The organism is Alteromonas sp. McT4-15, from assembly GCF_020515205.1.
Classification (GTDB): Bacteria; Pseudomonadota; Gammaproteobacteria; order Enterobacterales; family Alteromonadaceae; genus Alteromonas.
On the sequence record NZ_JAJALG010000005.1, the window covers coordinates 115343 to 173013 of the forward strand.

A 57671-nucleotide genomic window follows, 5' to 3' on the forward strand; every position below is an offset into this window, starting at 1 on the left:
CTACGGTTGTTAGCTCTTTTGGTACGGGTAACCTTCCTCAAAGTAATGGTATTGCGCAAAGTATTGAGGCGACATTTGGATTTGAGCCTTGGATGGTAGGGAGCGTGCTAGGTATTCTACTGGCGCTCGTTATTCTTGGTGGTATTCAGCGTATTGCCGCGTTTACCGCGCGAGTTGTGCCAGTGATGGCAGTGATTTACCTAATTGGTGCGCTGGCCGTTATCTTAGCGAATTTAGAAAATATCGGTCCTTCATTCGCAAGTGTAATTGGTGATGCGTTTACTGGGTCCGCAGCTGCGGGTGGCTTTTTAGGTGCGTCTCTAGCTTATGCATTTAATCGTGGTGTAAACCGTGGTCTGTTTTCTAACGAAGCGGGTCAGGGTTCAGCGCCAATTGCTCACGCAGCCGCAAAAACCAAAGAGCCAGCCTCTGAAGGTATGGTGTCGTTGCTTGAGCCTTTCATCGATACGATTTTGATTTGTACTGTGACGGGCCTTGTTATTTTGTCTTCTGGCGTGTGGAAAGAAAAACACGAGAATGTCTTTGACCGCTCGGATATGTTCTTTGTAGCGGGTCAGTATGATGACACCAAGCAGGCCGATGTCGATAAGCTATACGGTTACCTTAATGAAGTTGAGGGCAATGCAGTAGAAGCTTATACGGGGTCAATTACCGTAGTTAATGGCACAGCAGTAAGCGATGGCTTTACGTTGCTAAATTCTCGTTCAGTTGCTGAAGATGTAAAATATTCTGTCGGTAGTGAAGATCTTTTCACGGGTACGTTGAAGATTGTCGATGGAAAGCCAGTTAAAGAAAACTTAGAAGTAAGCGGTAAGTCTCTGGTACATTCTGCTGCGTTGACTACTATCGCGTTTACCCGCGGTTTCTTTGGCGATTTTGGGCAGTACATTGTGTCAATCGGCTTAATGTTGTTTGCGTTCTCAACGGCTATTGCTTGGTCTTATTACGGTGATCGTGCTATGACTTACCTACTAGGGCCGCGTTCAGTTATGCCATATCGCGTCATTTATGTTGCCGGTTTCGTTTGGGCAGCGTTCTCTGATACTACCCTTGTGTGGGCGTTGTCTGCTGTTGCCATTGTGGTAATGACCCTACCGAACCTTTTTGGCATTATGCTACTGTGCAAAGAAATGAAAGAAACGGTAAACGATTACTGGAGCAGACATAAGAAGTAGATTGTCTATACAGTAAAGGGCATTAGCCCTTGCTAAATGCGTGTTCAAGCCTTCGATTCTGTTGTGCTTAACACGCATTTTTTGTTTTTAAAACGGTGTAATCGACTTCATTGTTGCCATTAAGTTAAGTATGATACCCGTCCGCGTAAAAACGAAGAGTGCTAGGCACAACGCGTTTATCTCTCGCACCTAACAAACAGGAGCAACATATGGCATTAGTTGACTGTCCTTCATGTAATAAGAAAACGTCTGATAAGGCGAAAACATGTCCTCAGTGTGGTTTTAAGATTGGTGATGCAACGTCTGAAGATATAGAGCGCAAACAAAGCTTACAGCGATTTCAGAAGTTACAAAGCATTCAAAACCAGTCGCTACTTGCAATGTTAATTTTTGTAGCGAGTTTCGGTTTTATGTATTGGGGTGGAACCCGCCCTGGTGATCTGCAACACAACCTAGCAATTTTAGGTGCGGTAGTGGGCTTTGTATGGTACCTCGTTAACCGCGCACGTATTGTTTACATTAAGCGTTTTTCCTAAATGAATATAGATGCATTATTAGCCAGCATGACGCCTGAGATTTTCGAGCGTTTGCGCAGTGCCGTTGAAACTGGAAAGTGGCCTGATGGCACGCCACTAAGTGAAGAGCAAAAGGCAAGCAGCATGCAAGCTGTCATGCTTTACCAGTCAAAAGTTGAGAAGTCTTCTGAGCATATGACCGTAGGTGAGAGTGGTGAAATTGTCCATAAAAGTAAGTCGGACTTTAAGCGCTCTTTAAATGAACCTCAAGATGATAAAAATACTATAGCGCGGTTTAAACAGGATGATATTTAGTCGACTATTTGCGCCTGCACATGCAAGCTCAAAGCCTGAGAAAAGGATTCAGGCCATCGAAAGCCTTTCACCAGAAAAGGCAACAGAGAAAACAATTCTTCATGAGTTGGCATTTAACGATGATAATGCCGACGTAAGTTTAGCAGCGCTTAACAAGCTAAATGTGTTTGCACTTTGGCTGAAAATGTCGCAAATCGCTAGAGCACCAAAGGTAAAGCGAGTTTGTGAGCAAAAAGTGAACGACGCTATTTTGGGGCAAAGTGACATCGCCCTTCGAGCTGATGAAAAGGCCAGTTTCCTTACAGAGTCAGCCAATAGCGAACTTATTATTCAGATTGTACAGCGCGATCCCAGTTTGTTAGATGATGATGAATTGTCTAAACAACTGATGACTAAAATCAGTAAGCCTTCGTTCACGCAGTTCGTGTTTTCAAACACGAGCAGCGAAGCACTTCGCCAACATATCGTTAACGAAGAATCTGATGTAAATGTGCTTCAAAAACTAACCAAGAAAGTTCACGACGAATCCATACGAGCGCACATAGATGCACGTATAGACGCTATCAGATTGGCTGATCAAAAACCTGTAGAGCTAAAAAAGCAGCTCACATTATGCTTGTCCAAATATCAGGCGTTACTGGATAAACCTGATGTGCAATTTGTTATTGAACAACAGGCACATTTGGAGAGTGAGCTCAAAGGCCTCATGTTTCAATGTGATGTGCTTGATACCCAAGACAAAGCGTTATTTGAAGAAAAGCAGGCACGCATTGCAGAGCAAGTCGAGCGCTATCTAGCGCGAATACGTCCAGCATGGGAAGAACAGCAAAAAGCGTTAGAGATAGCCAATACAAAAGCGTTATGTGACCAACAACTTGACTACGCCACGCAGCAAGTGAATTGGCTTTTCCAAGAGCGTTTATGTGATGCGACGTTAGCTGATGTGGCGACCGTAAACGAGAGCGTTCGTGGACTTGAGGCAACCATTGAGCAATTGGGACACCTAATGGAGGGCGGTATTAGCGATAATCGCCTTCGTGCATACAGTGATGTTGTTGCTGTGCTCAATGAAAAGCTCGATAGCTTTTCAATGCAACAGCAATATGGACAAAAATTGCTAGTCCGCTTGCAAAGTTTAGAGGAACTTGCTTCGAAGATAGATGCACAAGACGGTGACGTTGAATCGACAATCTTGAGTGAGTTTAATGAAGCCAAACAAGGCTATAACGAAGTAAAAAGTACGCTTATACAACTGCCAAACACGTTTGCACAGCGTTTTAATACAGCGAATAAACGGGTAAACGCCAAGGCGAAAGCGTTTAAAGCAAAACAGGCATCGTCGATCAATGCCATTAAAAAGCAGCTAACACTTATCGATAACTTGATAGCGCAAGGCAAGTTTCGCGTTGCTATGGCAAAGTTCAACAAGTTAAAAGTGAGTTTTGAAGCGTTGTCAGAAAGTGCAAAGGTGTCATTGGAGAAGCGTTATCAAAAAACCTGTGAAGATGTCTCTCGTTTAGCTGGTTGGCAAGATTACCTAGCAGCACCTAGAAAGCCCGCTTTGGTTGAAGAAGCGAAAGCACTGGCTGAGTCACCTGCCGAGAACATCAAAGCCCGCAGTGATGCAATTAAGTATCTTCGCCAGCAATGGTTGTCGCTTACCAGCATTCAGAGCGAAAACAGTGAAGATGATACGCTTCAGCAAGCGTTTGATATTGCGCTAGAGCAAGCATTTGAACCGTGTCGTGCATACTATGCAGAGCTTGATGCGAAGCGCAGTGAAGCACTAGAAACACGCCAACGTATAATTGAAGCGGCACAAGCGCTTGACGTTGAAATGCCAGCAGCGGAGCTTGCCAAAGCGTATGACAAATTATCAAAGCAGTGGCATTCGGCAGGACAAGTTGAGCGTACTGTGTATGAAAACCTAAAACACGAATGGAAAGCAGTTTCCTCAGTGTTGGTTGACAAGATCAACGCGTGGCAGCGCGATAATCAACAGCAAAAGCGCACGCTAATTTCAAGTGTAAAGATGTTGTTGGACAATGAAGACATGGCTAATGCAGCGACTGAAGCGCAACAACTTCAGGCTCAGTGGAAGCAAGTAGGTCATGCGGGTAAACGCGAAGAGAGTAGGCTCTGGGCTGAGTTTAAAGCGGTTAATGATGCGGTTTTTGAAAAGTTGAAAGCACAGCGACAATCACAAAGCAGTGCGTTTGATAAACAAGTCAGCGAATTGGATGCAGCCATTGCTGTAATTGACATCCACGCCCATGACTTTGACGAGAGAATTCATGCGTTGTCAGAAAGTGCGCAGTCGCTGCCTAAAGCGCTGCGTAGTAAGCTAGAAAAGAAGATCGCGCGCCTTGAGACTAATCGCGACGAAGCAGAGCTAAATAAGCAAGAGCAAATGCTCAAGCAAAAAGTGAATGCACTTGTCTCACTGGTACAATCGAAAGTGACTGATTTAAGTGAAGATGAAGCGTCACTTAAAGCCACGTTAGGTAAGCGATGGACTTCCCTATTAGAACACTCTACCCAAGTGGATGACACAGCGAACACTTTGCATGACAGGCAGTGGCTTACTGTTGCGTTAGAAGTGAGTACAGATATGCCTAGCCCTGAACAAGATGCCTCTATACGTTCGAGTGTACAGCTTCAGATGATGACAGCAAAACTTGAACAAGGTGTGTCTTCAACGGCGTCCGACATTTTAGCCGATTGGTTAACGGTGGCGACGATAACCGAATCAGATAAACCGTTTATACAACGATTAAGTGCTGTGCTGAATGCGCATCCAGAGGTGCTGGCATAAATGGAAAATACGGTAGAGTTTGAATTCGAAAGCGAAATGTCAGCGTACCGATTTCTCAATACTGTAAAGCATATCGATGCTGAAGGGTTAAAAGTGAAATTTGGTCGCAGCGATCACCACGTGAGTGTTAAGTATCGCTATATACTCGGGCAGTTTGATATTACGTTAAGCACCTTAGATGATCTCGCACGAGAATTAGGCGGTCAGGAAGTGTAGTGAAAGCTTGCTTTACAGACAGAAACAAAAAAGCCAGACAATGTCTGGCTTTTTCATCGGTGATTGTCTAGCAATCTTTATCTTCAGCGTCTACGCCTTCTTTCACATCTTCACAAGCGTCTTCTACTGCGTTACCAGCATCAGTAACGATTTCGTCTAGCTCTTCCCCTGCGTCTTCTGCTTCACCATCACCACATGCGGCGAGTGAAAGAGCAAAAGCTGAAGCAACTAGTACCTTTGACAAATTTTTAAATGAAAACATATCCTTTCTCCTTTTCCTTGAAATAAATCTTATCTAGACCTTAGGCGATCGACCACGTAGCGCATTTGCGATAAGTGAAATTACTAGCAGCGCGATAAACACAAAGAATAGAAACTGTGCGATACCTGTTGCTGCACCTGCGATGCCTCCAAAGCCAAAAACTGCTGCAATAATGGCGATAATAAAAAATGTAATTGCCCAACCTAACATAGCTAAATCCTCTTATTGCTTCCGTTACATTCACAATAGGTAATGCTAACTTTGTGCCTCTTTGCTATCTATATGTTTTATATGTAAAAACTTGAATTTTTATTTTTTTAAGTACGTGTTGTTGTCTCCAAAGCTATTCGGCTTTACAGTATTTTTTGCACTTTTTACACAGCTCACTTAACGTAGTAGTTTTACAGGTGAACGTGGTAATAATAATCACGACAAGGAGCGCGCTATGGCAAATACACATTCAGCTTTTATTGGTTTGATGCAACGAGCGAAAAATGTAAAGCGTTGGCCGTTAATGGCGCAATTCCAAGACGAGATGCTTTCTACCCACATTTACGAGGCATCTGTCGTTGCGCATATGTTGGGCGCGATTGCGTGTGATGTGTTTGGTGAAGACATAAATCCTGATCGCGTGGCGGCGATGGCGATTTTTCATGAGGGAAGCGAAATTGCAGGAATGAGTGATATACCAAGCCCCGTCAAGTATCATGATCCAGAAACTACAGCGGCAATAAAAAAGCTCGAGCGCCGTTTTGAAGCAATGTTAATAAAAACGTTACCCGAAGCATTACAGGCTAGATACACACCGCTAATTGAGCAAGACAAGGACGATGAGCATGTTGTACTTGCAAAAGCCGCTGATGTGCTTTGTGCTTATCTTAAATGTGATTATGAACTTGCAAAATCGAACTGTGAATTTTCCAATGCCATGCAAGAAATGGAAGTACAGTTAAAGGGCTATAGAGATCGGTTAAAAGCAGTAGATTACTTTTGCCAAATCTTCTTAGAAGATGCTAAGGGCACGCTCGACGAACAGACCAAAGATCTTGAGTGGATTGAACGGGCGAATACACTACATTTAGACAGTAATTAGCGCTGTTTTTTGTTACTGCTGGAACACCGCTATTTCACGATGTTCCAGCGGTTGCAGTGCATCATGCTCAGATTAATTTGAAGCGGGGTTGTAGGGTAGAGACGATTGGTGAGCAACGATACGCAAATCACCATCGCTGTCTTTCACATAAGCAAAGGTATACTCTACCTTAGTCTCACCGCCAGAGGTGTCAGTAAAAAAATAATTGCCCATGGCTACTGCCATACGACAGCTATTATTGATGATGCCCACATTATCAAACTTAACATTGGTATAGGGCTTAATTGCAAAACCTTTGTCTTCAGCATATGCATCGTTACCCCCAACAAAGTAAGAGAGTGCTGCGTCGAAACTAGAGCGGAACTGATCATTAGCTGCCAAAGTAGGTTTAAATAGCACGCTGCTTAGATCGTATCCGTACATGTCTTGAATAAAATCAGCGGCCTCTAGGGCATAATCCCCGTTGTTTGAATATACGCTACCGATCCTAACAATACCGTTGCCCCACATTTTTTGTGCATTAACGACTTCTCTTTCCGTAATACACTCATCCGAATAGAGAAGCGCATTATCTATTGCCTTTGCTTGTAAGGTCGCATTTTTGTTTACGTTGGAATCAGCTAGCTGCGTCTTAGCCACCGCACTGCATCCCATTGTCACGCATACTGTTGTCATTACCAAAGCTATTTTCGTAAATTGTGTTGATAGTGTTTTCATCGCTGGACTCCTTAAGTCTGCAAATACGTAAAACCTAATTCACTACCAACTCTTTAAGAAAGGAAGAACCGTAGTGACATGCTTTAAGGATATACAGCGTTGATGACATGCGCTTTCATGCAAGATTAAAAGCAGATTAACAGCGCATGAACCCACTTTTAGCTAGAACCTGTTAATAAGTGATAAAAAAGCGCGATTTCACAAGTGAAACGCGCTTTACAACATAAGAAATTGGCTTAATTTAACGGTGCTAGTTTTTCGGTTTGAGAGGCTTTGCAAGTAGCTCAGATACACTTAATGCGTTTTTGTGAAGCTCATTGGGACTATTTGCCATTTCTATAGTAATTGTATAGTAGATGTTATTTATCTGTGTCTTCACTACGTCGTTGGACGTTGCGCCAGCCATGGGCTGGGCGACGTTGTCACAGCCAGACATAGTGCATTGTTTGTCATTTGGTAAGACTACAGGTTTATCATTAGTAGCCACAATTTCTCTTGCGAGAACTGGTTTTTTGTCAACGTTAGTTTTTTGTACTGCAAGGAATGTAAACCCTTCTTGCTGTGCTATTTCTGCCGCGCGATGTAAGGCGTATTGCTGAACCAAGTCTGCCGGGGTTTTGTCTGTTGCTTTAAATCGCACTTGATAGGTATTGCCTGAAATCTTCTCACTTGAATAGCCATAGCCGCCCTTAGTTGTCGAAGCTTTATAAGGGGTAGGAGCTGCAACTGGCGTTGATGAGCATGCTGCGAGTCCTCCCAATACAAAAACGCTCGCGCAAAGTGCGCAGGCTCGCTTGGTGAAATTACGTTTTCTAGTAATATTACTCATCAGACAAATTCCTTGTACTTCGTGCTGATTTTATTGAAATAGCGATAGTAGCGCCGTGCGGCTGATCGCCATAAGTGCTTGATTTCGTCTTGCTTTAGGTTTTGCATCGCTGGCGCCTTTGTATGCGCCAACACCCGCGATACCTATGATCGTTTCGGGTTTACCCATTAACAGTTTACATTGCCTCTTCGCTTGGGTAAGTGCAACCTCGGCATTGTGTTTTTGTACAAAGTAAGTATGTTCCTTTTCGGCAATTTCGCGAATATTTGACTTGATAAAAACATTCATTTTTCACTCCTTTCTATAGTTAAGCAGTTTATTCGGCCTTTTGTGCTCGCAGCACCAAAACATTACTTAGTGCCTACTACTCGCTCTAAAAGCTTTATAACACGAGAAAAGCTCAGGTAACCGTAGGCGTTCTTTGCTAAGCGAAATAGGCCCCAGGCGGTGACCGCATTAAGCAGCAGCAAAATAAGAGAACTGGCAATAAAGTGAATGCCGAGTTCGTGAAAAATAGCAGCCAGTGCAATGTTGAATATGAGCCAACAAACGGTTCCTACAGCAAATGCAGAAAGTGCGGCAAAAACAGTGACAAAAAACGACTTTTTAACGAGTACGAGTTCGCTGTTGACAAGTTCACAAAAAGCAAAGTATTGAGACTTTTTCTGATTCAGGGCGTTTTGCAATGATTCGAAAACATCGTTAAACGTAGGGTCAGGGTAGGGCTGTTTAATTCTTTCATCAGTTTCCGTCTCCTCATCTTCAGCGAAAAAGAGCGTGCTCGCTCTCGGAGCAGTTAACTGGTATGGATTTGCCGGACTCAATATAAATTGAGCCCGGCGGAAGTCAGGTGCAGTGCCCATGACTATTTTTTGCGTAGTAGAGACGTTACTAGCATGCCTGCGGCAAATGCAATACCCGCAGTTGCTACTGGGTTTTCAATCGCATATGCACGGACCTTAGACGCATGCCATTTTTTCTCTGCAAGGCGTTTTCGCGCAGACATATTTTCAGCAGAAGACGCTGCGGTCTTGCGAATATTCTCTTCAGCGATACCTGCGCTGTCAGCTAATTTATCTACCGACGCATGTAGTGTCGCTTGTAGACTATCTGTCACCGGATGTGCAGGCTCTTTAATGCCATTTGTCTGCGCTGCACCGTTTGATTTACCTGCATGAGAGCGAGTAGATGTTTGCGTAGCCATAATATTCTCCTTAAATTTTATGGGTTCACAGTAGGTGCTGCAACGCTTGTACCAAGCTTTGCAAGTCTTTAAGCTTTTGAATTGTATGGGTTATATTTTTTTATTCGGGGCGGGGAGAGCGTCGCTTTGAAACAGTCACACAGTTTCGTTTCATATCTCTGTAATATTTTCTCACTCTATAACGGCCCGCCAAGCATGAATAAAAACGGGCTCTAATGTTCTACTTTTATCTCCATTAGCATCTTTTTACTTCAATACTGAAGCGAGGTCATCTTTTGTCACTGGTTTTAACAGTGCACTGTCAATGCCTATTGATTTCATACGGTCCTCATTAGCTTCATGACCGCTGACAATGGTGATTGTCGCCTCTGGTACTGCTTTTTTAATTAACCCAGCTAATTCATAGCCGTCATAATCTGGAAGTGTCAGGTCCATCAATACATGGTCAAACTGCTTATCGTCGATTAATTGCAGCGCATCAGCCCCGCAGTATTCTACGTGAACTTGATTTCCCAAGTGAGTTAGGAAGAGTTGGAGTAACTCAGCTGCATCTTCGTCGTCTTCAATAACAAGAACACTTTTCCCTTTATCGCTTACTTCTTCTTGCTTTGATGGCGATGATTTAATTGGCGCTTTAGAGCGCTCAGTGAAGCGAACATCTTCAGGCGCATAAGGTTTTTTCATTGGCATGTTACTGACATGCTTCTCTACATTAGAAAAGGTATCTGGATGGCTACCTGACAGGTACTTACCTAAAAGCTTAGCTAACGCGAGCTTATCGATAGGTTTACCGATAACATCATTAAAGCCTTCTTCTATTAGTGAGTCTCTAAGTCCTTTACGACTAGCCGCTGTTACTGCAACCACTGGTAGCTTTTGACCGTGGCGTCGTAGCGCATGCAATGCTTCAATGCCATTCATTACCGGCATGTGTATATCCATCAGAACCAAGTCAAATGGCGTGTCACTTTCATCGGCTTGAAGTACAGCTTCTAGCGCTTTAACACCATTTTCAGCGAAACTAATATCTGCTTGAGACTGACTAACCAGGTGCCCTGTAAGTCGGCGTATTTCTCGCAAATCATCAACAATGAGTACACGTCCGCTAAGTTGTAAATTGATATGTCCTGATTCAACAGGTGCTATTTGCCCTAATATCAGTTCGACTTTCGGTTGTAATGAGATATCGCCTGGGTTTATATCAAACGTAAAGGTGCTGCCTTCTCCTAGCTTAGAGCTAACGGCAATGTCACCACCTAGTTTAGTGACCAGCTCCTTACAGATAGCTAACCCAAGCCCCGCGCCACCGTGATTCGCTCTCATCACATCTTCAATTTGCTCAAATGGCTGGAAGATATTTCTAAGCTTATCTGGTGGCATGCCTATTCCCGTATCTGCAACCGAGAAACGCAGCTTAGCGTTTGATTGTGCATCGCTTTCGTCTAACGAAACAGTCAGCGTAATACTCCCTTTATCAGTAAACTTAACTGCATTAGAGATTAGGTTTAGCAATACTTGACGCAGACGGGTAGGGTCAGTTCTTATAAATTCTGGGACACGGGTATTTGCAATGAGGTTAAGGCTAACGCCTTTGTCTTTGGCGCTAAGACCCATCAGGGAATGAATGTCAGTAAGAAATGCCGTTAAGTTGACATCTTTTACGTTCAGCTCCAACTTATCCGCCATGATGCGCGACATGTCCAACAGATCGTTTAACAAACTGAGTAGGTGTTTGCCGTTGGAATGAATAATCGAGAGTTCTTGTTGTATCCCTTGATTTTTTGCGTCGTCTATCAGCAATTCTGTGTAACCAAGGATAGACGTGAGCGGAGTGCGCAACTCGTGGCCTAGATGAGCCAAAAACTTGTCTTTCGCTTTGTTCTTTTGCTCAATTTTATTGCGTTCAAGACGCTCGTTTTCAATATCTCTACGCACCATAGCATAGCGAATAGTGCGCATAAATCGCGGAGTTTCAATTTCAGACTTCTGTAAATAGTCAGCAGCCCCTGCACGCATGACCATTTCGTCAACGGCGGCATCTGACTGGCCAGTTAATATAACAACGGGCAAATTAATTTGATTAGATTTTAACGCGCCAAGTACATCAATGGCATTTTCCACACCTAGTAGGTAGTCTAACAAGCACAAATCGAAACTGTGAGTCTTGAGCACGTCAAGCGCATCAGCGCTGTTCGTCACCCAAGTTAACTCAAACTTAGGCGACTCACAATTTGCTAGATAATCAGAGGTTAAGAAGTAATCATCTTCGTCATCCTCAACTAACAGTATTTTTATAACCTCTGCCATCTAGAACCTCTTTACTCGTGTGGCAACTCTACAAACTCTATCCAGTAACGTCCTAGCGCTCGCATCAATTCTACAAGGCCTTCGAAGTTAACTGGCTTAGTGATATATGATGCACAGCCCAAGTCATACCCTCTTAACATGTCTTCTTCTTCTTTCGACGTGGTAAGAATAACAACTGGAATACTGCGCAATTTAGGGTCGTTCTTTAACTCTTGCAGCGCTTCGCGACCATCTTTTCTTGGCATATTTAAATCAAGTAAGATTAAAGAGGGGCGAGGTGCTGCCGCAGGGTCAGTATATTTTCCTTCGTGTCTTAGAAACTCTAAAAGCTCAACACCGTCTTCAACACAAAAAAGGTTATTTAAAACGCGGCTTTCTTTTAGTGCATCAACTGTTAGTAGGCGATCGTCCTCGTCGTCATCAGCCATAAGAATATTTATTGGTTGGGTCTGTTTACGCGTCATTGTGCTTTTCTCCGTTATTATTAGAGCCAAAAGGCTCGCTGTCTTTTGGTACTAGAATGGTGAATGTAGCTCCTTCTCCTTGTACGCTCTGTGCGGTAATTTGGCCGTTATGTCTTTCTACTATGCGTCGACATACCGCTAAACCAATACCCGTCCCTTTATATTCAGTTCTTCCGTGTAAGCGCTGAAATGGCGCGAATATTTTTTCAGCAAACGACTGGTCAAAACCAATGCCATTGTCAGCGACCTTAATCTTCACCCAGTCAAACTCATCAGACATGACAATGTCGGCCAGCTCTGCTTCATCAGGCACTGAGCACGTCACGTTTACCTCAGGCGCTACGCCTTCGGGCTGAAATTTGAGTGCGTTGGAAATTAAATTCAAAAATAATTGTTCTATCTGAGTTCGGTCGCCGCGAATGATTGGCAAATGGTCCATATTGACCTTTGCTGACTTCTCATCAATGGCAATTTCCAAATCACTTAGCACGCTGCTAAGTGCCTTATTTAAATCAACGTCGCCAAAGTCTTTGCCTCTTGTCGACACACGCGAAAATGCCAGTAAGTCTGAAATGAGCATAGACATTCGCTCTGCTGCGTTTAGCATCCGAGCGAGAAAATCTTTACCTCTTTCGTCAATAACATCGGCGTATCCCGACTCTAACCGATTGCCGAATGCGCGAATTTTACGCAAAGGTTCTTGTAAATCGTGAGAGGCCACAAACGCGAAGTCTTCAAGCTCTCTATTACTGCGCGCCAATTCATCTGAATACATGCTGAGCTCTTGTGTGCGCGCCTCAATGCGAGACTCCAACTGCTCGTTGATATTTTCTAAGTCCTCTTGATACTTTTCGTGCTCACGAGTATTGATTTTAAGTAGGAGAAACACTGTAATGATTAACAAGAGCGTGGTTGCTGATGAAATTATCAGTGTATTGACTGAGTCTCTGCGTAAACTCATCAAATTTGCTAAATGCGTACCCTGCATGTCTCGTTCAGAGTCATCGATTTGCCTAAACAAGGCTTCAAAGCGTTTGTAGAGCTTAAAGCCTTTATCACTATTAACGAGCGCCAGTGCTTGGGTGTTGGCACCGGACTTAGTCAATTCAACCGCTTCAATCATTTCATTGATTTTTAGTCGTGTAAGCTCAAGAAGTTCTGATATACGTGCAGGTTGTTCTTCAATATCGGATGAGAAGGCACTAACCTCAACCTCATCAATAAGTTCGGTTAACACACTCAATGTTTCGGTGTAATCGGTTAGATAGTCTTCATTGTCCGTTAGCATATAGCCACGTTGGCCGGATTCCACTCGCAGAACGGCAACGTGTAATCTGTTAACGGCATTTATCACTCTGTTGGTAGTAAATAAGCGAGCTTCAAGTGCTGACAAGTCATTTAGCGTACTAACCACGTAAAACGAGTTTGCGGTCATCACAACAATCACAAGTACAACGATAATAATCCAACTGTACAAGGATGAGAGTAATTTGGTGATCATCCATTTATTCCGAAATGTTCACACTCATCGCTGAAGTAAGTTCAGCAAGAGTGTGACTGCAGTCTTTCGCACTGCTTATAATTTTATCTAACGCGGCTAGCGCTTTTTCTGGCGGCACTTCGCCATTAAGTGCCATTTTTACAAGCTCTGCTTGCATAGAAATACGATTTAAGGGTTTACGCGCATCGTGTACGAAAACACTAAGTTGAGAAAACTCGTCATTAGTCATACTGATTACCCCTTGGCAACGGTTAATGCTCTAATCATCTTTGCTTAAGTCGCCGTAGGCGTGTAAACGGTTGTACAACGTTTTAGTACTGATCCCTAGCATTTCTGCTGCCATGGTTTTGTTGCCGTTTACTTTATCGAGCGTCGCATAAATCAACTCTTTTTCAACGTCTTCAATTGTCCGTCCTGCTTGCAGTGCTGGTGTAGTGCTTTGCTTTTGTGCAAAAGGTGACTCTATGGTTTTTGGCAGTTCTATGTTTTGCTTTTCCGGGTCACTCATGATGGCGGCACGGTGAACAAAATGGCGTAATTCTCGAACATTGCCTGGCCAATCGTAGGCTTGAAGCGTATCTAATTGAGACTCTTCCCATTTAAAATTGGCACCATTGTCTTTGTTAAACTCTTCGATAAAGGTTTTAGCTAGCAACGGGATATCTTCTTTGCGCTCTCGTAATGGTGGAATAGTGATAGGAAATACGGCAAGTCTGAAGTAAATATCTTCGCGCAGCACCTTACTTTGGGCAATTTCTTCCATTGTTCGATTTGTCGCTGAAACAACCCTACAATTTACTGGGATAGTTTTTGTTCCACCCACGCGAATGACAACCTTATTTTCTAACACTCGCAACAAGTTAGGCTGCATATCAATTGGCATTTCAGTGATTTCATCGAGAAATAATGTTCCGCCTTCTGCTTGTTCAAACACGCCTTCCTTTCGACCGACTGCGCCAGTAAAGGCGCCTTTCTCGTGCCCGAACAACTCGCTTCCAATCAGTTCCTTTGAAAATGCACCGCAGTTGGTAGCAATATAAGGCCCCTCACTTTCTGAAGCGCGATGTATGGCGGCTGCAACCACTTCTTTACCTACACCACTTTCACCTAATAGCATTACGTTTGCACTGGTTTTACTCACTCGAGAGATCAGTTTGTACAGTTCCTTCATAACTGGCGACTCACCAATTAGAAGGTCAAAATGCTTCTCTATTTTATCTTCTGGTTTTACTTGAGCTTTGGGTTTTTGGCTTAGAACTGCTTCTATTTCTTCGCGCTGAATGGGTTTGACGAGATAATCGATATTTGGGCCGCACAACCCTTTGATCACACCTTTAACAGAAGGGTGGCCGGTGATTAGCGTTACGCGTGGACGCTTCGGCAACGCGTCAAGTTCATTAAACAAGTGTGCGCCGCTGCCGTCGGGCAGCATAAAGTCGAGCAGAATGTGGTCGAAGGTTTCTTTTTCTAACCAACTGCGCGCCTCTTCGAGCGTAGCAGCAGTCAGTACTTCGTGACCAAGAAATTCAATTATCGTACATGCCACTTCAGTAAATTCAGCGTCATCATCAACGAGTAAGATAGTTAGCACTTGGATGTCCTTCTCTTTTTATTCCATACATAAAAATTATGGAATAATATCAACAAATTATTCTTATCATACGCTAACACAATCCGGTGGGTTAACGTATTTTATATTTAGCTTTTGACACTCTTGCCTAGCGAAAGAAAGGTAATATAAACCACTTTTTTGCCATGATTTTACGATTGCTTGGTGCCAAAACGCGCTAGGCTCTAGTTTTATTGTAGGCACTATTAGCCAGTATTACCTTTAGCAATTAGCAATTACCATTCCTACTGTTGTACGAAAGAGTAAATTAAGCAAATGGCATATTTTTCGCACAATTAATTCAAATGTTAATGAGTACCTGTTCAAAGGATGCAATGAGATAAATACTCGAAAAGGGGAGACGGTAGTGTCTTAAATGTCTCATCTAGTGCCATTTTACAGGTGTGACTATACTCAAAGGAATTGAATATGTGGGCGAAAACAGCAGTAAGATCAATGACGTTGTACGAGATGCTTGGAAAAATGCAGCCTCGTCGCAAACAAGACGTTTTTGAGTTTGGCGAATTTTGGGACGTGATGGAAAAGCGTGGATTCGGTCCAATGCTTGCGCTGCCATCTTTTATCGCGTGTACACCTATTGGCGCCATCCCCGGTGTCCCGTCAATCGCAGGTGTGACAATCTTACTCATCTCTTTGCAAATTTTACTTGGTCGGCGTCACCCATGGTTACCACAAAAAGTAATGGAGCTAGAGTGTGAGGCAGATCAATTGCGCGTTATTGTTGAAAAAGTAAAACCGTATGCCGTCAGAGTAGATAGATTCCTAGTTCCTCGGTGCTTTTTTATGCGTCAGACCGTTTTCCGCTCGCTAATTGCTTTATGCTGCGTAGGTTGTGGTTTAGTAATGATTCCTCTGGAACTCATTCCATTTATGGGGCTAATACCTGCATTTGCGGTATTTATAATGGCAATTGGTATGGCCGCAGATGACGGCGCGGTGGCCCTTATTGGTGTATCAATATCGCTATTTGGTTTCGTTTTGGGCGGCGAGCAGCTCTCTGCTATCATCGCATAGTGACTCAAGCGTGCCATACATACGTACGTTCATCTATTCAGTAATAAACCTAGAAGTCGCTAAATCGTGGTTATTGGTCGCCAGCTGGTATATTCATGTGTCGTGAATGAAATCACTAGATGGAAGATTCATGGTCTGATAACGAAGTTCACCCATAAATGCCCTTGCTGCGGGGCCTAGCGAGTCACCGTCTTCAAATGACAGGTACAGCAACGCTTTGCGCAGTGCCGCGTTATTGTCTAGGGGGAGGGGTAGCAAGGTTCCGTTGTCCAACTCTTCTTGAATAATAGCGATAGGGAGCCAAGCAAATCCTAAGCCTTGTGCAATGATATCAAGAGACGTTCGAACATGGCCTACAGTCCAGCGTTGCTCGGCACCCAACCAGCCCACATCAGCTTTGCGTTCAGCAGACGAATCTCGAACTACAATTTGTCTGTGTGCTTTTAAATCTTCCAAAGTCAGTGTTCTATTGAGCTGGTGCAGTGGGTGGTCGACATGCGCGACAGCAACAAATTCTATTTCACACAAGTCTTCGCTAAATCCTGTGGGAAAAACAAATGGTGAGATCCCTAAGTCAACTTTGCCATCATTAAGCAGTGCATTTGCGCCACTTAACACAGTTTCTTCAATCTCAATTCTGAGCAAAGGAAATTCAGCTGATACCTTCGCTAGCACGTTATACAAGAGCTCAGAAGGGAAGATAATGTCAACCGCAATACGCAATGTTGTTTCAGTACCCGATTGCAGACTACTGGCAACTGCTTCAAGTTTTTGCGCTTCATTCAGTAAAAACGAGGCGCGGCGATACATGAGTTCGCCCTGAGGGGACAGTTTGACCTTTCTTCCTTCATTTTCAAACAGCACAACACCTATGGCGTTTTCTAGTTTTTGTACGGCATGGTGCACACTAGACTGGCTCTTGTGTACTTCTGCTGCAGCTTGGTTAAACCCTCCGGCATCAACCACTGCTTTGAACATGCGCCATTGCTCTAACGTTGACTTAAGCATGAGTGACCTTTTTTCAATTTGCTATTATCGCACTACATTAATGGGTCTTATAGCACAGCCTTAAATCAAATGTCAGCTTGGTTGATGTCTGTGATAGGGCATGTCACAACACTCACATTCTCATAACCAATATTAATTAGTTGCTCTGCTGCCAGCTTAGCGCGCATACCCGATGCACAATGAAGATATATTGGTGTTGACGCTTCTTTTACTTGTTCTAGCATTTTCATTTCAAGCACGCCTCGAGGAATATTGATGGCAGCTGAAACTGGCTGGCTGCTGACTTCGCCGGGTTCCCTCACATCTATCAATAGTCCTTTGTTTTGTTGTATTTCTTGCGAAGCTTGTTGTGCAGTGACCATTCTTAAGTCGTATTCAATGTTCTCAATACGTGATTTCAAATCTATTAGCATGTTGATTCCTTAATGGTTAGCATAAATATACATTAGTTCATCCTAATGTATATTTGAGACATTTCCAAAACAATATAAACTATGGTTTTTCGTCGTATATATTGGCAACTTAGCAGATTGTCTTATACTTTAGTATAATAAGTGGCTAAGTTGAGCCGAGTTCACACAAATTGAGAGTGATTATGTCCGAGGATAGGGTTATTGGTTCAGACAGTATGATGGAGCATGCATCAGAAGCTGAGATTTTTCTTAAGCAATTCGCAAACAAAACACGTTTAATGGTGTTGTGCTCTTTGCTTAAAGAAGAAAAGTCGGTCACGGAGTTACTGGACGTGGTTAGCGTGTCTCAACCTGTCATCTCCCAGCACCTAGCATTGCTTCGCGAATCAAAAATGGTGGCGACCAGAAGAGACGGTCAAACCATCTACTACCGTTTAGCCGATGAGCGGGTTAAGCGTCTTATCGCACTTATGTATGAATTTTTCTGCGAATAAAAAGGAGAGTATTAACAACTCTCCTTTATTCTTGTCTCTTTTTACTGAGAGACATTGCTTATCTCTTTGCACAGTGCATCAATATAACCCGTCTCTGCCAACCTATCTTGATCGATCTCCGGCCTTTCGAGTAGTTCGTCATGGGTAAGTGAAACAGAAACATGATGTGCAGCCCAGTCAATTTCGTTGATATCTTTCGGTAGTAGTGCAAGGTGTTTACCACCGGGCAGCCAATTGTTGGTATCAACTACAATAGCGACAATTTTCCAACTAGCGTTGTCAATAATGAAATTGCTTATGTGACCTACATTGTCGCTTTTGGTAGCCACCTCATAACCAACAACTTCGCCACATGCTCTTAAGTGATTCTCTTGTTTTTCGCTCTGTTGCTGTTGTTCTTCAGCGTGTTGCAATTCAACCAGTTCATTTGGATGAGCAAACTCTCCCCATGCGCCTGGGCCAATCCAATAATAGCCGTAACCAAAATACTTAAAGAGGTTTTCTTCATACTCTCTTGAAACGGGCTTATGCTCGTCGATAGAGGGACTGTTCTTTAGCGTTTCTACTGTCATATCGATATACACACTATTGTTTTCTGTATCGAGATTGACAACTGATATTGGTGAGATAACAACTTTTCGGCTAAGGGGAAGCCAAGTGTTTGTATCTGCGACTAGATATCTTACGGTGTATGTTTCATCATCGAAAAGTATGTCGCGTACTCCGCCAATTTTGTCATCAGTGGCATGGATAGCGTAATGGGTGAGTTGTTTTGAGCTGGTGATCATGCTGGCAGTCTCCTTTACGTGACTTTTCATACAAGAGAGTGATGCTCTATGACAAGACAGCCACTTATACTTCACTCAGGCAAACACAGTCGCGCTGAATATAAGTGATAAGCAAACACACTCTAAGTGTAGACTTTCCTTAAGTTTTCACCATTTTGTTCGTGTTAGTTTGTGATATAGATCATAATCCCACAAACAAAAACGCCCACAAAACTGTGGGCGTTTTTTTGAATTGTTGTCGTTGCAACGCATGGTTTTCCGTTGTTTAAAACGGGCCGTCCAACGCTTGCTTTTTATTAATCAAGCCACATCAAACTCTTCATCTGTGTAATCTTCGTCAAAGTCAGACTGATTACTTGCGCTACTGTGAAGCGTGTAAAAATGTTTTTTGCCTCTTGCAAGGCGCACATACTTCGCCCATGCTTTTTCTATACTATTCTCAGCGGGAACTTTACCGTTTACAAAATCGACGAAATGACTTTCGTCGTCGCTTTCAGGACTGAGTTCTCCACTTTCAAGGCCCAATAAAGTTTTTCCATATTTCGTTAGCAAGTCTGCTTCTGTAATACTAAAGTCACCAGACTTTCGAAAGCCATAAGGGAACTTAAGTCGATCGATAAATGGTTTTACTGAGAGTCGAATAGCTAAACTTTTCATGATGTACCCAACGTGATTGAATGTTCAGCGCACTTTTAAGTGAAATCCTAACGAAGATAAAACAAAAGTTTTTTCTCTTATCAATAAAAAATTTTTAACTGTTTAATTTCTATCAATATTGTGTAGTTAATCGCGTTGAGTTGCCCGATGTGTAGGCATTTCGCTTGCTTGATAAGCGGTCTGAATTTTTGCTTGAACACCACAATTAAAATTTCTTATCGCTACGATGATTAAAATTCGTTTTCTATTTTCTTCGTTAGGTCAATAATTGAGAGGTGTTTACAACCCTTACCAATTAGAGAAATCAATGAGCAAAGACTATCGTTACCAGCGTGATGAATGGGACTCGGTAGAAGAGGACGACCTCCACGCTAGAAAGCCTAATGCAAAGCGTCAAAGCAGTGTGAAGGCAAAGCAGAAAAGAGATTTGCAACGCCGTGATAAGCAGCGTCGTCTGCACCAAGAAGAGTACTAATTAGCCGACTTGGTGAAATTTTGATTAAGCGTACCGTTTATGACGGTGCGCTTCTGTGCTTTTGTGTTTACTTGCCGTATCATCTGTGTCACTTTAAAAGTACCTTGATTCGGTTGTTATACAAGCATGGATATACGCTTTCTCACCACCTTTATAGAGGTGGCTAAAACTCGTCATTTTGGCAAAGCCGCTGAAAATTTATATCTTACTCAATCTGCGGTAAGTGCAAGAATTAAACTTCTTGAAGAGTACTTTCATACTACGCTATTTATTCGGCAGCGAAACAGTATTCAACTGACGCAGTCGGGTGAGAAGTTACTCCCTTATGCAAAACAACTTTGTTCGACATTAAATGAGGCAAAACAAGAGCTTCAAATTCAGTCGTCTGAATATGTGGTGTGTGGTGCTACACAATTAGCTAGTGAGTTGCTTCTTCCTAAAATGCTAAGCCACCTTCACAGTAGCTTTCCAGATTGGTCAGTCAAAGCTGAAGTACTCACGTTAGACTCCTTGTCTAGACAATTGCACGAGCGTGTAACTGATATTGCGTTTTCTACTGAGCCGTTAAAATCCGAAGAAGTTAACAGCGAGGTCATGCTAGAAAAAACACTAGCGCTTTATCGAGTAGGCGAAGTATCGAGTGAAGTGGAAGCGCAAGATTTTGTCGCTATAGATTGGGGGACCAAAGCGCGTGATTGGCTCTTAACGGCCTATCCCCAGTTAAGAGATGCTAAGTTGCGCACTAACTCTTTAAACTTGGCTATCAATAACTTGACGAGTGAGGGCGGTGTAGCTGTGCTGCCGGTGGGGGTAGAGTCTCAATTTCCAAAAAATGCGAAAGTTACTTTACTGCAAACACTAGACAGCATTTCATTTAGTGTCTATGTACATACCATGAAACAAGTAAGGCGAGTTGGATTGCCTGAAATCATTGAAAGCGTTACCCAACATCATTAATAGGAATTCTATGTCTGATTTACACCCGTTGCTTGAAAAGAATGCGTTTCAGCGTTTGGAAGCGAGCTTGGCGACTATCAAAAAAGAACAAAAGTTATTTATCCTTAAAGACGAGCATGGCTGCGTCATGCTTACAACAGACGAAGAAGATGGTGTGCCGGTATGGCCAGATGCTGAACTGGCTCTACTGTGGGCGACGGATGATTGGGAACATTGCGAGGCCTTGGAGCTTTCAAGTGAGGAATTTCTTACTAAGTGGGTTCCCGGTATGACTCAAGACGAGCTTATGGTTATCGTCTGCCCAGTTCCTGCTGAAGAAGGTGAGGTGATAACCCCCGAAGAATTCGCAGAATATTTGTAAGGTGATCCGGATGACGTGGACGGCGTTTAAAACAAGGTCTACGTTATCGTTTAAACTAAACTGTAGACATTGAGAACCCGTTCAAAACGGAGCTGACTAGTGTTTACTGAGCCACCATCGATGAATAGTCTTTTTGGACTCAAACCCAAGCCGCATTCCTTAAGCAAGCCATTGACGAAGATGCTGATTGGGCCGAGATTATTGATCAACTTAATGCTCAACTGCATGCCGAATAAGTCACTACGATGTCGCACGTTTAATGATCTTGTGAAAATGGAGTAATTAAGGCTTGTTGTCCCCCAGCGCTGATGATTTGTGGTTTGTTCCACTTGGTGGAACAGGTGAGATTGGTATGAATCTCAATTTATACGGACATAACGACAGTTGGTTGATGGTGGATTGTGGCGTGTCATTTGACGAACCGCTAACACCTAAACGCACAAATGATAATGTGACCTCAAGCCATCAAAGTACAACGTCCAGTCAGGTCACGCATAGAGTAGTAGCACCCGATCCGAGTTTCATTGCCAATCAGAAAGACTCACTTGTTGGCATTGTTATTACCCATGCCCATGAAGACCACGTGGGGGCAATCCCCTATTTGTGGCAGCGATTTCAAAAACCTATTTACACCACAGCTTTTACCGCTGAAGTGCTACGACGAAAGCTTGCGCGCAGTAAACTCGCCAACAAGATACCAATCGTTGAGGTGAGCGCCAACGAAATGGTTAATATAGGACCGTTTTCCGTTACATGGCTAGCCATTACCCACTCGTTACCAGAGCCATTTGCACTTAAGATCAACACGACGGCGGGTACGGTATTGCACACTGCTGATTGGAAAATTGATGCCAATCCCATTACCGGGGAACCTTTTGATGCAACGCTCTATAAGCAACTTGGTAAAGAACGCATCTTAGCACTAGTCGGCGATTCTACTAACGCACCTAAGCCTGGCTTCTCTGTTTCTGAACGTAGTTGCTATGATGGTCTGTTAAGTACTATATCAGCGAAAAAAGGAAGGGTAATCGTAGGCTGCTTTGCAAGTAATGTCGCAAGGCTTATTTCTCTAGCCCGCGTTGCACAAAAAACAAACCGGTACCTCGGTCTATATGGCCGCTCATTATTGAACATGTACGCAATAGCAAAGCTTCAGGGTATTTGGCCGGACGATCTTTCTATTGCCGACCCTCAACATCTGGGCTATTTACCCGCCAATGAAGTGCTTGGCGTGGCGACGGGTAGCCAGGGCGAAAAAAATGCCGCATTGGCAAGATTAGCCAAGGACAATCACCCTCATTTACAGTTGGAAAAGGGCGATACGGTGATATTCTCATCTATTGTCATCCCGGGGAATGAGGAAACAGTGGGCCGTCTTACTGCGCTTCTTGAAACCAAGGGCGTTGAGGTGATTCACAGTGAAAACAGTACCTTGCCAATTCATGCAAGTGGTCACCCTTGTGCTGAAGAAATAAAGTTAATGTATCATTGGGTGAAGCCTGAAATAGCGATACCCGTTCACGGAGAGCACGAGCACTTACAAGCGCACGCTAATATTGCTCGGGAATGCGGTATACAAAAACATTACGTAGGGCGAAATGGCGACCTTTACAGACTTGCTCCGCAACCCAGCATTCGAAGGCAAGTAATTAAAACAGGAAGGATCCCTCTTGCCCAAGACTAAGCTGGGAACTTGGTAGTTTACGCGACAAGAGGGTAGGCATTATTTACAATAAATCGCTAGCAATCATAGAGTTAAACTTACTATATGCAGCGTAATTTTGATTGCTTTCTTTTCTGCCCAAGTCAAAAACATTCTGTTACACTTGTACGCATAATAACAATTCAATTACGTCGACTTTTGGTATGAGCCGTTTTATCTACCTAATTCTTTTACTTTTTTTAGTTGTTCTTAATGCTGAGGCATCGCCGCGGCTGTCAAACCCTGTCTTTCAATCTTTATCGACTAAAAACGGTTTGCCACAAGATGTAGTGAACGACATCGTGGTAGATGATGACGGTTTCGTTTGGATAGCGACGGAAGGGGGCGCGGTAAGATGGGATGGCGTTAGAACAAAAAGAATAAAAGGGCCTAATAATACACTTATCGACTCATCCATTTATAAACTAACGTTGCAAGGTGACGATGCGCTATGGTTTAGCGTTTACGGACAAGGTGTTTTTTACTTAGATCTTAAAACACAAGACATCGTTCAAATTGAACCTAAATCATACCAAGAACTAGAAGAGTTTGTTCAACACGCTGAGTTTTTTCATTGGCAAGATGAAAATAATCTCATCATTTCTTTGGGGGAAGAGGTTCAGCGTTTTAATACGAAAACTAAAACTGTTGAAACTCTTGCAAAACTCAGCAGTACTACCATTGAAAATTACCATAGCATCAGAGCAGCCATCACTCTCGACAATACATTGTTAGTTGCTACTACAACGGGACTATTTAGTAACGACCTAACCAATCCAGATTTAACCTTATTACCAGTAGAATATCTCAATGGTATTTCCCCAACATTGGATAATGAAAACGCTAAATTCCTGATGTTAGATAGCAGTGAGCGCGTGTGGCTTACTACCGTTGAAAACGTGTTTGTGGCTGATAAAAAAGCATTGCTTGAGCAAATTAATGAAGGTCAAAAGAACGCATTTGAACTCGTTATCGATCAGCTGAACGTGTGGACGATGGAGCAAGCTAAAGACGACAGCTTTTGGCTTGGGACTAACAGGGGGCTATATTCACTTACCAAGACAGCGAGTGGATGGGAACAAGATCATATTTTAGAGCCACACAATGGTTCAACATCTATTTCAGATAAAAAGATTACGTCGATCGCAAAAGACGAGACGGGTAATATTTGGTTGAGTTCTATTTATGCTGGCGCGCTCTACTTTGGTGTAAAAAGCGCAGATATTTTTACTATTCAAAATGAGCGTCACGCAAAAGAGCAATCTTTAACCAGTCACGTTACTTGGGCGTTTGCAGAAACTGAGCCAAATAAATTGTGGATTGGTACCTCCAACGGTTTAAATCACTACGACTTCGCTACTGGCAAGTCAAAGCAATACTTAACGAGTGATTCTCCTTTAAGTTATATAGGGGAAGGCTCAGTTGAGCGAATTATCCCGACAACTGACGATAAGCTATTTTTACAAACTTATGACGGAATACGCCTGTTTGACCCTTCAACGGGCGAGTCGCAGCGCCCACAAGTGGTAAGTGGTGGCGAAGAAGAGGTTTTTGATGCTTACAGTGCGGGAACGACACTAGCAAGCGATGGAACTCTTTATTTTGTTGGTAATGAAGACTTTTTGGCCTACGACACAGCGTTAAAGTCGTTGCGCGACATAGAGTTAGACCCTCGTGTTTTTGATATAAACTTTACACAGGGCTTTTTGGGCGAGTCAGTTTATCACGGCGGCAGATTGTTCTTATCAACCGAAGGGGGGTTGTGGCTTATTGATCCCAATACCTCTTCCCATGAACTCGTTTATCGTTTTCCTGAATCACAACGTGGGCGTGACCGCTCTATATCATCATGGGTAATTGATGACACTGGTGTGTTATGGCTTGCCTATAATAGCGTTGGATTAGTAGGACTTGATGTCGATACGTTTGAGCCGCTTTATAACCTAAACGATAGCAACCTGTTGTTATCCAACATTGTATATGGGTTGCAAAAAGACGACGGTGGAAATATTTGGTTCAGTTCGCACAAAGGACTTCACAAATATGACCCTGCCACAGGTCAAATTAAGAACTTTATCTATGGTCGCGAACTCAGTGTGTCTGAGTTCAACCAAGGTGCGTCGCTTAAGCTGAACGATGGGCGTTTGGCGTATGGCTCAACCAGCGGTGTTGTGGTGTTTTCGCCTGCACAACTAGAAAGCATTGAAGCCAGCCGAGGCCTTATTAACAAGCAAACCGCCATTACGCAAGTTTCGGTAGATAATCGAGAACTTAGGCAACCGCTATTGAATTTGAATGGACATCACTTCGACCTTGAACACGAAGATTTTGGGCTTACTATTCATTTCTCATCCCTTGCAATGTCGGGAATTGGAAAGGTAAAGTACTATTATAAATTGCTTAAAGATCAGCGGATTGTAACTGAAGGTATTACAGAAGACGCTAAAATTACATTTGCGAATATTGAACCAGGCGACTATGTCTTCTCAGTGTCACCGACACCGGGAAGTTTCGATTTTACCGTGCTTCCCGCCGAAATTTCAGTGTCTATGCCTTACGCACCGCTTCGTTCTCCTTTGGCTTACGGAATTTATACCGCGCTATTAGTTGGGCTGTTCGTAGCGTATTTATTATCCCGTCAGCGTCAACTTTTCAGACTTCACAAAGCCCAACATCAAGCCACATTATTTAGCGATGCGTTTAGGCAGACCCGAGATTGGGTGTTAATTTTCGATGCCGAGAAGCGTTTGGTTGCAGCTAACCCAGCATTCGAGCAAGTATTTGGTTTCAACAAAAAGGAGCCATTACCTAAACAACTTGCAAAACTCTATTTGCGATATCCTACGCTTAATCGCCAACTATCAGCCAAGCTACCGGATTTACAAGGTGGCGACTTCTGGAAAGATGAAGGCGTCATCGATGGTGCAGATGGCAAGCGCTATGATGTATTAATTGATATCACCGCAGTAAGTGGTGAAAGTAATGTGCCAGAGCACTATTTAATTGTTATCTCGGATATTACTGAACAAAAGAACGCAGAGCGTAAGCTACTTAAAATAGCGACTTATGACAGTTTAACTGGATTGGTCAATCGTACTTTACTGTTAGACCGGCTTGAACATGCTATCGCGCTGGCTCGCCATCACGAGCATCGCGTTGCGGTCATGTTTGTAGACTTGGATAGATTCAAGGGCATAAACGATTCTCTTGGTCACGATTATGGCGATAAATTACTGCGAATTGTGGCAAACCGAATGCGTAATTTAGTCGCTGACTCCGGTACCGTTGCGCGTTTAGGTGGCGACGAATTTGTTATCGTTATCGAAGAAGTAACCAACGAAGATGACTTGAGTTCTTTCGTTGGGCAAATTATAGAGTCAGTAGAGACACCTATTTCACTTGCTGAAGAGGTGCTGCGCGTATCTTGTAGTATTGGTGTTGCGTTTTACCCTGACGATGCATCTGAACCAGCAGAGTTGATTAAGCAGGCTGATGTCGCGATGTACACAGCCAAAAAAGATGCATTGAGTGGGTTTACTTACTTTACGCGAGATATGAATGAGCGTGCAAAAACACGTCTGCAGTTGGAAAATAAAGTAAAGCGCGCGTATTCAGACGATACTTTTTACAATCATTATCAGCCTATTGTCGATGCACGCACGAACAAAACGGTAGGGGTAGAACTTCTCTTACGGGGAAGGTTGGACGATGAGCCGTTGTTCCCTGACCAGTTTATTCCCGTGCTTGAAGAGCTAAAGTATATAATTGAAGTGACTCGCAAAGCCATGCGTCGTGCAGCCAGTGATTTATCACAGTGGTATTCAAGTGGTTTTGATGGGTATGTTTCAATCAATCTTTCGGCCATGCACTTCAAGACCGAGTTTGATCTAAACAGTGTCTTTGGGTTGTTGCAGGAATTTGACTTGCCTAAAGAAGCGTTTCGTTTTGAAATCACCGAAGGTGTATTGATGGATGACACTGACAATGCGCTCAGGCAAATCCAGCGTTTCGTTGATGAAGGATTTATATTGGCACTTGATGATTTTGGGACGGGATATTCCTCGTTAAGTTATCTCAAGCGCTATCCGCTTTCGGTACTAAAAATAGATAAAAGCTTCGTAAATGAAATGGCACCGGGTAATGCCAATGAAGCGCTTGTAGCAACAACTATTTCGTTAGCGAACAGTTTAAATATGAGTTGCGTAGCCGAAGGCGTTGAGTCGAAAGACCAGGTTGAGGCGCTTTTGCGTAAAGACTGTTATTTCCATCAGGGCTATTTTTATGCGAAGCCCTGCTCTGCAGAAGAGGTCACGCCTCTACTGTTTAAGCAGTGGACTTGAGTAAGCCATAAGGGTGAATCAAGTGATAAGACCATCATGAAACAAAAGCCGAAACTATAAAAAATTTAAATTCTAGCCGTTAAGCCACGTTATTCGTCGCATAGAATGTAAACGCTTGTTTAAAAAGCTTGTCATTCAAAGAAAAATAAGGCTTATTAGAAGTCTGTGAAATCATTGTAAAAATGAGCTACATTATAACAACAAATGAGTGACCTATGCCGCTAGATATGACAGCAAATGCCAACAGCACGGAAGTAATTAAATCGCCATTGACTATGTTGTACCACTGGGAGCAAACCCGTGGTGACGACGTCTTCTTAACACAGCCCATAAAGGGCGAGTATCATGACTTTACATGGAAGCAGGTAGCAGAGCAGGCACGCACAGTCGCGGCACGTTTGCGTGAAATGGCATTTCCTGCTGGAAGCCGTATAGGGATTTTCTCGAAGAACTGCGCAGAGTGGTTCATTACTGACCTTGGTATCATGATGGCAGGTCACGTTTCTGTACCTATTTTCTCTACAGCCGGTCCTGACACAGTGCAATATGTGTTGAAACACGCTGACGTGAAATTATTGTTTGTGGGTAAATTAGATAACACTGCAGAACAAGTCGCTTCAATTCCATCTGAATATTTAACTGTTGCTTTCCCTTATCCGAATATTGCTACAAAGCAGCAGTGGGACGAGTTTATGGCTATCGCGCCTATCACTGACTCGCCGGTGCAAGATATGGATGACATCATGACCATTATCTACACCTCGGGCAGCACTGGTCAGCCTAAAGGTGTAGTCCATAGCTATAATACGGCATGTTGGGCAGCACGACGTTCGTTAGACCAACTGGGTATCAATGAAAACGACCGCACTATGAGTTATTTGCCGCTAGCGCATATTACCGAGCGTGTGTTGGTTGAGCTGTCGAGTTACTACAGCGGCGGTAAAATCCATTTTGTGGAAGACTTGTCGACGTTCCAGCGTGATGTTGGTCATTGCCAGCCAACGCTATTTATTTCTGTACCGCGTTTATGGACGAAGTTCCAAATGGGTGTATTGGCGAAGATGCCACAGAAAAAATTAGATACGCTGCTTAAAATTCCATTTCTTAACAAGATTGTAGCGAAGAAAATTCGCAATGGGCTTGGGATTAACAATGCTCGCTTATGGGCAAGTGGTTCTGCGCCACTAGCGCCAGCGGTTATCGAGTGGTTTGCAAAAATCGGTATTAATATCTCAGAAGGGTGGGGTATGACTGAAAACAGCGCCTATGGTACCGGCAGCGTTCCGTTTAGACACGACAAAATAGGCTGCATTGGCAGACCTTATGACGGCGTTGATATTCGCACGTCTGAAGAGGGCGAAATTCAAGTTAAGTCTCCGTGTAACATGCTTGAGTATTACTTAGAGCCAGAAAAGACAGCAGAAGTCTTTACCGAAGATGGCTACCTTCGCACAGGGGATAAAGGTGTTATTGATGCAGATGGTTATGTGAAAATAACGGGGCGCCTTAAAGATATTTTTAAAACGGCAAAGGGCAAATATGTAACGCCAGCGCCTATCGAAGCTAAGTTTATGGAAAACCCAATTGTTGAGCAGGTGTGTGTAACCGGTACTAACTTGCCTCAGCCTGTCGCATTACTTGTGCTAAGTGAGGAAGCGCAGAAGAAGGACAAGGCTGAAATTGAAGCGAGCCTGAAGAAAACATTTGAGGCAATAAACGCTAAACTTGAAAGTCACCAAGTTATGGACCGCGTTGTGGTAATGAAAAATGAATGGAGCATTGAAAATGACCTGCTCACTCCAACGCTTAAAGTTAAGCGGCATGTGCTTGAAGAGCGCTTTGAAGACATTATTCAAGGAACCTACAGCGACAAGTTAGTTTGGGTTGACGCCTAACAAAGTATCTTGCTTAAAAAAGGCTCTACAAATGTAGAGCCTTTTTTTATGACTAAGCAGTTAGGGTTTAAGCAGAAGGGTAGCGAGACTTCAGCCCTTCGTAAACCAGGTCGCTAAATTCAGCCTTAGACAAGTCTAATTCATCCATCACTTCAACAAGGTGTTCATTGTCCTCTCTGCCTTGCCATACTTTAATATAACTTCCCTCTTTATAGCCGTTGTCTTGGCGGAAGAAGTTCAACACGTTTTTACCCACGTATTGACGATAGAGTTCGTCAGCAGACATGTCGCATTGACCAACGATAAACATAAAAAGAGGAACACTAAAACGTTTAGCAGCACACAAGCCAGTCATTAGCTCTAGGTTATCAAGTAACGATTGGTTCGATGCATTATAGTCTTTACCATCAAACGTGACATTGGTATTGCCGCTTGCTAACTGGGCAGCAATGCTCTGTGCAGAAGCCGAAATGTCGCCTTTGTATTCTATGATGCAAGCGCTTAATGCGAAATGCCAGATATCAACAAGTTCCATCTGAAGTTGTGGCAAATCTTTTTGCTGCGCCTTCCACCATTTCCAACCGTGATGCTCAATTGCTTCTACAGACTCCACCATTGCGGCACGCAGATACCCATATCCTGCGTTCAGCCAATCAGGATTGACTTTAGAATTCATTTTATCTTGTAGGTTTAACATTGTCGCAAGCTGTTGTGCGGTTAACATCTAAACTCCTGAGTTGATGGTTAGAGCAAATTTATAAGAGCAATTGTACTGTAATGGGCGCGTTGGCAAAAGCGCTTTGCCCAACCCATGTCGATTCCATGTTCAAAGAGTGCTTCTAAATGGTGCACTTGCACCAAAGCAATTGAGAAAAGGCTTTCTTTACATAAAAGGTTTGGTGTAACTTATTGATAATTATAGCTTATAATGTTGGCATTGTTACTGCAAAATCTTTTTTGTTAACTGTGCTGAGCAGTAGCGCTAACGTGAATGAGTGCCAGGCAACGCTTATTCACGTTGTTACTGGGCAGCCCGTAAACCTTACCCATACAGATTTTTCGTGTCCTGAGGTCTGTGTGGGTTTTTTTTGTCTGTATCCTAGAGCGTGATGATGTAACTGTGCCCGTCATTGCGATACACTCAGAGTCCTATAACTGTGTCGATATAAAAGCTCGATTTATAAAGGATTTTGAGATTGCTTGCCCTTTACCCATCAAACAAACTAGAGCATTTGAGTTTTCTTCTTACCACATTGCTTCAGCAGCAACCCAATGGCGTGTTTACGCCTGAAACTATTTTGGTTGAAAGTCCTGGCATGCAGCACTGGGTTAGTATGCAACTTGCCCATGCGCAGGGCGTGGCAATGAACATCGACTTTCCCTTACCAGTACGTTTTATGTGGAATACAGCTCGCACCGTACTCGGGAGTGATAAAGTCCCCAAGCAATCACCTTATCGTCGTGAAGTACTTACTTGGCGAATTGACAATTTGTTGCAAGACACTTCGCTTATGGAAACAGGTGCATTTGAACAGGTTAACAAATACTGGCGTAGTGCTGGTAATGAGCTAGAGCAGGGCGCACAACGCTTGCAACTTGCTACCGCGCTTGCGGATGTATACGAACAGTACTTGCTTTATCGCCCTGACTGGCTGTTTGCTTGGGAGCAAAATCAGCGCGTCGTTTTTGATGATATGGAAATATGGCAAAGTGAAATTTGGCGTCTTTTGGTAAAAGAAGAGGCCCTTCACCCTGCAAGGTTGCATCAGCTTACGTTGCAAGCGCTGTCAGAAGGACAAAGTACAAGCGCTCTTCCTTCTCGAATTATCGTATTTGCCATTAACACTATGGCGCCGCAGTTGATATCGTTTTTCGATGCTCTCGCTGAGCATATCGATATTCACATATTTCATTTGAACCCCAGTGTGAATTACTGGGGCGACGCAAGAAGTGGTAGTGAGCAAGCTAAACAGTTACGTATGGAGGGCCTTGAAAAATGGATGAGTCAGGAGCAACCAAACCCATTACTTGGAAATTTAGGTAAACAGGGAAGAGAGCTTTTTAACCTGCTAACAGAGCTTGATACCTTTGAAATAAGTGCATTTGATTCCCCAAAAATTCCAGACATAGCCTCATTAGATAGTGCTGAAAAGGCTGCTATGGACTGTGAGCAAATTGCGGAAGAAACCTACTCTCTGCTTGATTACATTCATAACGATATTCTCAAAGCACAAGCGCCGTCTACCCTTTGCAAACAAGGTGAGCACCACACAATTAAACGCGAAGATGACAGCGTTACTATTATGTGCACGCACTCGGCGCTGCGTGAAGTTCAGGTGTTGCACGACCATTTATTGCATTGGCTCTCGCAGGATAAAACCCGTACGCCTTCCGATATTCTGGTGATGTGTCCTGCTATCGAAAATTACGCGCCCTTTGTAGACGCTGTCTTCCATCGTGTGGGCACGAAAGCGATGATAGATAATGGACCTGTCAGGTTACCTTGCTCTATCGCTGATAGAAGTCCCATGGACGCTGAGCCACTCATAGCGGCGTATATGGCATTACTGCAACTACCAGATAGCCGCTTTGGTGTATCTGATATTATGGATTACCTGCAGCTGGATGCGGTGCAAAAGCGCTTTTCAGTGAGCCAGGATGATATTGACCAAATGGTTGTGTGGTTGAAACAGGCACACATACATTGGGGACTTAATAGTACGCATAAAAATGTGGTGTCAGAAGGTGTTACAGACCAAGATACTTATAGTTGGTGGTGGGGCATTCGACGGCTATTAATGGGTATGTTAGCACCTGATCACGAGATGGTTGTTGACAACCTTCTCACTATTCCCGATGTGGAAGGGCAACGGGTACTTACCTTAGGCAAACTCATTGAGGTCATTGAATTACTGGGTAACTACGCTCGCGAGCTTAGGCTACCAAGAGCGCCTCAAGAATGGGCAAAGGACCTGATAGCACTTAGAGATGCGTGTTTTACGCCAACGCGAGATCAAGAGCACAGCTGGGACCTTATCGCTAAAGTCGCTGCGGATTTATCTGCGCGTTGTGATGAAGCCAACTATTCCCATGAACTGAGTTTGCGCCAGATAAGGGAGTTATTGCTCAACCGTTTTTCTTCCCCAGATGCTGGCAACCACTTTATGACAGGGCAAGTAACGGTGTGCTCTATGCTGCCAATGCGCAGTATCCCTTTTAAGAAGGTGTGTATTTTAGGCCTTAATGACAGTGAATTTCCACGTAAGTCGACACCGCTTGGACTCGATCTAATGGCTGGGCCTGAGCGGCGAATAGGTGATCGCTCTCGTCGTCTAGAAGACCGCTATTTATTTTTAGAAGCGATTATATCCACTCGTGAAAGCTTATATCTTAGCTATCAAGGGAATGACGTTACCAATAATAGTGAGCGGCAGCCAAGTCTAGTCCTCGCTGAGTTTATGGATATGCTGTCAATGGGCTATGGTGTGCCACTTTCTGATTATCTTATACAGGCACCGCTTCACCCATTTAGCGAAAGCGGCTTTACTGGTATGTTGCCAAGTTATGAAACGGGATGGTTGAGACTTGCTGATGCATTAAGGCGCACGCGCATTGAAAACGCCAACGATAGTGATGACGTTTCTAAAGACACGCAGACACAGTCACCGCACAATGAAGCCTTAACAATCGACATGCCCCGCTCACAAAATGGCACATCAGATGTGGCAGAAATGCGACTATCTGCCATGCAAGTTGCAAGGGCATTTAGCGATCCATTAGCCTTTTTCTCAATACAGCGCTTAGGTGTGAACTTAACCCAATCATTCACGCTGTTAGAAAATAGCGAACCGTTTGAAACTAACGCGCTTGTTCGCTATCAAGTGCTCGATGCTATTTTCTCGTCACCAGATAGGGCGCAAGCAACAAGCGATGAATTGAGCTCTCAAGCTTATAGCCAACAAGTCATTGAATTTGCAGCGCTTAGAGGAGATATTCCCGATAACCCAGTCGCAAGAGAAGAGCTTGAAATGTGGAAGGCCGGTGCACTAGCCTTAAATCAAGCCATGGGACCTCATGACGCCGAACCCAAAACAGCCAGTTTTAAGGGGCGCCATCTTACGTTTACCGCCTCAGCTTTTGAAGCAAGTGGGGCGCTTGTTGAACTGTGTGCGGGGAAAATTAACGATATTCGTGCCCTTGGCTTTTTTATCTCGCAACTCGTTTTTTCTAGCAGTGATGAAGCGACAACGTATTCACAGTACCCATTGGATATTTTCTATTGCGATTGGGAAAAGGGCGAAACAACGCTGATGAAAAGGCGTTTTGCAGCGCTAGAAAAAGAAACCGCACAGCAGCTTCTGTTGTTCATTGAATCGCTGTTTGTCACTATTTACACAGCACCTACACCACTTTATGCAAGCTTGATTGCTGAACTAGTGCCAGGTAAACGCAAGTCAGATTCTACCGCTATTGTTAGTCAGGCTAAGCCAGAATATTTCAACGAGATCGCCAGTGCGCTGTTAGCATGCGCTGAAGAATCAAGTTCAACGAGTGAGCATGTAACCAAACTCATTGTTGAGGTAACAAAGCTCTTTGATGGCCCTGAAGGCCAACGTGCGATAAGAAACTGGCAACAGTCTTCGGGCCCTTTTAGTGCCGATATGGCAAACAATCCTTACCTTAAATGGTTGTTTCCACAAGGTGTTTCTTGGCGTGATATGCCTAAAGTGCAAGGCTTTTTGTTGTTTTCGATGGTAGCCAATGCCAGTGTGGAGGAAAAACTATGACCACTCAATTACTAGATGTCGTAGCCATGCCGCTTTATGGCAGGCATCTCATTGAAGCGAGTGCAGGTACAGGAAAGACGTTCAATATAACGCGTCTTTACCTACGGTTCTTACTTGAGAAAAAGCTTACTGTTAAAGATATTCTGGTAATGACCTTTACCAAGGCGGCAACCGAAGAAATTAAGGGCAGGGTAGCAAAAACGCTGCGGGAGGCTACGCAAATATGGCAACACGCTAAAGACAATGGCGGTGTAATTGCAGATGATTGCGATCCTGTCTACATCCACTTATTTAACAACAACGACGTTGATGAAAGTCTTGCACGTCTGAAAGCTGCGCAATTAGAGCTTGATGAAGCGTCGGTATTCACCATACATGGTTTTTGTCAGCACGTTATTGCTCAGCTGGCCTTTAATAGCGGATTTGCAATGTCATTGAATTTAGGCAATGACACCAGTGAACTTTACCTGCAAGCGGCCGAGGATTACATTCGAAAAGTCTCTGTGAACGAAGACGATTTTCTGCTACTCGCGCAGTCTGGATGGCATGTTCCTGAACGGTTGTTGTCAGAATTTAATACTAGCGTGAGAAGTACGCTAACGCCGTTGTTGTTAGATGAAAACGCCATCGAAGACGCATTCATCAATTCATTACAAGACAGTGATGAAACCGCGTTATCCCAATTTGCTTTTCATTCTCGTCAGATAGAAGACAATGAAGAACTACTGGTTGAGCAGTTAATAAAAACACCCGCCCATAAAAAAGAGCGACCACAAGAACTGGCCGCACTGAAAGCGTGGCTGCGTAGTGTTATTGACGAAAAAATTTATGTGGCAGCACCGCCCCAAGCGCAAGCGTTTTTGGATGGCAGGCGTTATGCGCGAAACAAGTCAGGGGTTAAAGAAATACTTACTCCCATTAAGGATTTAGCCAAAGCGATTGACGAGGCGGTGGCTGACAAAGAAGCTGCCATTGCACAAATACCGGTTTTTCGCTTAATTGAAGACGCTATTGGTTTTATTAAAACACGTGTGGCACAACAGAAAAAGCAATTAGGTATTATCGACTTCGATGATTTAATCCGTATGTTGGCCGAAGAAGTGATCAAACCCAACAATACGCTGGTGCCTGAATTGCGAAGGCGCTTTCCTGTTGCCTTAATCGACGAGTTTCAAGACACTGACGCTAAACAATACGCAATCCTTGATGCGGTTTATCCAAACGCCAATGTAACGCAAGTTAACCTGGGTAAAGGGGCAGAAAACATTGAGGTGTCCGCGCCTTTAAAAGTCGATAGCGCGCTATTGATGATAGGCGACCCTAAACAGGCTATTTATCGCTTTCGAGGCGGTGACATATTCACCTACCTTAAAGCGGGAAGGCAAGCGGATTTTCGCTGGGTAATGAATACCAATTGGCGTTCGGTAGAGGGTATGGTTAAAGCGTATAATCGTCTGTTTTATGGTGCACCTGTGGCTACCGGTGAACCTAGCGATGTGTTTGGTTTTGGCATTAATTACAACCCAGTGAAATTCACACCTAAAGCAAGTGCAGCCAATACTCCGTTATTTGACCCTTTGAGTGACGGTAACTCACCACAAAGCGCGACGCGAAGTGCGATGAATTACGTCAGTATGCACATGGACGACAAGCAGGACGCCACCTCTATGCGTCGTAATATGGCCAGTTGGATAGCGCAAGAAATTTACCGCTTGCTAAACGAAGCGTATTTCGAAGAGGGGCCTTGTCAGCGCACAGTAAGACCAGCAGATATCGCCATTTTGGTGAAAGATAGAACAGAAGCAAATATTGTTAAATATGTGCTCGGTCAACAAGGGATCGCCAGTGTTTACCTGAGCGACAGAAGTAACTTATTTGCAACGCCTGAAGCCAAAGATGTCTTGCGGTTATTAAGTGGCATCTGGCACGCGACAGACAATAACAAAGTGGCTTCGAGTTTAGCGTCGCCATTATGGGGTTATAGTCCACAGACACTTATTGAACTGCTTTATCATGAGAACGATGCTTTGTGGGATCGCGCGTTCGACAAGGTAATGACGCTGCGCGAGATGTGGCTGCAAAAAGGTTGTATGAGTGTGCTGCTGTATCTAATGCAATCTAGCTACCAGCCCTTTGGAAGTGATGTAGAGCGCGCACTTACCAATTATCAACATCTTGCCGAAGTGCTTGAAAAAGCCAGTACCACCCACCAACGTCCTGAGCAGCTTTTAGATTGGTTGAATCATCAAATACACCAGCCTGATAGCGACGAAGAACTAACGCTGCGCTTAGAGAGTGATAGTCAGCTTATACGACTTATCACCCAGCACGGGTCTAAAGGGTTAGAGTATCCTATTGTATTTATTCCTTTCGCTACAGCGTATAAAGATGCCGCACGAAATGGTAAATCCATGTCGAACATCTTTACTTATTATGATGAGCAAAAAGAAGATTTGCAGTTGCAATTAGGGCAGACCAAACAGGCTATTTCACGGGTGCGCGCAGAAGGCGCGGCCGAAGATATGCGGCTAGCCTATGTGGCGGTAACCCGTGCTGCACATCGCTGTTACATGGGAATATTGCCATTAGATGGCAATGAAAAAAGTGCTTTGGCCCGAGCGATGAATATTGATAATGGGCAGCTGAACTGGCGAGATGCGCTTGAAGGTATTGCCAAAGAAAATGAAGCGTTTGCTTGTCATATTAACGGTGATGATACCGTGGAAACCTACACAGCGGTCAGTAATAATGACGTGGCATCTGAGCTGTATGCATTACAGTTTACTGGCACCAGTAGCGAAGAGTGGCGGTTATATTCATTTTCAGCACTAAGTCGCTTAACAACCTATATCGATTCCCAAGGACAACATGCTAGCAACATTGATAACGGCATAAGCATGCCGAGTATTCCCGTGATGCAAACGGTACGCGACGAAGAAATTGTTACAGAAAACACGCTATCCAGTTTTGATATTGACGTACATGAACCCGATACACTTTTAGATACAAATGCTTTGCGATTTACGTTAGCTAAAGGAGCAAGTGCTGGTAACTTACTGCACGATTTACTAGAGCAAAATGATTTTAGTGAACCTCAGTGGGAAGAAACAGGCAAAGAAATGATTGCGCGTTTTGGTCTAGATGAAGCGCAGACGCCGGCGCTTTATGAATGGCTTGATGAAGTTTTACAGACGCCTTTATTTCCTAACGTGCAGCTTTCGCTGTGCGATTTGACCTTACAACAAACCCTGCGAGAGGCTGAATTTTATTTTCCATTGGCAAAGAGCCAATGGAGCGCGTTGCAAGATATCCTTACCCAGCATCGTCATTCAGTTTTTGAAAAAATAGGCGGGCAAGCGCACGCAGCCCCTTCACTAATCACCGAGCAACTCGAAGGCATGATGCATGGTTTTATCGATCTTATTTTCGAGCATGAAGGTAAATTTTACGTCGCTGATTATAAGTCAACATGGCTAGGCGACAGCGTCTCTCATTATAAACCTGAGGCGCTGTTCGAGAACAACCAACACCACTTGTACGACTTACAGTATCTTATCTATTGTCTTGCGCTGCATCGATACCTAGGTAATACCCTTAACAACTATGAACCAAGCGAACACTTTGGCGGTGTGTATTACCTCTATTTGCGTGGGATGCACCCCGGAAATAGCGCGGGGGAGGGCGTCTTTTACTGCGAAATTAGTACTGAGCTATTACTGAGATTAGACGCCGTATTCGGTGCAGTTACCGATAGTGTCATAGACAAAAACGACACCAGTGCAGCGTTATTAGACGAACCAGATCATTCTGCTCGTGACGAAAGTGCAAGCGAAACGGTGTCAGCTCAACAGCAATTTAGCTTCGACGATGATTGGGAGTAGTACATGAGTCATCTTCAAACGGTACAGGACGTGCTAGAACAACTTGCAGGTATCGAGGCAATCGATAAATTTATTGCGAGAGAGTTCGGTGTTATTGAAGGACTGGATGAAAGCGACGTAGAGGTTTGGACGGGGTTGTTGGTGTGCCTTTCGTTTATGCAGCGCAATGGGCATAGCTGTGTATCTCTTGCTGATATTGCCAATCAACGACTATTTGAGCACGTATCTGCGACAGACGAAGAAAAGAGAGAGGGGCAAGATAAACCTGGCATTCATTTTCCTTCGCTAACACCGCTGCTGCGCACAGTGAAAAAAGCATTTGAGAATGAGCGAGTTTCTCAGCTATTTGTTTATGATAATGGCCGTTTCTACAGTAAAAGGTATTTTGAGTTTGAACAAGAAATTGCCAAAAGTGTGGTTCAAAGAACCGCTTTTGACGCGCTTGATGAGCACGCAATAGCAAGAGTAAAGGCCATTTGGCCCGCTTTGTTTGATGTGCAATCTGTGCAAGAGCAAGATTGGCAGCAAGTGGCAGTGGCAAAAAGCCTGGTACAGCGGTTTGGTGTCATTAACGGCGGGCCGGGTACGGGTAAGACCTATACGGTGCTGCGTTTGTTACTTGCACTACAAGCGGTAGATAGCTCGCTAAATATTGTGTTAGCCGCGCCAACGGGTAAAGCTCAACAGCGAATGACAGAGTCAATTGCTAACAGCATTGAAGCACTTCGAAATAAGATTGACGATGAGATATTGTCACGGGTGCCAACGAATGCAGTAACGATTCACCGACTGTTGGGACTTAGAGAGTATACTGTAAGCACGCAATACCACAGACATCACCCATTAAATGCCGACGTACTTATTGTTGATGAAGCGAGCATGGTCGACTTAGCACTTATGGCTCGTATTATTCGAGCGCTCCCGCCTACAGCAAGGCTTTACTTTATTGGTGATGCTGACCAGTTACCTGCCGTGGAGTTAGGTAACGTGCTGGAACAACTTGTACAACGTGAACACACATTAAATGATGATACAACGACACTAGGGGCTGTGCCCACAATCATGCGACAGCATGTCGCTACCTTGTGTCCTCATCTACCGCTTTTACCACTTGATGAGAAAGCAAAATCTTGGGTTGCTACGCTACAAGCACCGCAGCGTTTTAAAGGACAAGTGGCAGAGGTAGCAACAGCTATTAAATGTGGCGACGCTGATAAAGCAATACAGGCCATGGACATGTTTGCACTAGATGTTAGCGCGGATGGTAAGAATGAGAAAACCGGCTTCTTACATGAAGGTGTTCATTTGCTTGATGCTCCTGTACTTCGCAAACAGGATGTGATCGCACTTGCTAAGGAGTGTTTTATACCGCTTTTAGAGGCATCTGATGTTGCCTCTGCTATGACACAGTTAAATCATGTTCGGTGGCTAACGCCTATTCGAAAAGGTGACTTGGGCGTGGAAGGGCTCAATGAGCGAGTTTTTGAGGCGATAAAGCATAAAATAAGGCGTAGAGAAGGGCGTTTTTATCAAGGTCAGCCCATTATGATCTTAAAAAACCATCACCCACAGCGTCTTTCTAATGGCGAAGTAGGCATTATTTGGCCCGATAGAACTGGTAAGCTTTACGCGTGGTTTGAATCGCAAGAAGGCGAGTATAGAAGCCTCGCATTATCGCGTATTCCTCAGTTTGAAACCGTGTTTGCGATGACTATTCACAAATCTCAGGGCTCAGAGTTTTCTCAAGTTGTGCTGATCCTACCTAAACCTGAAAGCGAAAAGGCGGCAAACTTGTTTCACCGCGGATTGGTTTACACCGGCCTTACCAGGGCGAAATCAGGGTGTTTGATTATTTCTGATGTTCCCACGTTTAATGACATGGTTGGGAAGGTCGATAAACGTTTTTCTGGTTTATCGTCGGCAATAGATTGCTCATCAAATTAGTAAGCGCTAAACCCTTTTTTAGAAGCATTTGTTCAATAGCAAATATTACAGCGGAGAGAAAAAACACAATCCATGCTTATGTATGTCAATTGGATTTCTCGCTATGAGGTAAATTCGCGTATCACTACACACACGTAAAATGCCACCATCGTTGTTTAAGAATTGAGATGGCAGAAGTGTTGATGTGGCAATATCTGAGGAGTCAGTTTGGCCATTGCTCACGCAGAAATATGATAGGCCTCCATGATCTAGCCAACCAATAATGTTATCAGGTTTCGCAATAAAGCTAGCGTGGGTCAATACGCTCTCATGAAAGGTAATGTTGGCGCCAAATACAGGCTTAGTTTCTACCGCTATCTGTGTATCAGGCTTGATGTACAACCTATAAAGACCGTGTTCTTCTGGATGAATGTCATCGTTGGTATTGGTGTTGTTTACGAGGGTGAGCATACGCAAATTCATACACAAGTTTAGATGACTTTATTGTGGGCAAAGCCATGCCGGTATGCGTTGATGTGGATCAAGAGGCTTTTAGATAGTTATACCAATCCACATAGGAGTTTACCCTCCAAGAGTGGATAAAATTTTGCGCAGTCTGGTTGTATTTCATGTCGTATTTGTAACGTTTTTTGTTATAGTAACACCATGAAATTATAATAAGTATAAGATAATTAATGATTTATGCTGCTCTGGTTGTTGTGCTGAGTCTGCTTGGCGCCTTCACGTTTTTTCCGCGATTTAAACCTACAATTGAACGCTATCAAACAGGGATAAATTTTTTTCTGACGTTGCTTGCTACCTTGATAGGCGTCATTCTGGCGATTTCTATTTCAGAATATGAGGCTAAGCAAACAGAGAAGGAAAAAGTGATAAAGCTGCTAAGTGCAGCAGTGTCGTCGGTACAACAAAGTCGTCAGTATACGTCTGAAATTATACGTTACTTTGATTCATTATCTGACGAAAAACCAGACGAAGAGACGTTTTATGAAAGAAATAGGCCGCCTTTTCCTGAGTACCTCGATGTGTTTGTGTCTTATGAAATAGTCAGTACAAACTTGTCAGGCACAACGTTGAGTGATTTAAACGAATACCTAATTAACTTGAAACGCAGTCAGTCAATAGATGCCCACGTCTATTTAGATGTGCTTGATAAAACCCAGCGTTTACTTTTATTGGAAATAGATTTTCAAAAAGGTGCAATTAGCGCGCTTAAATTAGAACGCGAGGCCGACAAGTTAACTGAGAGTATAAAAGCGGGTAAATAACGCTTACGCTGGAACCTAAAAAAGCACAAACGCACTTGCACGCCTAGCGCGTTTGATTAATGTAATTCCTTTAAGTTTTCAGCGACTTTATTAATATTCCTAGCTGCTTAATGGCGTAGCTTCGTTGCGCTGATGTACCGTCGATAAAATTAAATCTAAGGCAATGGCGATACTTTCCGGTTGCTGAGAATAGCTGCCCCGGCGCAATGAAAATACCGCATGACTTTGCATTCTCTGCCAGCTTTACACAATCGTATTTTGCATTGAGCTCTACCCACAATACATAGCCTCCTTCGGGATAGCTAACACAGGTGTCTGCTGGAAAATACTGTTTGATATCTTTGAGGAGTGCATCCCGAGCTAGGCGATAGTCTTGCCGCATTGCGCGTAAATGACGGTCGTATCCACCTTGTTCAATAAAATCTGCAATGGCAAGTTGGGGAAGTGTGGGGCACATTGAGCTTGTCACATATTTTACGTGTAGCACTTTGTTTCGAAAACTCCCTGGAGCAATCCATCCTACGCGAAAACCAGGCGCGAGAGTTTTTGAAAATGAAGAGCAAAGTAGTACGCGGCCATCTTCATCAAAAGACTTAATAGTGCGAGGCCGAGGGTAAGAATAAGCAATGTCACCATAGATATCGTCTTCTATAATCGCGATATCATATTCTCGGGCCAATGCATACAGCGCTTTTTTCTTTTCATCCGGCATTACAAAGCCCTGAGGATTGTTTACCGTAGGTGTGACAAGTATGGCTTTTACTGGCCACTGATCGACGGCAAGCTTCAACGCCTCTAAACTCAGTCCCGTATGTGAGTCAGTAGGTATTTCCAATGCTTTTAAGTTAGCGCCTTTAATCGCCTGCATAGCCCCATAAAAACCCGGTGACTCAACGGCAATGATATCGCCAGCCTCGGCAACTGCACGAAGGCACACTGACAATGCTTCCTGGCATCCTGATGTCACAACAAATTCATCAAAATGCAGATGGCAACCTGACGCTGCTACAACGCGGCTAAGTTGCTTTCTAAGTGCCACATCGCCTTTGACATCGCCGTATATCATGCCGTCCAGAGCTCTATTCTTATTTAGCTCATAAAGGCGCTTAGTTAGCGGTTTCAGTGTTTTGGCATGCATGTTTGGCATAGCGTGTTGAAACTGACAACGAACGTCAATATCACTGTCTTTGGAAAACGTATTAAGTAGTATGTCTAACACATCTTCCCATTGAGAGACATCCATAGGGCGCTGAGGTGGTTTGGTCATTTTAGGAAGGTTTTCACCCGGCATGGTGGCTGGCACAAAATAGCCCGATTTGGGCTTTGCTTGCGCATAAAGCTCGGCTTCTAATACGCGATAGGCCTCTTGTACCGTAGCAATGCTTACATTGTGCTCCTTAGACAACTGCCGGACTGAGGGCAACTTGTCACCTGCGGTAAAACGTCCAAGATTGATCTGAGCTTTAAGGTGTTCTGCTAAGTCTATATATAACGCCATCAGTATTACGCCTGTCCTATTTAAACGGCCTTTTTTGAGCGATTATATTCGCTGTTTAATTTGCCTTACACATGAGTATATCCTGCAATTTTTGGTTATGTAACCATACAGATGGGATAGGTTTTGACCATACAGTTGCACTTTCATGATAACTGTATGGATTTATATTGTTCTTTGTGAGTATGTTTGATACAGATTGAGTGCGTTACCTTTATCTGCAATGTCATCATATTTATTTAAAGGGGGCTCAATCCTATGGAATTCTCGATTCTTTTGGCACTTTGTACGTTTGCGTTTATTAGCACAGTAACGCCTGGTCCAAACAACATGATGTTGTTGGCATCAGGTGCCCAGTATGGCTATGTGAGATCGTTGCCACACATGTTCGGAATAGTTATTGGGGTGGCGGGTCTAATGATCAGTACACTGCTTGGCATTGGTGCGCTATTTACCGTATTTCCAGCACTGTATACCATACTAAAAGTATTAGGTATTGCTTATCTTCTATGGCTGGCGTTTAAAATAGCTACGGCGCCGGTTACTGAACTGGAAGTGCAACAAGCAAGTACAAAAGGCCCACTAGCGTGGTGGCAAGGCGCTTTGTTTCAACTCGTCAATCCGAAAGCATGGATGATGGCGCTTGCCAGTGTAGGTACGTTTTCATCACCCACAGAGCATTATTTTGAATCTGGCGTTGCCATTGTTGTCGCGTTTGCTGTGATAGGATTTCCATGCATTTCAATATGGGCAGCTGCAGGCGCAAAAATGCGTGTGTGGTTGAGCTCTCCATCGCGGCGCAAGACATTTAATTTAACCATGGGCGCGGCGACTGCTGCTACCTTATTTCTTATCGTGTAAAGCCAACCTACCTTTATTGTTGATCTTTGCGGGAATTTTGCAAAAACGTACAGCAAAGCTTAATGTGCTCTAAAAACAATTAATGTAAAAATAAGGCTTATTTGTTGTGAAAACGCCACGTGTAAAAGTCAGCTTTCGTTTGCTTAATTTAGATATGATGCAAGCTTACACACTGAAAAAAGAGATAGCTGGGGCAAGCTTCTATCCTAGTAATAATCAAGGTGTCTTTATCGGAGAAGTACCGCTTGAAGAGTCTTTATTCGACGAACTGAATGATTATTTCATTCGCCAGCAAATAAAATACGATGAGTGTGATATTTTTGTATGCGCGCATACTGATGGTGGCATTCAAGAGGTCTCAGTACCCAGAGTGGTCAATAAAATACTAAAGTACATCGATTGTAAACTTACCTATGCCTTTGATGTTAATTGAGACGAGGAATTTAAATTGGTTACCCTTCGTGCCTTTTCAATGGACGACATACCCCAACTGGTAAGTATACTGAACGACAGTGATGTGACTCGTTACTTGTCTACCAAAATACCCATGCCATACACCGAGTTAGATGCAAAATGGTGGGTTGAAGAGGGCAGTCAGCAAGGGCTGGTGCGTGCCCTAGTAGTAAACAATAAGTGCGTTGGTTGTATAGGCGTGATGCCAGGAGAGTTCGAATATTCCCGTTCTGGCGAGATTGGCTATTGGTTGGCTAAATCAGCATGGCGCCAGGGTTTTATGGCAAAGGCTATCGAACAGTTATGTTGTGAAGTATTTGATACAACAGACATTGTACGTATTCACGCCGCCGTGTTTTCGGGTAACGTTGCCTCTATGCGCCTATTAGAAAAGTGTGGCTTTTCACAAGAAGCTGTACTTAAGCGTGCTATCGTTAAAGCGGATGTGTTTTACGATAAATTTGTCTATGCGCTTTTAAAAAACGATGGATGAATATGCTTATTCAAACAATATTACCCTAAGATTCGGCGTGGCCGAGAGAGAAAAAGCGAGGAGTAATGTTCCCGTGATACTCTTGCAAAGCCTTGATTTTGTGTTTTGGTAACAATAGGCGAAATAAATGGAAATTAGATACGCAAAAGAAGTCGTAATTACTGGTTATTCAACTGTCACAAATAATATGGCAGAGATGTCATCCGACAGAGGAAAAATTCCATCGTTGTGGCAAAAGTTTGATGTTGATGTGCCTGTGGATTACCGCGCTGGTGAGCGAGTTTATGGTGTCTACTATAACTATGAAACAGATCATACAGGCGATTTTACAGTACTTGCTGGATTCGACGGCACATCGACGCCTCCTGATATAGAATTAGAGACAAAAACAATACCTGCCGGTAAGTATCTTGTGTTTAGTTGCCAAGGCGACATGCCTCAAATTGCGATTGATGCTTGGACTCAGGTTTGGCAGTACTTTTCCCAGAATTCGCCGAAATATCAAAGACTTTTTACCATCGATTTTGAGCATTACCCAGATGGTAATACCATAGATATATATATCGCTATCGCTTGAAGTATTTAACATAGAAGGGCATTTCTCAAAGGAATGCCCCGTTATTGCGTGTTGCTACGAACTCGTCTATTACTAATAGGTGTTAAAAAACAAAAACGATTAAGGATAATTGCGATGCGTAAATTCGTTCAGGTTACTTTGGCCTCATCACTGTTTATGTTTTTTGGTGCCGCACTTGCCCATGAACACGGAGCTAAATCACCTCAGTACACACCCAAGTTTTCGCAGCTAGGAGAGGGAAGGTCAGTAGATTACAACGGCAGGCCCATTTACCACCACGTGTCTAATGATGATCTTCCTTCGAATGTGGCTCTTTTCGAAGAAGTGTTGCCTGCAAAGAGCTTAGGGGCACCACCGCATACACATGAAAATGAAGACGAAATATTTGTTGTTTTAGATGGTACGGTGCATTTCCTTAACGGAAAACAAGAGGTTGTGGCAAAAAGCGGTACAGTAGCGTCGCTACCACGTATGAACCAACATGGCTTTTGGAACCCTTATGATGAGCCTGCTCATCTACTTGTGTTCGTCGCACCGGGACATTTTAGTACGTTTTTTGAAGCAGTGCAAAATGCAGTAATGGATGCGAATGGAGCTACACCAGATGAGGTGGGGGGGATTATCGCTCAAGAGGCTGAAAAACTTGGAGTGAAAATCGATATGAGTCAGCTACCAGCATCAGCACTTTCCTTACTCCAGCCGAACCCTTAGAAAATTAAAAGGGACAAGAAAAGCTTGTCCCTTTTGGTCTAGTTGGAAATTAGTTTTCAACTTCAAAGGTTAAACCTGCGTTGGCTTCTAAGCGACTTATTAATTTGTCGCCTAACGCCGAAGCTGGGGTGTAGAAACCGCCTTTTAAATCAACGTCTTTACATAAACACAGTGCTGACTCAGCAATCATTTTGCTGGTAGAGCCGTAGCCTGGATCTTTGTCGCCTTTTACCGATACTGATAGCATCTCGCCGTTGACCGCAGTGCCCACGAACACAACATCATAAAAGCCCGCTTCTCGCTCTTCTTTGCTGGGGCCTTCACCAGGTTTTGGGCCATCATCGCTAGCAAGCGACTTGTCTTGTGCGACATGCTTGGCCATGGCTTCACCTTTTTCGCCCGGACCTGTCATCATCATCTCATCATATTGGAACGACTTACCATAGGCGTATTGGCTCAAGTAGTTAGCGCGGTGTACATTTTTGGTATTAATAGCGGCCATGATGAAAGGCGCAACCCACGTACCAAGTTGCTCATCGAAATAGGGTTTGTTGCCATCGGGTTGAGGTTGAATTGCCTCGTTGCCCGCCAATGAAAATGGGTTGATAAGTGCAGCCATAATAGACTTGTCTTTGTGAGCGGCCGCCATTGTCGCTTTAAGGCTTGCCGCTGTACCGCCAGAAAAGGTACCTTTCATTGCACGCACACGGCCTTTGACATAGTTAATCACGTCACCGGTTTTTGCCTTAGCATGCGATTGTAAAAAGTGAACACCTAAATCAAAAGGCACTGAATCAAAACCACACGAAAAGACAATGTTGGCGCCACTTGCTTTTGCCTTGTCTTCGTACTTGTTAATCATCTGGTGCATCCAAGCAGGCTCACCACATAAATCAGTATAACCAGTGCCGTTGTCAACACAGGCGCTGAGTAATTTCTCGCCGTAAATTTGATAAGGGCCGACAGTAGTTAGTACGACTTGAGTACGCTTAGTCATGGCAGCTAACCCTTGGGCATCGTCGCCATCAACTACAATACTCGCTACACTATCACCTATGCCCAGTTCTTTTTTGACATCATTAAGCTTGCTTTCATTTCGCCCAGCGACTGCCCACTTTACGTTGTTATTATTGCCATACTGCGATTGAAAGTATTCCGCTACTAACTTGCCGGTGAAGCCAGTCGCACCGAAAATAACGACATCAAATTCACGCTCATTACTCATTGTTTTGTCCTGTTTTTCTCAACGTTCTTTCAATATACGCACAAGCGCGTAGGTGTGTTATTTTTTTAGGTAATGTTTGTGTATTCATGAAACCGTTTCAAGGCGACTAACAAACGCTGAGATTCTGCGCAATCCTTCGGTCAATTGGCATTCCTTGGTGGCAAAAGACAAACGTACATAGCTATCGGCGCGGTGGTTGCCGAAATCATTGCCAGGGGTTAATGCTACGTGAAAATCTGCCAGTAATTGGTCACAAAATGCGGTGGCATTAAGGCCTGTTTTTTCGATATTAATATAGGCATAAAATGCACCTTCTGGTATGGCATCAATTGCTAAACCCATGTTTTCAATAGCTGAAAAGACCAGACGAGCACGCGCACTAAGCGTCGCGCGATTTGCTTCACACTGAGCAAGAGCTTGCGGAGTAAAGCACGCGAGCGCCGCTTTTTGCGACAATGTAGATGGGCAAATGAATAAATTCTGCGCTAATCGCTCCATTATTGGCAGCATAGCAGGCGGGACAACACACCAACCTAAACGCCACCCCGTCATGCCAAAGTATTTCGAGAAGCTGTTTACCACAATCACAGTGTCTCGAAAATCTGTGTGCTTAAGAATGGTTTGGAGACCTTCCTTAGTGGACGCATTAGTAGCACTTCCCGACTGTTCAAGTGCTAAATCAAGGTAGATTTCATCGACAATCAAAAAACCATTATGCTGTTGGCAGTAGCGCGCTATGGCCGCGAGTTCATCACTTTTAATTGCTGTGCCGGTTGGGTTTGCCGGGGTGGCAATGAGCACGCCTTTTGTGTTGGAGTTCCAATATGATTGAACGTCTTTAAGAGTTAGTTGGAAATTATCCTCAGCGCGGGTGGGGATAAGGGTGACATCGCCACCAAATGCATTTAAAAAACGACGATTACACGGATATGAGGGGTCGCCCAATAGAATGTTGTCACCTTCTTCTACAAGGGCTGCACTGGCAAGGAGAAGCGCGCCCGACGCCCCCGCTGTTACGACAATTGTATCTGGGCAAACAGTGCATTGATGTTTCTCAAGATAAAAGTTACTGATCGCTTGACGGAGTTGCGGCAAGCCAAGCGCCGACGTATACGGATAGTCTGGTTTGTCCAACGATGTGCTTAAAGCGTCAAGTACTGCGTCTGGCGCACCAAAGTCAGGCTCGCCAAGATTAAGACGTATAACGTTATGACCTTGTTGTTCAAGCTCTGTTGCTTTCTCACCGTAGGCCATGGCGAGAAAGGGAGATATAGCAGTAGCGCGTGTTGCAAATTTCACGTTTATTCCTTTGTGAGGAAACTGAAAAATAGGTTACACAGGTTAGCATGAAGACGATTGCAAAATTCATTTTTTGATAACACAAGGACGGCGTGCGATGAATGGTCATAGGCAAATGGCATATCTTGGGTTAGGCTAAAGCAGGTGTTAATACAAACTGACTCAACTTGTTGTTTAACAATGTCAAATTGACGTTTTGAAAGAAGAGTGGAGTAGATATAAGTGAACGCTTTAGCGTTGATAAAAAAACTATAAGGAACCTACTAATGCTGCATATAAAGCATGCTTTTAGTCCTACAACCCGCATGTTGTTACCCATAGGGCGTCTGTTACAACTATTTACGGTAATGCTGGTTTGTATGTTTTCTCTTCTACCTAAGGCGTATGCACAAACGCCAACTATCGCTGAATTTACTGAAGGCATGACTGAAAAAAGTGGGCTGATCCCCCTTTATTACAGTAGCAATGAAGACAAAATCTACCTAGCCGTGCCCAATAATAACGCGCAATTTCTTTTCCAAAGTAGTATGCCTTATGGTGTTGGGTCTAATGATATTGGATTAGATCGCGGACAGTTAGGGCAAACGCGGTTAATTAGCTTTGAGCGCTTTGGTAATAAAGTATTGCTCAAACAACACAACACAGAGTATCGCGCAACGCGTGGAAGCGAGGCGGAAAAGCAAAGTATCGATGAAGCGTTTGCTGATTCTGTTATTGCCGGTTTTACGATAGTGGCTAAAAACGACTCTGCTAACTTGATTGATTACACGCCATTTTTATTAAGCGATGTTCATGGTATCTCAAACCGTTTGGCAGGTACTAATCAAGGCAACTTTAGCGTGGATAAAACCCGCAGTGGCGTTTATTTGCCAAAGACGAAAGGTTTTGTAAATAACACAGAGCTTGAAGCATTAGTCACCTTTGCTGGGAAGTCACCGGGTGATTATTTGCAGCAGGTAACGCCGGATGCAGAGAGTGTATCGGTGCACCTGCACCATTCTTTTGTGGCCTTGCCAGATGATAATTACACGCCGCGTGTATATCATCCTTACTCTGGTTATTGGAAGTTTAGGTACTTTGATTACTCAACGCCTATTAGCGAATCTACTGAGCAGCGCTTTATTACTCGACATCGTTTACACAAAAAGTCACCGCATGCGTCAATGAGCGAGGCCGTTGAGCCAATCGTGTACTACCTCGACCCAGGTATTCCCGAGCCGGTTATGTCGTCACTAAAAGAAGGCGCGAGTTGGTGGAATCAGGCTTTTGAAGCAGCAGGCTATAAAGATGCGTTCCAGGTAAAAGTTCTTCCTGAAGGTGCTGACCCAATGGATGTACGCTATAACGTGATTAATTGGGTGCACCGGGCGACGCGTGGCTGGTCATATGGCTCATCAGTAGTCGACCCTAGAACGGGGGAAATCATTAAAGGTCATGTCACATTGGGGTCGCTGCGAGTGCGGCAGGATTATTTAATTGCACTTGGTCTCACGGGTCCATTTAGCGACGGCAATACTGACACCTCAGCACAACAGGCCATGGCGCTTGATAGAATAAAGCAACTTTCTGCTCACGAAGTAGGGCATACATTAGGTATTGCACATAACTTTGCCGCCAGTGAAAACGACCGTGCGTCTGTAATGGATTATCCCCATCCCAAAATTAGTTTAGTTGACGGAAAAGTGTCACTTGTCGATGCCTATGATAAAGGCATAGGTGTATGGGATAAACATGCTGTTGCATATGGTTACCAAGACTTTGGAAGCAGCAACGCTCAGGATGCCGTTGAAGTTGAGGGTCTTGCAAAACTGATTGTACAAGCGCGAAATAAAGGGCTTAAGTTTAAATCAGACTCTGATACTCGTAGTTCACGCCACGGTTCATCTAATGGACACATGTGGGAAAATGGCAGCGATCCATTAACGGCATTTGACGAAATTTCAGCTATTCGCCGCGTTGCATTGTCTAACTTGGGGCTTAATACCTTACCTGAAGGCAGCAGTCTTTCATCGCTAGAAAATGCTTTGGTCCCTATCTATTTGCTCCATCGCTATCAATTAGAAGCAGTGGCAAAACAAGTGGGTGGACTGCACTATGAATACGAAAGAAAAGGTGATTACACCACACCACAAGGGCAGCAGTTTGTCGCACCTTCTGTGCAACAGCGTGCCATGGAGCAACTTATTAACGCTTCAACATCGCAGTACTTGGAGTTGCCGCAATCGGTGTTAAACCTTATTCCACCTAGCGCCTACGGTGACGATATTACGCGTGAGCATTTTAAAGGCAAGATGGGGTTGATGCTAGATCCTGTGTCTGCAGCTGGTTCTGCGGCCAACTTTGCGCTTGAGTTACTGCTTCACCCAGAGCGATTAAATAGGCTGCAATGGCAAGCGCATAACAGTAAAGACCGTCGTCGAAAGGTGGATGTCACATTGTTGGTAAAACAAATTTTGGCCGTTCACTGGTATAAGTCATCATCGGCGAGTCCGTTGGACGAACGCCTCAAATTAGTCGCGCTAAATGCAATAATGCGCGCGGTTGAAGATAAAGCGCTTGCCCCTGAAGTGAAGTTGGCTGCACAAGATGCACTAGTCGAGTTTACTCAGTGGCTAGAAAATGAAGCTGATGACGGGCGTTATGAAGTGATCTATGACCAATTTAAAACCTACTGGAAGTACGGAGAATACAATGGTGGGTTTGACGTAGAGCCATTACCACCGGGTTCGCCTATTTGATGAGCGTCATTCGGTTAGTGTACCAATCGTTATAAGAACATGCCGCTAGAGTTACTAGCGGCATGTTGCTATTGTCTATTCGTTAAAGCTCGACATAATTGGTGAACACTTTATATAGCTGTGTTCCACTTAACACAGACGCCGAAGGGAAATGCAAAATAGGGATAAGATCGCAGGGTGCATACAATGTCCTACTGCCATCATCGGTATCCAAGTCGTCTATGTTAAGCACTTGCGCTAACGGCTCGCCTTTTTTGACTATTTGACCTGGCTTGGCAATGTATTCAACCATGCCCCCCCAGTCAGTAAACATGGTTTTGTAGTCTTTCAAGTAAACGCCTAACCGCGGCATGGGTTTAGGCGATATGTCACATTCGTGCAGCACCCCTTTAGCGTTCAAGTAGCTAAGGATGCTTGTGGCATCAATATCACCCTCTTTAAAATCTATGACTTCTTGGCTTCCCATTTCAAGGGTAAAGGCTTCAACGCTGAAATTAACGTCACGACCAAGGTTTTCACTAATGCAGTCTTGCAATGTCCACCATGGACAGAAGGTGGCTTCATCTAACGCACCAGCAAAAACGTTTGGAATAAAAATGCAATGGGGAATATTAAACAGACTGGCGCTTTCTTTCGCATATTCAGGAATATAAACGTGTCTTGTCGAAACCGGACCATTGTGTAAGTCGAGCACATAATCGGCATTGACCGCCATTTGTTGCAACTTCAAGTTGAGCTGCTGTGCAAGACCTAGTCCCCACGGTTGCGCAAGCTTGTTGTCAATGGCGCGGCTTAAATGAGCACGGAAGCGTTGCTTAATACCATCAATTGATTCTTCTCGTGTCACCGTTTTAGCAAAATGTGCAACGGCCTCCTTGTCAAAAAAATAGCCGCGATTCCAATTTGTACCGTTTACTGGGTCGAAACGACCGAGAGTGTATTCACCCGCTTTGATGTTGGTCCCGATGGGATTACAGTTTGGGACTAATATTATTTCACCACAGATATCCATCTGCTTTAGGCGTTGTATCAAATGATAGATTACAACGTTGCCCTGAACTTCCGCTCCGTGAATAGAACTTTGAATATAAACCGTAGGGCCGGGCCTTGTACCTTTCATTCTGTAGATAGGTACGTTCATATTACGACCCGAGGCGTTTTGCGCCACGACCATGTGTTTCTTAACTACTTGCGTTGTCATGAATTAAACCTGAATTCTGTCGTTTTATTAATATTCTGTTTACGCATTATTAGCGGGGCTTACATTGCTCGCATGATAAATTATCCGGCAACGTCCATTGTTGCCACTGGTGCTGCAAACCATCAAAGGTAATAAGTTGATTGATGGGAATATCCTCAAATTGCATGACAATTTGCATGGCGAGCATGGCTTGGTATGTACCTATGATATTCACAACTGGCGAGAAAATTCCGGCTTCTACACAGCTTAAATCTGGCGAAGCAAAAAGCGTGCGTAAGCAGCCGTAGCAACGGCTTTTACCCGGGATTGCAACAAACAGTTGCCCCTCAAAACGAATGGCTGAGCCTGAAACTAATGGGGTATTGTGTTTAAAACACGTCGTATTGATAAGATCTCGACTATCGGTGTTATCAGTGCAATCTAATACAATGTCTGCATTTTTAATGCAGTCTTGGTGTGCATCAAAAAATGGTGATTCTATAGTGGTAATTTTGCACTCACTGTTAAGTGACAATAAGCGGGCTTTAGCAGCCACCGCTTTATTCTCTCCCACATTCGCTTCACTAAATAGCGTCTGGCGGTGCAAATTGGTGTTTTCCACTTTATCAAAATCGATAAGTGTAATGCTGCCTATTCCACTTGCACATAAACTGGTTGCTGCGGCAGTGCCTAATCCGCCAACACCGACAATACAAACATGTGCATTTAGCAGTGCTTCTTGACCGTCTAAATCAATTTTAGGCAGAACAATGTGACGATTGTATCGCATAGCCTGCTGATGAGATATTGCCTGTGACATAGGTTATGCCAACTTAAATGTTGAATTCATGGTATGCACCCCTATAAAGTGGTAACCAATAAGTATTTTGTGCGGGTACTTTAGCAAAACCTGTCAAAATGTCGCATATCAAATTAGGATTTTATATGTCAGTTGTTAGCCAACCTCTCAATATCGCTGTTCTCACTATTTCGGATACGCGAACGCTAGACACCGATAAATCAGGTGATTATCTGCAAGATGCTCTAGTGACAGCAGGTCACACGCTTAAAGATCGTGCATTAGTTAAAGACGACATATATCAGCAAAGAGCCGTCGTTTCGCAGTGGATTGCTGATAGCGAAGTTCACGCAATACTAATTACTGGCGGAACAGGTTTTACGCATCGCGACTCAACACCAGAAGCAATTAGTGTGCTTTTCGATAAGGAAGTGGATGGTTTTGGTGAGCTCTTTCGTCATATTAGCTTTCAAGAGATTGGAACGTCGACTATCCAGTCTCGTGCAATTGCTGGTTTTGCAAATAATACCGTTATATTTTGCCTGCCTGGTTCCACTGGCGCCTGCAAAACAGCGTGGGAGAAGATCATTGCCAGCCAGCTCGACGCTGACTTTAAGCCGTGTAATTTTGTAAAACATCTGGTGCAAGCATGAGTACCTTTAGCCACCTGAATGCTGGCGGCGAGGCCAATATGGTTGACGTCAGTGATAAGGCTGTTACTCAACGTGAAGCAACTGCAGAAGGTTATTTGTATGTCAATGCGTCAGTAATCACGCAAATCAGCGAAGCGAAAATTGCTAAAGGGGATGTGTTCGCCGTGGCGCGTGTTGCAGGCATTCAGGGGGCGAAGCGATGTAGCGATTTAATACCCTTGTGTCACCCTCTAGCGCTGTCGAAGGTCGATATCAATTTTGATGTGGATAGCCAAAATAGCCGTATAAAAGCAACTTGCTATTGTAAGTTGAGTGGCAAGACAGGTGTGGAAATGGAAGCGTTGACGGGGGTCAACGTGGCGTTGCTCACCTTGTTCGATATGTGCAAGGCGATTGACCCGTCGATGCATATGGAAGGCATTCGTGTGCTAGACAAAAAAGGTGGCAAAACTGGTCACTGGACCAACGATCAATAGCGAACGAGTAGAACATGCATATTACCGTAAAAACCTTTGCACAAACTCGTGAAATAACCAACGAAGACAGCATTACGCTTTCGTTAGATAAGGGCGTTACCATTGGCGAACTCATTAAGATGTTGATCCAACGAAGCGAAAAATGGGATTTAGCGTTATCTGGCAGCGTACTCACCGCACGAAACCAACAATTGTGCGATGCTAGTACTGTAATTGAAGATGGTGATGAAATTGCACTATTCCCACCGGTTACAGGAGGCTAGCGGTGTTTGCACGCGTTCAGCAAGATAACTTCGCCTTTGACGAGCTGTACAATGAACTCGTCGAACATTCTCTCACAATTGCGCCTGGTAACACGGGAGCCATTGTTACCTTTACTGGTTTAGTGCGCGATTTTAACAATAGTGGCGATATTGAAGGCATTGAACTAGAACATTATCCAGGTATGACTGAAAAGGCATTGCTATCGCTTGTTGAACAAGCGTGTGAACGTTTTTCGTTAAACGGTGCAGGCGCGGTGCATAGGGTCGGACGTTTGTATAATAATGAACAGATTGTCTGGGTAGGGACTGCTGCACCGCATAGACAAGCCGCGTTTGAAGCGACTAACTTTTTAATGGACATGCTCAAGCAGTCGGTTCCACTTTGGAAAAAGGAATTTAAAGGTGATTCTGCGACATGGGTTGAAGCCAAGGCGTCTGATGATAAAGCCGCGTTGAAATGGATGCGTGAAACCCCGCGAGCAATTGAAAAGTAATGAGCCGCTTTTTAACCGCAACCATTTTTCTGACCGCTATTTTGGCAATACTATTGCTAGGTAAGCCTGCTTTATCAGCAGAAGAGCGTAGTGTTGATACACTCAATGTGGCGGTAGCTGCTAACTTCGCTAAGCCATTGCAGTTCTTTGCTAACCAGTTTTCACAGATAACGGGTATTGAAACGCGGATTACCGTGTCATCGAGTGGAACGCTTTATGCACAACTGCAACACGGTGCACAGTTTGATATTTTTTTATCTGCAGACAGGCAGCGCCCTATCGCTTTGGCTCAAAGTGGGGTGGTGCATACAGAAAATGTTGTTGATTATGCACAGGGGCAGCTTGCTTTTGTGTATCGAACGTCTGATGTTACACAAGTGCCAGATGCATTATCTGAGTTAGTATTGTCAGTCATGTCTATGGGAAAAGTGGCTATGGCTAACCCAAAACTTGCACCCTATGGCGATGCAGCTAAAGACGTACTAAACGCCCTGAATCTCTACAATGATATGCAAACGCACCGTGTAACAGGTAAAAATGTACTTCAAACTTATCAGTTTTTTACCACGAATAATGTAAAAGGGGCCTTTGTTGCATACTCGCTGACACCAGCCGTTATGCATGAGCAAGATAAAAATATAGGTACATTTTTAGTACCGCCTTCATTGCACAAGCCCATTGTGCAGTCATTAGCAATAAACAGTAGGGTAAAAGCACAACTTGTTCCGAATAGGTTTAACGAGCAACCTTTCAATAAAAGTGACGCGCTAATGAGAGTTTCTGCTAGTAATTTATTTGTTCAGTACCTTTTGTCTGACAAAGTACAAGCGCAGCTAAATGAATGGGGATATTTGCCCGCAAAGAATACTGACAATGTATGCCCTCCTGAAGTAGAGCCAGTACAAAAATGACTGAAGTATGGGACTATTTTACACCCTCTATGTTGGGTGCTGTCGCCTTAACGCTTAAGCTTGCATTAGTAACAAGTGTCATCTTGTTGCTTTTGACTTTGCCTATGGCTTGGTGGCTAGCCAACTGGCAAGGCCGAGTTAAGCCATTGTTTATGGCAATTTTTGCCTTGCCTCTGGTGTTGCCACCCACAGTCCTTGGGTTCTATTTGTTGATTGCATTCTCACCTCAAGGTGGGCTTGGACAAACTTGGCAAGCATTAACTGGGCAAACCCTTGCATTTAGCTTTGAAGGCTTAGTGTTAGGCTCGCTTATTTACTCTTTACCTTTCGCTCTACAACCTTTGTATAGCGGATTTACTCAGTTAGATAAACGCTATTTGGAAGTAGCGACAACGATGGGTTTTTCTCCGCTATCATGTTTTATCAAAATTGTAGTGCCTATGTGTAAGACGCCTATATTGGTCGCCTTCGCATTAAGTTTTGCTCACACCATTGGTGAATTTGGGGTGGTGTTGATGATTGGTGGCAACATACCGGGCGAAACTCAGGTTTTGTCAATTGCCTTGTATGAGCATGTGGAGTCGCTGGCGTATCAGCAGGCACATGTGCTTTCTTTTAGTCTGTTAGTCTTTTCGTTTTTATTGCTCGCTGCTCTTTATCGCTTAAACGGCGACAAACTTGGTAGTTTCAATAATAACGCGCAATCGACGTCTCGGTATAAGCCTTACTAGCATGGAATTTTCCGTAACACTACCTTCGCGAATTACTGCAAACGTCTCGTTTAATGAAACGGTGCGTTTTGTTGGGATTACAGGCCCCTCTGGCGCAGGAAAAAGTAGCTTGTTGCGCGCGCTAGCAGGTGTTGAACCAAAGTCTGATGTTGTCGTAGATTGGGGCGGGCGTACTAGCAAAATCGGTATAGTATTCCAGCAGCCCATGCTGTTTCCCCACGTTAATGTTAGGGGGAATTTTGCGTTGGCAACGCGCTACGCCTCAGATAATGCTATGCAGATAACTGAAGCGCTAGAGGGTTGTTGTTGTGAGCATCTAATTGATAAAGATGTGTCAACGCTATCTGGTGGGGAAGCGCAACGAGTGGCCATAGCCCGCGCGCTTGTTAATGGGCCTGATGTCTTGTTGCTAGATGAATCGTTAAGTGCCATCGATGTCAACACTCGCCGGAAAATCTATCGTTTCCTTAAATCGCTTTGCGACAAGCAAGACTTGATCTGTATGGTCATTTCTCACGACCTCGATGATTTGGCCCTGTTTAGTGACGAAATGCTCTATGTTGCCCACGGTGCAATTGCTGCTCAAGGTAATATAAACGCGCTAATTGAACACAATGTGTCGAAAGGCGAAGTCGAGAGTTCTGCTGCGATGTTATGTGGGGTGCTGGCCGACGACCTTTGTGATAATGCTACAAACGGCCCGTTTGATACTGGTATTGTAGGCGTTGAACTGGGTGACACAGTAGTTTACGTATGTCGCGACAATATTGCGCCTGAAAATGCGCTTGATCACCGAGAGAAGCCTAGTGACAAAAAGTGGCCCAGTGACAAAAGGTGGGTTCGTTTTGCTGTTAAAGCCTGCGATGTGAGTGTTGATACTAATACGCAGGCGATCGACAAAAACACGACTTCCAGTATACTCAATGCGCTTAAATGCACTATCACGGCTATCACAGAAACGCCAAACGAAAGTGCAATGAAAAAGGGGAAGGTATTACTTACCTTGGCCATTGACGAAAATAGCCATCCCACTTCATATAACAGCGACGTGACTCAGTTTATTTATGCAAGTATTAGCGTAATGTCTTTAAAGCGCCTAAATTTAGCTGTGGGCACGCAGGTAATCGCACGCTTTAAATTGGCTTAGTATCAAATAGCCTTAGAATACCGCTTCAGCACAGCATCTGTATTCAAATAAGCATCGAAGCGCGCGCAAATCGCACGTATGTAAATGCGAGCATGCTCGGGCACATAAATACATTCACTG

Annotated in this window: 55 protein-coding genes and 1 pseudogene (2 of these 56 running past the window's edge); 32 read left to right on the forward strand and 24 right to left on the reverse strand. The window is 43.9% G+C overall.

Annotation, left to right across the window (positions count from 1 at the left end):
* From LHL20_RS06110 to LHL20_RS06130, 5 genes are all read left to right on the forward strand, one after another.
* Window positions 1-1196, forward strand: the 3' portion of a protein-coding gene (locus LHL20_RS06110; protein ID WP_226432656.1) for an alanine/glycine:cation symporter family protein. Its footprint begins 463 nt before the window's first position; the window shows 1196 of its 1659 coding nt (coding positions 464-1659); the start codon falls outside the window, past its left edge; its stop codon occupies window positions 1194-1196.
* A 209-nt stretch (window positions 1197-1405) separates the two neighbouring features.
* On the forward strand, window positions 1406-1732 hold the full coding sequence (locus tag LHL20_RS06115; RefSeq protein WP_159626028.1) for a zinc-ribbon domain-containing protein: 327 nt from the start codon (window positions 1406-1408) through the stop codon (window positions 1730-1732).
* Complete coding sequence (locus LHL20_RS06120) at window positions 1733-2026, forward strand: YeaC family protein (RefSeq protein ID WP_159626026.1); 294 nt, start codon at window positions 1733-1735, stop codon at window positions 2024-2026.
* The gene (locus LHL20_RS06125) at window positions 2016-4841 is read left to right on the forward strand and encodes a DUF349 domain-containing protein (RefSeq protein WP_226432657.1); all 2826 of its coding nucleotides are present in this window, start codon (window positions 2016-2018) and stop codon (window positions 4839-4841) included. Before LHL20_RS06120 ends, LHL20_RS06125 begins: the two co-directional genes overlap by 11 nt.
* Window positions 4842-5057, forward strand: a complete 216-nt coding sequence (locus tag LHL20_RS06130; RefSeq protein ID WP_202261786.1) for a hypothetical protein — start codon at window positions 4842-4844, stop codon at window positions 5055-5057.
* 67 nt (window positions 5058-5124) lie between these two features.
* On the opposite strand, the gene LHL20_RS06135 is transcribed toward LHL20_RS06130, so the two are convergent.
* Complete coding sequence (locus LHL20_RS06135; protein WP_014949833.1) at window positions 5125-5319, reverse strand: hypothetical protein; 195 nt, start codon at window positions 5317-5319, stop codon at window positions 5125-5127.
* A gap of 33 nt (window positions 5320-5352) precedes the next feature.
* On the reverse strand, window positions 5353-5529 hold the full coding sequence (locus tag LHL20_RS06140) for a DUF1328 domain-containing protein (protein ID WP_159626020.1): 177 nt from the start codon (window positions 5527-5529) through the stop codon (window positions 5353-5355).
* Between the two features lie 235 nt (window positions 5530-5764).
* Here LHL20_RS06140 and yfbR point away from each other — a divergent pair, with 235 nt between their 5' ends.
* Window positions 5765-6412 (forward strand): 5'-deoxynucleotidase, encoded by a 648-nt coding sequence (gene yfbR, locus LHL20_RS06145; RefSeq protein WP_159626018.1) that lies wholly within the window; start codon window positions 5765-5767, stop codon window positions 6410-6412.
* 72 nt (window positions 6413-6484) lie between these two features.
* Here yfbR and LHL20_RS06150 read toward each other — a convergent pair whose 3' ends face one another.
* The 10 genes from LHL20_RS06150 to LHL20_RS06195 form a co-directional block, all read right to left on the reverse strand.
* A complete protein-coding gene (locus LHL20_RS06150) occupies window positions 6485-7129 on the reverse strand; it encodes a phosphoribosyl-AMP cyclohydrolase (RefSeq protein ID WP_226432658.1) in 645 nt (214 codons plus the stop codon).
* Window positions 7130-7379: 250 nt separating this feature from the next.
* Window positions 7380-7958: a CC0125/CC1285 family lipoprotein gene (locus LHL20_RS06155; RefSeq protein ID WP_226432659.1), complete on the reverse strand. Its 579-nt coding sequence runs from the start codon at window positions 7956-7958 to the stop codon at window positions 7380-7382.
* Window positions 7959-7988: 30 nt separating this feature from the next.
* Window positions 7989-8246: a hypothetical protein gene (locus LHL20_RS06160; protein ID WP_202261783.1), complete on the reverse strand. Its 258-nt coding sequence runs from the start codon at window positions 8244-8246 to the stop codon at window positions 7989-7991.
* A gap of 62 nt (window positions 8247-8308) precedes the next feature.
* Entirely contained in the window at window positions 8309-8821 is a 513-nt protein-coding gene (locus tag LHL20_RS06165) for a hypothetical protein (RefSeq protein WP_226432660.1), read from the reverse strand.
* A gap of 2 nt (window positions 8822-8823) precedes the next feature.
* A complete protein-coding gene (locus LHL20_RS06170) occupies window positions 8824-9162 on the reverse strand; it encodes a DUF883 domain-containing protein (protein WP_159626010.1) in 339 nt (112 codons plus the stop codon).
* 246 nt (window positions 9163-9408) lie between these two features.
* Window positions 9409-11469, reverse strand: a complete 2061-nt coding sequence (locus tag LHL20_RS06175; RefSeq protein WP_226432661.1) for a response regulator — start codon at window positions 11467-11469, stop codon at window positions 9409-9411.
* An 11-nt stretch (window positions 11470-11480) separates the two neighbouring features.
* Window positions 11481-11933 carry a response regulator gene (locus LHL20_RS06180; protein ID WP_226432662.1) on the reverse strand — a complete coding sequence of 151 codons (453 nt, stop codon included), beginning with the start codon at window positions 11931-11933 and terminating at the stop codon, window positions 11481-11483.
* Window positions 11923-13434 (reverse strand): sensor histidine kinase, encoded by a 1512-nt coding sequence (locus tag LHL20_RS06185; RefSeq protein WP_226432663.1) that lies wholly within the window; start codon window positions 13432-13434, stop codon window positions 11923-11925. The genes LHL20_RS06180 and LHL20_RS06185 overlap by 11 nt, the downstream gene beginning before the upstream one ends.
* Window positions 13435-13438: 4 nt before the next feature.
* Window positions 13439-13663 (reverse strand): hypothetical protein, encoded by a 225-nt coding sequence (locus LHL20_RS06190; protein WP_226432664.1) that lies wholly within the window; start codon window positions 13661-13663, stop codon window positions 13439-13441.
* 30 nt (window positions 13664-13693) lie between these two features.
* Window positions 13694-15025, reverse strand: a complete 1332-nt coding sequence (locus LHL20_RS06195) for a sigma-54-dependent transcriptional regulator (protein WP_226432665.1) — start codon at window positions 15023-15025, stop codon at window positions 13694-13696.
* Between the two features lie 447 nt (window positions 15026-15472).
* Here LHL20_RS06195 and LHL20_RS06200 point away from each other — a divergent pair, with 447 nt between their 5' ends.
* Complete coding sequence (locus LHL20_RS06200) at window positions 15473-16078, forward strand: exopolysaccharide biosynthesis protein (protein WP_226432666.1); 606 nt, start codon at window positions 15473-15475, stop codon at window positions 16076-16078.
* Window positions 16079-16171: 93 nt separating this feature from the next.
* On the opposite strand, the gene LHL20_RS06205 is transcribed toward LHL20_RS06200, so the two are convergent.
* Complete coding sequence (locus LHL20_RS06205) at window positions 16172-17086, reverse strand: LysR family transcriptional regulator (RefSeq protein WP_159626002.1); 915 nt, start codon at window positions 17084-17086, stop codon at window positions 16172-16174.
* A 65-nt stretch (window positions 17087-17151) separates the two neighbouring features.
* Window positions 17152-17499 (reverse strand): rhodanese-like domain-containing protein, encoded by a 348-nt coding sequence (locus LHL20_RS06210; RefSeq protein WP_202261775.1) that lies wholly within the window; start codon window positions 17497-17499, stop codon window positions 17152-17154.
* A 182-nt stretch (window positions 17500-17681) separates the two neighbouring features.
* On the opposite strand from LHL20_RS06210, the gene LHL20_RS06215 reads away from it, so the two are divergent.
* Window positions 17682-17993, forward strand: a complete 312-nt coding sequence (locus tag LHL20_RS06215; RefSeq protein WP_226432667.1) for an ArsR/SmtB family transcription factor — start codon at window positions 17682-17684, stop codon at window positions 17991-17993.
* A gap of 41 nt (window positions 17994-18034) precedes the next feature.
* On the opposite strand, the gene LHL20_RS06220 is transcribed toward LHL20_RS06215, so the two are convergent.
* Window positions 18035-18781 (reverse strand): PRC-barrel domain-containing protein, encoded by a 747-nt coding sequence (locus LHL20_RS06220; RefSeq protein WP_202261773.1) that lies wholly within the window; start codon window positions 18779-18781, stop codon window positions 18035-18037.
* 300 nt (window positions 18782-19081) lie between these two features.
* Window positions 19082-19438, reverse strand: coding sequence for a DUF413 domain-containing protein (maoP, locus tag LHL20_RS06225; RefSeq protein WP_226432668.1), 357 nt, complete (start codon window positions 19436-19438; stop codon window positions 19082-19084).
* 307 nt (window positions 19439-19745) lie between these two features.
* On the opposite strand from maoP, the gene LHL20_RS06230 reads away from it, so the two are divergent.
* From LHL20_RS06230 to LHL20_RS06260, 7 genes and pseudogenes are all read left to right on the forward strand, one after another.
* A complete protein-coding gene (locus tag LHL20_RS06230; RefSeq protein WP_226432669.1) occupies window positions 19746-19913 on the forward strand; it encodes a hypothetical protein in 168 nt (55 codons plus the stop codon).
* A gap of 126 nt (window positions 19914-20039) precedes the next feature.
* Window positions 20040-20870, forward strand: a complete 831-nt coding sequence (locus LHL20_RS06235; RefSeq protein ID WP_226432670.1) for a LysR family transcriptional regulator — start codon at window positions 20040-20042, stop codon at window positions 20868-20870.
* A 10-nt stretch (window positions 20871-20880) separates the two neighbouring features.
* On the forward strand, window positions 20881-21231 hold the full coding sequence (locus LHL20_RS06240) for a DUF2750 domain-containing protein (protein WP_226432671.1): 351 nt from the start codon (window positions 20881-20883) through the stop codon (window positions 21229-21231).
* Window positions 21232-21362: 131 nt separating this feature from the next.
* Window positions 21363-21467 (forward strand): annotated as a pseudogene (locus tag LHL20_RS06245) (DUF2789 family protein); the annotation flags it as partial.
* A gap of 53 nt (window positions 21468-21520) precedes the next feature.
* Window positions 21521-22915, forward strand: a complete 1395-nt coding sequence (locus LHL20_RS06250; protein WP_226432672.1) for a ribonuclease J — start codon at window positions 21521-21523, stop codon at window positions 22913-22915.
* A 182-nt stretch (window positions 22916-23097) separates the two neighbouring features.
* Window positions 23098-27273 carry an EAL domain-containing protein gene (locus tag LHL20_RS06255; RefSeq protein ID WP_226432673.1) on the forward strand — a complete coding sequence of 1392 codons (4176 nt, stop codon included), beginning with the start codon at window positions 23098-23100 and terminating at the stop codon, window positions 27271-27273.
* A gap of 215 nt (window positions 27274-27488) precedes the next feature.
* Window positions 27489-29168, forward strand: coding sequence for an AMP-binding protein (locus LHL20_RS06260; RefSeq protein WP_226432674.1), 1680 nt, complete (start codon window positions 27489-27491; stop codon window positions 29166-29168).
* A 67-nt stretch (window positions 29169-29235) separates the two neighbouring features.
* On the opposite strand, the gene LHL20_RS06265 is transcribed toward LHL20_RS06260, so the two are convergent.
* Window positions 29236-29892 carry a dUTP diphosphatase gene (locus tag LHL20_RS06265; protein ID WP_226432675.1) on the reverse strand — a complete coding sequence of 219 codons (657 nt, stop codon included), beginning with the start codon at window positions 29890-29892 and terminating at the stop codon, window positions 29236-29238.
* Window positions 29893-30364: 472 nt separating this feature from the next.
* On the opposite strand from LHL20_RS06265, the gene recC reads away from it, so the two are divergent.
* Genes recC through recD form a run of 3 tightly spaced genes read left to right on the forward strand, consistent with a single transcriptional unit; the run spans window position 30365 to window position 39780 of the window.
* Window positions 30365-33955 (forward strand): exodeoxyribonuclease V subunit gamma, encoded by a 3591-nt coding sequence (gene recC / locus LHL20_RS06270; protein ID WP_226432676.1) that lies wholly within the window; start codon window positions 30365-30367, stop codon window positions 33953-33955.
* Complete coding sequence (gene recB / locus LHL20_RS06275; protein WP_226432677.1) at window positions 33952-37836, forward strand: exodeoxyribonuclease V subunit beta; 3885 nt, start codon at window positions 33952-33954, stop codon at window positions 37834-37836. The genes recC and recB overlap by 4 nt, the downstream gene beginning before the upstream one ends.
* A 3-nt stretch (window positions 37837-37839) precedes the next feature.
* The gene (recD, locus tag LHL20_RS06280) at window positions 37840-39780 is read left to right on the forward strand and encodes an exodeoxyribonuclease V subunit alpha (protein ID WP_226432678.1); all 1941 of its coding nucleotides are present in this window, start codon (window positions 37840-37842) and stop codon (window positions 39778-39780) included.
* Window positions 39781-39825: 45 nt separating this feature from the next.
* On the opposite strand, the gene LHL20_RS06285 is transcribed toward recD, so the two are convergent.
* Entirely contained in the window at window positions 39826-40230 is a 405-nt protein-coding gene (locus LHL20_RS06285; RefSeq protein ID WP_226432679.1) for a hypothetical protein, read from the reverse strand.
* Window positions 40231-40454: 224 nt separating this feature from the next.
* Here LHL20_RS06285 and LHL20_RS06290 point away from each other — a divergent pair, with 224 nt between their 5' ends.
* Window positions 40455-41045, forward strand: a complete 591-nt coding sequence (locus LHL20_RS06290) for a hypothetical protein (protein ID WP_226432680.1) — start codon at window positions 40455-40457, stop codon at window positions 41043-41045.
* A 70-nt stretch (window positions 41046-41115) separates the two neighbouring features.
* Here the strand turns inward: LHL20_RS06290 and LHL20_RS06295 are convergent, their stop codons facing one another.
* Entirely contained in the window at window positions 41116-42543 is a 1428-nt protein-coding gene (locus LHL20_RS06295) for an aminotransferase-like domain-containing protein (RefSeq protein WP_226432681.1), read from the reverse strand.
* Between the two features lie 255 nt (window positions 42544-42798).
* On the opposite strand from LHL20_RS06295, the gene LHL20_RS06300 reads away from it, so the two are divergent.
* From LHL20_RS06300 to LHL20_RS06320, 5 genes are all read left to right on the forward strand, one after another.
* Entirely contained in the window at window positions 42799-43401 is a 603-nt protein-coding gene (locus LHL20_RS06300; protein ID WP_159625982.1) for a LysE family translocator, read from the forward strand.
* 106 nt (window positions 43402-43507) lie between these two features.
* Entirely contained in the window at window positions 43508-43834 is a 327-nt protein-coding gene (locus LHL20_RS06305; protein WP_226432682.1) for a hypothetical protein, read from the forward strand.
* A gap of 15 nt (window positions 43835-43849) precedes the next feature.
* Complete coding sequence (locus LHL20_RS06310) at window positions 43850-44347, forward strand: GNAT family N-acetyltransferase (RefSeq protein WP_226432683.1); 498 nt, start codon at window positions 43850-43852, stop codon at window positions 44345-44347.
* A 127-nt stretch (window positions 44348-44474) separates the two neighbouring features.
* Complete coding sequence (locus LHL20_RS06315) at window positions 44475-44924, forward strand: GyrI-like domain-containing protein (RefSeq protein WP_226432684.1); 450 nt, start codon at window positions 44475-44477, stop codon at window positions 44922-44924.
* Between the two features lie 114 nt (window positions 44925-45038).
* Window positions 45039-45635 carry a cupin domain-containing protein gene (locus LHL20_RS06320; RefSeq protein WP_226432685.1) on the forward strand — a complete coding sequence of 199 codons (597 nt, stop codon included), beginning with the start codon at window positions 45039-45041 and terminating at the stop codon, window positions 45633-45635.
* A 49-nt stretch (window positions 45636-45684) separates the two neighbouring features.
* On the opposite strand, the gene LHL20_RS06325 is transcribed toward LHL20_RS06320, so the two are convergent.
* The gene (locus LHL20_RS06325; RefSeq protein ID WP_226432686.1) at window positions 45685-46860 is read right to left on the reverse strand and encodes a saccharopine dehydrogenase family protein; all 1176 of its coding nucleotides are present in this window, start codon (window positions 46858-46860) and stop codon (window positions 45685-45687) included.
* 84 nt (window positions 46861-46944) lie between these two features.
* On the reverse strand, window positions 46945-48159 hold the full coding sequence (locus tag LHL20_RS06330; protein ID WP_226432687.1) for an aminotransferase class I/II-fold pyridoxal phosphate-dependent enzyme: 1215 nt from the start codon (window positions 48157-48159) through the stop codon (window positions 46945-46947).
* A gap of 305 nt (window positions 48160-48464) precedes the next feature.
* Here LHL20_RS06330 and LHL20_RS06335 point away from each other — a divergent pair, with 305 nt between their 5' ends.
* The gene (locus LHL20_RS06335) at window positions 48465-50897 is read left to right on the forward strand and encodes a zinc-dependent metalloprotease (RefSeq protein WP_413228881.1); all 2433 of its coding nucleotides are present in this window, start codon (window positions 48465-48467) and stop codon (window positions 50895-50897) included.
* A gap of 82 nt (window positions 50898-50979) precedes the next feature.
* Here LHL20_RS06335 and LHL20_RS06340 read toward each other — a convergent pair whose 3' ends face one another.
* Window positions 50980-52098 carry a succinylglutamate desuccinylase/aspartoacylase domain-containing protein gene (locus tag LHL20_RS06340; protein WP_226432688.1) on the reverse strand — a complete coding sequence of 373 codons (1119 nt, stop codon included), beginning with the start codon at window positions 52096-52098 and terminating at the stop codon, window positions 50980-50982.
* A gap of 49 nt (window positions 52099-52147) precedes the next feature.
* Window positions 52148-52897, reverse strand: coding sequence for a HesA/MoeB/ThiF family protein (locus tag LHL20_RS06345; RefSeq protein ID WP_226432689.1), 750 nt, complete (start codon window positions 52895-52897; stop codon window positions 52148-52150).
* Window positions 52898-53022: 125 nt separating this feature from the next.
* Between LHL20_RS06345 and moaB the strand changes: the two genes are divergently transcribed.
* From moaB to LHL20_RS06380, 7 genes are read left to right on the forward strand one after another with little or no spacing between them, the layout of a single operon-like run.
* Window positions 53023-53529: a molybdenum cofactor biosynthesis protein B gene (gene moaB, locus LHL20_RS06350; RefSeq protein WP_226432690.1), complete on the forward strand. Its 507-nt coding sequence runs from the start codon at window positions 53023-53025 to the stop codon at window positions 53527-53529.
* The gene (gene moaC / locus LHL20_RS06355) at window positions 53526-54005 is read left to right on the forward strand and encodes a cyclic pyranopterin monophosphate synthase MoaC (protein ID WP_226432691.1); all 480 of its coding nucleotides are present in this window, start codon (window positions 53526-53528) and stop codon (window positions 54003-54005) included. Before moaB ends, moaC begins: the two co-directional genes overlap by 4 nt.
* A gap of 14 nt (window positions 54006-54019) precedes the next feature.
* Window positions 54020-54268: a MoaD/ThiS family protein gene (locus LHL20_RS06360; RefSeq protein WP_226432692.1), complete on the forward strand. Its 249-nt coding sequence runs from the start codon at window positions 54020-54022 to the stop codon at window positions 54266-54268.
* A gap of 2 nt (window positions 54269-54270) precedes the next feature.
* Complete coding sequence (locus LHL20_RS06365; RefSeq protein WP_226432693.1) at window positions 54271-54762, forward strand: molybdenum cofactor biosynthesis protein MoaE; 492 nt, start codon at window positions 54271-54273, stop codon at window positions 54760-54762.
* Window positions 54762-55673 carry a molybdate ABC transporter substrate-binding protein gene (modA, locus tag LHL20_RS06370; RefSeq protein WP_226432694.1) on the forward strand — a complete coding sequence of 304 codons (912 nt, stop codon included), beginning with the start codon at window positions 54762-54764 and terminating at the stop codon, window positions 55671-55673. Before LHL20_RS06365 ends, modA begins: the two co-directional genes overlap by 1 nt.
* On the forward strand, window positions 55670-56404 hold the full coding sequence (modB, locus tag LHL20_RS06375) for a molybdate ABC transporter permease subunit (protein WP_226432695.1): 735 nt from the start codon (window positions 55670-55672) through the stop codon (window positions 56402-56404). Before modA ends, modB begins: the two co-directional genes overlap by 4 nt.
* Before the next feature lies 1 nt (window position 56405).
* Window positions 56406-57551 (forward strand): ATP-binding cassette domain-containing protein, encoded by a 1146-nt coding sequence (locus LHL20_RS06380; protein WP_226432696.1) that lies wholly within the window; start codon window positions 56406-56408, stop codon window positions 57549-57551.
* Window positions 57552-57553: 2 nt separating this feature from the next.
* Here the strand turns inward: LHL20_RS06380 and hemN are convergent, their stop codons facing one another.
* A protein-coding gene (hemN, locus tag LHL20_RS06385) for an oxygen-independent coproporphyrinogen III oxidase (RefSeq protein ID WP_226432697.1) crosses the window boundary here: on the reverse strand, window positions 57554-57671 show its 3' portion. Its footprint extends 1256 nt past the window's final position; 118 of the gene's 1374 nt are visible here — the last part of the coding sequence; the start codon falls outside the window, past its right edge; it ends in the stop codon at window positions 57554-57556.

What these genes read in the sequence shown, in the direction of transcription:
- LHL20_RS06260 (WP_226432674.1), top strand. Translation starts at nt 27,489, where the DNA reads ATGCCGCTAGATATGACAGCAAATGCCAACAGCACGGAAGTAATTAAA.
- LHL20_RS06205 (WP_159626002.1), bottom strand. Translation starts at nt 17,086, where the DNA reads ATGCTTAAGTCAACGTTAGAGCAATGGCGCATGTTCAAAGCAGTGGTT.
- LHL20_RS06295 (WP_226432681.1), bottom strand. Translation starts at nt 42,543, where the DNA reads ATGGCGTTATATATAGACTTAGCAGAACACCTTAAAGCTCAGATCAAT.
- LHL20_RS06155 (WP_226432659.1), bottom strand. Translation starts at nt 7,958, where the DNA reads ATGAGTAATATTACTAGAAAACGTAATTTCACCAAGCGAGCCTGCGCA.
- LHL20_RS06135 (WP_014949833.1), bottom strand. Translation starts at nt 5,319, where the DNA reads ATGTTTTCATTTAAAAATTTGTCAAAGGTACTAGTTGCTTCAGCTTTT.
- LHL20_RS06290 (WP_226432680.1), top strand. Translation starts at nt 40,455, where the DNA reads ATGATTTATGCTGCTCTGGTTGTTGTGCTGAGTCTGCTTGGCGCCTTC.
- LHL20_RS06285 (WP_226432679.1), bottom strand. Translation starts at nt 40,230, where the DNA reads ATGCTCACCCTCGTAAACAACACCAATACCAACGATGACATTCATCCA.
- LHL20_RS06160 (WP_202261783.1), bottom strand. Translation starts at nt 8,246, where the DNA reads ATGAATGTTTTTATCAAGTCAAATATTCGCGAAATTGCCGAAAAGGAA.
- LHL20_RS06130 (WP_202261786.1), top strand. Translation starts at nt 4,842, where the DNA reads ATGGAAAATACGGTAGAGTTTGAATTCGAAAGCGAAATGTCAGCGTAC.
- LHL20_RS06125 (WP_226432657.1), top strand. Translation starts at nt 2,016, where the DNA reads ATGATATTTAGTCGACTATTTGCGCCTGCACATGCAAGCTCAAAGCCT.
- modA (WP_226432694.1), top strand. Translation starts at nt 54,762, where the DNA reads ATGAGCCGCTTTTTAACCGCAACCATTTTTCTGACCGCTATTTTGGCA.
- LHL20_RS06345 (WP_226432689.1), bottom strand. Translation starts at nt 52,897, where the DNA reads ATGTCACAGGCAATATCTCATCAGCAGGCTATGCGATACAATCGTCAC.
- LHL20_RS06335 (WP_413228881.1), top strand. Translation starts at nt 48,465, where the DNA reads ATGTTGTTACCCATAGGGCGTCTGTTACAACTATTTACGGTAATGCTG.
- LHL20_RS06380 (WP_226432696.1), top strand. Translation starts at nt 56,406, where the DNA reads ATGGAATTTTCCGTAACACTACCTTCGCGAATTACTGCAAACGTCTCG.
- LHL20_RS06165 (WP_226432660.1), bottom strand. Translation starts at nt 8,821, where the DNA reads ATGGGCACTGCACCTGACTTCCGCCGGGCTCAATTTATATTGAGTCCG.
- LHL20_RS06180 (WP_226432662.1), bottom strand. Translation starts at nt 11,933, where the DNA reads ATGACGCGTAAACAGACCCAACCAATAAATATTCTTATGGCTGATGAC.
- recB (WP_226432677.1), top strand. Translation starts at nt 33,952, where the DNA reads ATGACCACTCAATTACTAGATGTCGTAGCCATGCCGCTTTATGGCAGG.
- LHL20_RS06170 (WP_159626010.1), bottom strand. Translation starts at nt 9,162, where the DNA reads ATGGCTACGCAAACATCTACTCGCTCTCATGCAGGTAAATCAAACGGT.
- LHL20_RS06230 (WP_226432669.1), top strand. Translation starts at nt 19,746, where the DNA reads ATGAGCAAAGACTATCGTTACCAGCGTGATGAATGGGACTCGGTAGAA.
- modB (WP_226432695.1), top strand. Translation starts at nt 55,670, where the DNA reads ATGACTGAAGTATGGGACTATTTTACACCCTCTATGTTGGGTGCTGTC.
- LHL20_RS06235 (WP_226432670.1), top strand. Translation starts at nt 20,040, where the DNA reads ATGGATATACGCTTTCTCACCACCTTTATAGAGGTGGCTAAAACTCGT.
- LHL20_RS06325 (WP_226432686.1), bottom strand. Translation starts at nt 46,860, where the DNA reads ATGAGTAATGAGCGTGAATTTGATGTCGTTATTTTCGGTGCGACTGGC.
- LHL20_RS06220 (WP_202261773.1), bottom strand. Translation starts at nt 18,781, where the DNA reads ATGATCACCAGCTCAAAACAACTCACCCATTACGCTATCCATGCCACT.
- LHL20_RS06315 (WP_226432684.1), top strand. Translation starts at nt 44,475, where the DNA reads ATGGAAATTAGATACGCAAAAGAAGTCGTAATTACTGGTTATTCAACT.
- LHL20_RS06150 (WP_226432658.1), bottom strand. Translation starts at nt 7,129, where the DNA reads ATGAAAACACTATCAACACAATTTACGAAAATAGCTTTGGTAATGACA.
- recD (WP_226432678.1), top strand. Translation starts at nt 37,840, where the DNA reads ATGAGTCATCTTCAAACGGTACAGGACGTGCTAGAACAACTTGCAGGT.
- LHL20_RS06300 (WP_159625982.1), top strand. Translation starts at nt 42,799, where the DNA reads ATGGAATTCTCGATTCTTTTGGCACTTTGTACGTTTGCGTTTATTAGC.
- LHL20_RS06200 (WP_226432666.1), top strand. Translation starts at nt 15,473, where the DNA reads ATGTGGGCGAAAACAGCAGTAAGATCAATGACGTTGTACGAGATGCTT.
- LHL20_RS06140 (WP_159626020.1), bottom strand. Translation starts at nt 5,529, where the DNA reads ATGTTAGGTTGGGCAATTACATTTTTTATTATCGCCATTATTGCAGCA.
- LHL20_RS06255 (WP_226432673.1), top strand. Translation starts at nt 23,098, where the DNA reads ATGAGCCGTTTTATCTACCTAATTCTTTTACTTTTTTTAGTTGTTCTT.
- LHL20_RS06120 (WP_159626026.1), top strand. Translation starts at nt 1,733, where the DNA reads ATGAATATAGATGCATTATTAGCCAGCATGACGCCTGAGATTTTCGAG.
- LHL20_RS06265 (WP_226432675.1), bottom strand. Translation starts at nt 29,892, where the DNA reads ATGTTAACCGCACAACAGCTTGCGACAATGTTAAACCTACAAGATAAA.
- LHL20_RS06190 (WP_226432664.1), bottom strand. Translation starts at nt 13,663, where the DNA reads ATGACTAATGACGAGTTTTCTCAACTTAGTGTTTTCGTACACGATGCG.
- LHL20_RS06115 (WP_159626028.1), top strand. Translation starts at nt 1,406, where the DNA reads ATGGCATTAGTTGACTGTCCTTCATGTAATAAGAAAACGTCTGATAAG.
- LHL20_RS06320 (WP_226432685.1), top strand. Translation starts at nt 45,039, where the DNA reads ATGCGTAAATTCGTTCAGGTTACTTTGGCCTCATCACTGTTTATGTTT.
- LHL20_RS06340 (WP_226432688.1), bottom strand. Translation starts at nt 52,098, where the DNA reads ATGACAACGCAAGTAGTTAAGAAACACATGGTCGTGGCGCAAAACGCC.
- LHL20_RS06215 (WP_226432667.1), top strand. Translation starts at nt 17,682, where the DNA reads ATGTCCGAGGATAGGGTTATTGGTTCAGACAGTATGATGGAGCATGCA.
- yfbR (WP_159626018.1), top strand. Translation starts at nt 5,765, where the DNA reads ATGGCAAATACACATTCAGCTTTTATTGGTTTGATGCAACGAGCGAAA.
- LHL20_RS06210 (WP_202261775.1), bottom strand. Translation starts at nt 17,499, where the DNA reads ATGCTAATAGATTTGAAATCACGTATTGAGAACATTGAATACGACTTA.
- LHL20_RS06360 (WP_226432692.1), top strand. Translation starts at nt 54,020, where the DNA reads ATGCATATTACCGTAAAAACCTTTGCACAAACTCGTGAAATAACCAAC.
- moaB (WP_226432690.1), top strand. Translation starts at nt 53,023, where the DNA reads ATGTCAGTTGTTAGCCAACCTCTCAATATCGCTGTTCTCACTATTTCG.
- LHL20_RS06185 (WP_226432663.1), bottom strand. Translation starts at nt 13,434, where the DNA reads ATGATCACCAAATTACTCTCATCCTTGTACAGTTGGATTATTATCGTT.
- LHL20_RS06175 (WP_226432661.1), bottom strand. Translation starts at nt 11,469, where the DNA reads ATGGCAGAGGTTATAAAAATACTGTTAGTTGAGGATGACGAAGATGAT.
- moaC (WP_226432691.1), top strand. Translation starts at nt 53,526, where the DNA reads ATGAGTACCTTTAGCCACCTGAATGCTGGCGGCGAGGCCAATATGGTT.
- maoP (WP_226432668.1), bottom strand. Translation starts at nt 19,438, where the DNA reads ATGAAAAGTTTAGCTATTCGACTCTCAGTAAAACCATTTATCGATCGA.
- LHL20_RS06240 (WP_226432671.1), top strand. Translation starts at nt 20,881, where the DNA reads ATGTCTGATTTACACCCGTTGCTTGAAAAGAATGCGTTTCAGCGTTTG.